Source organism: Roseomonas sp. 18066 (assembly GCF_902706185.1).
GTDB lineage: Bacteria > Pseudomonadota > Alphaproteobacteria > Acetobacterales > Acetobacteraceae > Pseudoroseomonas.
The window spans coordinates 1-50,528 of the sequence record NZ_CACSJM010000022.1; the positions used below are offsets into that span (position 1 = coordinate 1).

Here is a 50,528-nt window from a genome sequence, read left to right on the forward strand (position 1 = left end):
CCCTGATCGCCATCGCCCGCAAGCTGCTCACCATCCTCAATGCCATCCTCCAAAGCTCAACACCCTGGAGAACCACAACCTCCGCGAAGGAGCAGACCGCTTGACACCCAAGACAGTCGCTTCTTTTTTCTATCAGATTGCCATGTCCACGTGTTGACCACGGGCGAAACGGCCAGTCCGGATCACGACCTTTGAGGCTGCGCCGTCTTATATGATGGCGTCCCGCCGTGATGCCCTGGCACCATCACCGGTGATGCGCTGCCCGACGAACAGCCAGTGATAAAAAGAGATGATAGGGGGCCTGGGGGGAAGAATTCTTTCTTCCCCCCAGTCTTCAGTCTCTTCCCTACACTTCCACTTGCCAGAACATCGGAAAGCTCGACTCCACGAAATTCTTCAGCCGTGCGCGGTATCCGGCTGGCCGCGCGAACTGGCCCCACATCACCGAGGGCGTCAGCGCATAGGCCGCCGCCTGGATCTTCTCGGCCAGCGCCTGGCGGGCGGCCAGGTCGGGGGCGGCGGCGAATTGCTCCAGCAGGGTGGTGATGCTGGTGTCGCAGCTCCAGCCCGGATAGTCGGCGCAGTTGTTGGCCACGTAGAAATGCGTCAGCGGCGAGATATTGTCGACGCCGTTGGAATAGACCGGGAACAGGCTCCAGCCTTCGCGGCGGGCGCGGCGGGCCAGCACGGTGCCCCAATCCATCAGCTGCTCGTCGACGGTGAAGCCGGCCTGCTTCATGTTCTGCGCCAGCACCTGGCCGGCGGTCTGCGAGATCGAGCCCGCCACCTCCAGCATGATCACCGGCTCGCCCTTGTAGCTGGTGCGGGCGAGCTCCGCCTTCGCGGCGGCGATGTCCAGCTTGGCGACCGCGCCGCCGGCGGCGGTCTCCAGCGGCGTGCCGCACATCCAGAAGCTGGGGCAGGCATCGACGCGGTATTGCTCGGGGATGCCGATGGCCTGCATCACCTGGCTCTGGTCCACCAGCTTCCACAGCACCTGCCGCACGGCGGGGTCGGCGAAGGGGCCGCTGGCATGGTTCAGGCGGTAATTGCCCTGGAACATGTGGATGCCGCCCAGGCCGATCAGCTTGACCTGCCGGTTGCGGCCGAGCAGCGCCAGGTGGTCGAAGGGCAGGTACTGCATGTAGTCGATCTCGCCGGCGGTCAGCGCGCTGGCCCCCGTCGGGTCGTCGGGCATGGTCTTCAGCACCAGCTGCTCGATGCGCACGGCCTTGCCGCCGGCGAGGAAGTCCGGCTCCTCGGCGCGCGGCGAATAGGCGGCAAAACGCTCCAGCAGCATGCGGTCGCCGGGGCGGAACTGGTCGGCGCGGAAGCGGAAGGGGCCGGAGCCGATGATGTCCTTGATGCGCTGCTCGCCGGCGGCCTGGACGATGCGGGCGGGCATGATGAAGGGCACGGGCGCGTTCGGCTTGCCCAGCACATCGAGCATCAGCGGGAACGGCTTCTTCAAATTCATGCGGAAGCGGGAGGCATCGACCGCTTCCAGCTTGTCCAGCGCCGCCAGCAGCATGCGGCCCAGGCTGTCGCGCGCCGCCCAGCGGTTCAGCGAGGCGACGCAATCCGCCGAGGTCACCGGTGCCCCGTCATGGAAGGTCAGGCCCGACCGCAGGGAAAAATCCCAGGTCAGCTGGTCGGCCGAGACTGTGTGGCCTTCCAGCATCTGCGGCCGGATCTGGCCTTTGCCGTCCATGGCGAAGAGCGTGTCGAAGACATGGTAGCCGAAGCTGCGGGTGATCGCCGCGGTGGTGACATGCGGGTCGAGGATGACGACCTCGGATTCCAGCACCGCGGTCACCAGCCCGCCCGGGGCGGCGCGCGCCAGGCGGGGGGCGGCCAGGAACGGTAGCGCCGCGCCGGCGGCCAGGATCTGCCGGCGGCGCGGGCCGGCGGAAATGGGGTCCATGATCGTGCTCTCCCTGAAGCCGCTGTCTCTGGCGGGCTGCGCGGGGGAGGCCTCTGCGGACCTCTCATCGGCGCAGGCTTGCAGGATGATATATCCAATATCAGACTGGCGTCACCAGGAAAGCCGGAGCCCGCCGCGATGCCCGAAAGCCAGCCGACCCAGCTCACCGCCGCCCGCGCCGCGGCGCTGATCCGGGCGAAGAAGCTGTCCCCGGTGGAGTACACCCAGGCCGTGCTGGACCAGGCGTCGCGGCGCCAGGACCTGAACGCCTTCGCCACCCTGCTGCCCGAGGAGGCCCTGGCCGCCGCCCGGGTCGCCGAGCAGGCGGTGATGGACGGCCGCCCGCTCGGCCCGCTGCATGGCGTGCCGGTCAGCGTGAAGGACCAGGTGGACATGGCCGGTGTCGTCACCGGCCATGGCTCGGCGGTCTATGCCGACAACACGGCGGCCGCCGACGACATCCTGGTCCGCCGGCTGCGCGACTCCGGCGCCATCATCTTCGGCAAGACCCGGCTGCCGGAATTCGGCCATAAGGGCCTGACCGACAGCCCGGTCTATGGGCTGACCCCCAACCCCTGGGACAAGACGCGCACGGCGGGCGGCAGCAGCGGCGGCGCGGCGGTGGCCGTGGCGGCGGGGATCGGGGCGATCGCTCTGGGCACCGATGGCGCCGGCTCGGTGCGCATCCCGGCGGCCTGCTGCGGGCTGGTCGGGCTGAAGCCGACGCTCGGCGCCCTGCCCTGGCAGCAGGGCAGCGACACCTTCGGCAACTACACCTATGCCGGGCCGATGACCCGCAGCGTCACCGATGCGGCCGTCATGTTCACCGCTTTGGCCGGCCCCTGCCCGGCCGATCCCTGGAGCCTGAGCGCGACGCCCCCCCGGCTGAACCCGGCGCTGACCGGCAACGACCTGTCCGGCCTGCGCATCGGCTATATCGAGCGCGCCACCAATCCGCGCCTGGCCGCCGACATGGCCGAGGCCACCCGCGCCTCGCTGGCCGTGCTGGAGGGGCTGGGCGCCGAGGTCACCCCCGTCGCCGACCCGATCGACTGGATCGAGTTCCCGGCCCGCATCCTCTATCAGGGCAACTACGCCGTCTCGATGGCACGCCACCTGCCGCAATGGCAGAACCAGATGGACCCGGCGCTGCTGGCCTTCGTCGAGCGCGGCAATGGCTTCGACCTGCACGAATTCCGCCAGGGGCAATATGCGCGGACCCGGCTGTTCCGCAGCATCCAGGCGCTGTTCGGGCGCTTCGACCTGCTGGTGACGCCCACCCTCAGCCGCACGGCGCTGCCGGCAGATTTCGACGCCGCCAACGACCAGGTCGAGGTCGAGGGCGAGCTCTGCGGCATCACCCGCCAGGGCTGGAGCAGCTATGTCTACCCCTTCAACCTGACCGGCCATCCGGCGCTGACCGTGCCCAACGGCTTCGGCGCCGACGGGCTGCCGACGGCGGTGCAGCTGGTCGGCCCATGGGGCGGCGACCTGGACCTGCTGCGCTTGGCCGGGCTGCTGGAAGCGGCCGCGCCCTGGGCGGATTACTGGCCCCCCGAAGCCTGAACCGGCGCCACAGCCGAAAAAAATCTGCGCCACGGCCATCCTGGGACCTTGCCTGCGGGGGTCCGCCCTTTGCACTTTGTTCACAAACCCAGGGTGGCTTTCATGGACAGACGCTCCTTTCTCGGCGCCGGCGCCTCGCTGCTGGCCATGCCGGCGATCATTCCGGCCGCGCGGGCCCAATCCGCCGGCGTGAAGGTGGCCTTCGTCGCCACCCTCTCGGGCCCGGCGGCGGCGCTCGGCGTGCAGCTGCGCGACGGCTGGGCGGCCGGCATCAAGCATCTGGGCGGCAAGCTCGGCGGGCTGCCGGTCGAGACCCTGGTGATCGACGACGAGCTCAAGCCCGAGACCGCCCTGACCCGCGTCCGCGCCGCGCTCGACCGCGACAAGGTCGACTTCGTGGTGGGCGTGGTCTTCAGCAACATGCTGCAGGCGATCTTCCGCCCGGTGACCGAGAACGAGACCTTCCTGGTCACCGCCAATGCCGGCCCCTCGACCTTCGCCGGCCGCGGCTGCAGCCCGTTCTTCTTCACCACCGCCTATCAGAACGACCAGCCGCACGCGACCATGGGCCAGGTGGCGCAGGATTTCGGCTATAAGCGGGTCTTCGTGCTGGTGCCCAACTACCAGGCCGGCAAGGACGCCGCCGCCGGCTTCCGCAGCCGCTTCAAGGGCGAGGTGGTGGACGAGGTCTATGTCCCCCTCAACCAGCTCGACTTCGCCAACGAGGTGGCGAAGATCGCGGCGCTGAAGCCGGATGCCGTCTTCACCTTCATGCCCGGCGGCCTGGGCGTCGCGCTGGTCCGGCAGTATCGCCAGGCGGGCCTGGCCGATATTCCCTTCCTGTCCACTTTCACCGTCGACGAGGCCACCCTGCCCGCCCAGCGCGAGGCGGCGCTCGGCTTCTACACCGCCGCCACCTGGGCGCCGGACTTCGCCAATCCGCAGAGCCAGCGCTTCGTCCAGGACTTCATGGCCGACTACAACTATGTCCCGGGCAACTACGCAGCGCAGGCCTATGACGCGACCTCGCTGCTCGATTCCGCCGTGAAGGCGGTGGGCGGCAAGCTCGCCGACAAGGCCGGGCTGCGGGCGGCGATGGAGAAGGCCGACTTCACCTCGCTGCGCGGCAATTTCCGCATCGGCCGGAACCACTACCCGGTGCAGGACTTTTATCTGTGCAAGGTGGTGCAGCGGCCGGATGGGAAGTTCGCCACCTCCACCGTGCGCAAGGTTCTGTCCGACGATGTCGACCCCTATGCGGGCGAGTGCCGGATGCGCGCCACCTGATGACGGCTTCCTTGCTGATGCTGCAGCTCCTCAACGGGCTGCAGCTTGGAATTCTGCTGTTTCTCGTCGCCGCCGGGCTGACCCTGGTCTTCGGGGTGATGGACTTCATCAACCTGGCGCATGGCGCGCAATACATGCTGGGGGCCTATCTGGCGGCCTCGATCGGCGGGGCGCTTGGCAGCTTCTGGCTGGGGCTGCTGGCGGCGCTGCCCCTGTCGCTCGCCTTCGGCCTGGCGCTGGAATGGCTGGTCTTCCGCCATCTCTATGCCCGCGACCACCTGGCCCAGGTGCTGGCCACCTTCGGCGTCATCCTGGTGATCGACGAAGGCGTCCGCCAGCTCTGGGGCAGCGCGCCGCTCAACGTCCCGCAGCCCGAGGGTTTCTCGGGTGGCATCACCCTGATGGCGGGGCTCACCTATCCGAGCTTCCGCCTGGCCATCATCGTGGCGGGCCTCGCGGTCGCGGCGCTGATGTGGCTGGTGGTCGAGCGCTCCCGCCTCGGCATGCTGATCCGCGCTGGCGCCAGCAACGCGCCGATGGTCCGCGCGCTGGGCGTCGACACGGGTCGGCTGTTCCTCGGCGTCATCGGCGTCGGCGCCATGCTGGCGGGCTTCGCCGGCGCCATGGCCGGGCCGGTCTTCGCCGTGGTGCCGGGCATGGGCGACCAGGTGCTGATCCTGGCCTTCGTCGTCATCGTCATCGGCGGCATCGGCTCGATCCGCGGCGCCTTCGTCGCGGCGATCGCCGTGGGGTTGGTGGAAAGCCTCGGCAAGGCGCTGATGCCCGACCTGATGCGGCTGTTCCTCGACGCCGCTTCCGCTCGGCAGGCCGGGGCGGCGGTGGCCTCGATGCTGGTCTATGCGGTGATGGCGGCCGTCCTCGCCTGGCGCCCGGCCGGCCTGTTCCCGGCGGCGCGGGCATGACCCGGCTGCTGCGCCCCGCGCTGCTGCTGCCGCTGCTGGCCCTCGCCGCGCTGGCCGCCGCCCCCTTCCTCGGCTTCGGCGACCGTTTCGCCCTGACCCTGCTGGCGCGGGCCATGATCCTCGGCATGGCGGCGGTCAGCCTGTCGCTGCTGGTGGGCGGCGCCGGGCTGGCCAGCCTCGGCCATGCGGCGATGATGGGGATCGGCGCCTATGTGGTCGCCGCCCTGGACCTCGCCGGCATCACCGAGGGCGCCATCGCCTTCCCCGCCGCCATCCTGGCCGCGGCGGCCTTCGCGGGGGTGACGGGGCTGGTCGCGCTGCGCACCAGCGGCGTCTATTTCATCATGATCACCCTGGCCTTCGGCCAGATGCTTTTCTTTACGTTATCCGCCCTGTCGGCCCTCGGGGGGGATGACGGCTACACGCTCTACGGCCGCAACACCTTCCTGGGCGCCGACCTGCTGACCCCGCGGCTGAGCTTCCATTTCATCTGCCTCGGCCTGCTGGCCGCCAGCTGGGGGCTCTGCGCCCTGCTGCTGCGCAGCCGCTTCGGCCGCGTCCTGCGCGCCGCCCGCGAGAACCCGCTGCGCGTCGAGGCCCTCGGCTTCTCGCCCTTCCCCTACCGCCTCCTCGCCTACGTCATCGCCGGCGGCATCGCCGGGCTGGCCGGGGCGCTGCTGGCCAATGCCATGGAATTCGTCTCGCCGGCCGTCGCCTCCTGGCCGCGCTCGGCCGAGCTGCTCTTCATGGTCGTGCTCGGCGGCGTGGCGCAGCTGCCCGGCGCGCTGGTGGGCGCGCTCGCCTTCGTCCTGCTGGAGGAAGGCCTGGCCCATGCGATATCCGCCTGGAAGCTGGTCTTCGGCCCGCTGCTGGTGCTCTCGGTGATCTTCCTGCCCGGCGGCCTCACCGGCGGCCTCCCTTGGCGCCGCCGCAAGCAGGGGCGCGCCGATGCCTGAGCCCATCCTGGTCCTCGAAAACCTGGAAAAGCATTTCGGCGGGCTGGCGGTGACCCAGCAGGTCTCGCTCGACCTCCGCCCCGGCGAGATCCATGCCCTCATCGGCCCCAACGGCGCCGGCAAGACCACGCTGATCCACCTGGTCAGCGGCACGCTCCGCCCCGATGCCGGCCGCGTGCTGCTCGACGGCCGCGACGTGACGCGCCTGTCCCTGCCGCAACGCGCCCGCCTGGGCCTGGCCCGCAGCTTCCAGATCACCTGCATCATCCCAGGCTTCTCTGCCCTGGAGAACGTGGCCCTGGCGCTCCAGGCCCAGGACGGCTCCTCCTTCCGCTTCTTCCGCGCCGCCCACCGCGAAGCCCGCCTCAACGACGCCGCCCGCGAAACGCTCGACGAGGTCGGCCTCGGCGCCCGTGCCACCATCCAGGCCGGCGCCCTCTCCCACGGCGAGCGCCGCCAGCTCGAGCTCGCGGTCGCCATCGCCACCAGGCCGCGCCTGCTGCTGCTCGACGAGCCGCTGGCCGGCGCCGGACCAGAAGAGACCGAGCGGCTCATCGCCCTCCTCGAACGCCTCAAGGCGCGCTGCCCCATCCTCCTCGTCGAGCACGACATGCAGGCGGTCTTCGCCCTCGCCGACCGCATCTCGGTGCTCGCCCAAGGCAAGCTCATCGAAACGGGCACGGCCGACGAAATCCGGACACACCCGGAAGTCCGGGCGGCCTATCTGGGCGAGGACGAACTCGCATAGTAAAGAAAGGCTGGGGAATGAATTCCCCAGACCCCTTCTTTTTTCTATTTCATAAGAGGAACGAACAGGATGACCTTCCCCTTTCCTGAAGCAGGCGTGACCCGCGCCGGCGAAGGCCTCGGCGGCATCACCTGGGATATCCTCGGCCAGACCTACAAGCCGGTGCAGCTGTCGGAAGCCTCCTTCGCCTTCGACACCCTCTTCCCGCCCGGCACCTTCGTGCCCCCCCATATCCACCCCGACCAGGATGAATTCATCCGCATCCTGGAAGGTGAATTCGAGCTCCTCCTCGACGGCGACGAATTCAAGGCCACAGCCGGCGACCTGATCCGCATGCCCAAAGGCTCGACCCACGGCATCTTCAACCGCAGCGACGCGCCGGTCCGCGCCCTCTTCTGGGTCGCCCCCTCGCGCAAGCTGTTTGAGCTGTTCACCAGGCTGGACCGCCTGACCGACCCCGCCGAGGTCGTCCGCGTCTCCGCCGAGCACAACATCCACTTCCTGCCGCCCCCGGGCTGAGGCCACCGTGTCGATCCTGATCGCGGGGGGCGGCATCGGCGGCCTGACGCTCGCCCTGATGCTGCGAGCCCGCGGCATCGCCTGCACCGTGCTGGAGGCGGCGGAAGACATCCGCCCGCTCGGCGTCGGGATCAACGCCCTGCCGCATTGCATCCGCGAGCTGGCGGCGCTCGACCTGCTGCCGCGGCTGGACGCCATCGCCATCCGCACCCGCCAGCTGACCTATGCCAACCACCGCGGCCAACCGATCTGGTCCGAGCCGCGCGGCACCTATGGCGGCCACGACGTCCCGCAATTCTCCATCCATCGCGGCCGGCTGCAGGCCATGCTCTGGCAGGCCGCCGCCGAGCGCCTGCCGCAAGGCGCGCTGCGCTGCGGCCACCGCCTGCTGGGCTTCACCCAGGACGCCGAGGGCGTCACCGCCCGCTTCGCCACGGCCTCCGGCGAGGTCACGCTGCAAGGGGCCGCGCTGATCGGCGCCGACGGCATCCATTCGACCTTGCGCGCCCTGCTGCACCCCGAGGATGGCGGCATCCGCTGGAACGGCATCCAGATGTGGCGCGGCGCGGTGGACTGGCCCGCCTTCGACGGCGGCGACGCCATGGTCATCGCCGGCGATGCGGTGGCCAAGCTGGTCCTCTACCCCATCGCCCCCGGCCTGACGCCCGAGACCCGCCTGACAAACTGGGTGATCTACGCCAAGACCGGCGATGACGGCTCTGCCCCGCCCCGGCGCGAGGACTGGTCGCGTCGCGGCCGCCTGGACGACTTCCGCCACCTGGTCGACCGCCTGTCGCTGCCCTTCAACGACACGGCGGCGATGATCGGCGCGACCGCCGAGATCTTCGAATACCCGATGGTCGACCGCGACCCGCTGCCCTGGTGGACCCAGGGCCGCGTCAGCCTGCTGGGCGATGCGGCGCATGCCATGTATCCGGTGGGGTCCAACGGGGCGTCGCAGGCGGTGCTGGATGCGCGCTGCCTGGCCGACCTGATGGCCGAGCACGCCGCCCCGGAGGCGCTGGCCGCCTACGACGCCACCCGCCGCCCGGCGACGACGGCCATCGTGCAGTCCAACCGCCTGGGCGGGCCTGAGCGGGTGATCGGGCTGGTGGCGCAGCGCGCGCCGGACGGCTTCGCCGCTATCGGCGATGTCGCGACCCCTGAAGAGATCGCCGCCATCTGCGGCGGCTATGCGCAGCTCGCCGGCTTCGCGCGGCCGGCCGGAGGCTGACCGCGATGGATGCTCGCTGGAACTACCTGGACGGCCAGCTGCGCCCCAGCCAGCCGGCGCTGCTGGAACGCTTCCTGGCCGACAGCGCCGCCGCGGTGGCCGAGCTGGCCCCCGACCTGGACCTGGCCTATGGCCCGCATCCGCGCATGGTCTTCGACGGCTTCCGCGCCACGGCGCCGTGGCGGGGGACGCTGCTGTGGTTCCATGCCGGATACTGGCAGGCGCGCGACAAAGCGCTGTTCCGCTTCCTGGCGCCTCCACTGGTGGCGATGGGGCTGGACGTCGCTGTAGTGAACTATCCTCTGTGCCCGGATGTCTCGCTGGACGCGCTGCTGGCGGCGACGCGGGAAGCGGTGCCGGCGGTGGCCGACTGGGCCGGGCGCGGCGGCGCGGGGATCATCGCCGCGGGGCATTCGGCGGGGGGGCATATCGCGGTGGAGCTGGCCCTGGCCGGGGTTGCGCTGGCGGGGGTCGTCGCCGTCTCGGGCGTCTATGACCTGGTGCCGCTGCTGGGGACGCCGTTGAACGACAAGCTGCGGCTGGATGGCGAGGCGGCGCGGCGGTTGTCGCCGTTGTTCCGCGTCGGGGCTGGGCCGCCGCGCGGGTTGTTCGCCGTGGGCGGGACGGAGACGCCGGCCTTCCTGGCGCAGAATGCCGCGATGGCCGCCGCTTGGGGCGCTGTGCCGGTCGTGGTGCCGGGTGCCGACCATTTCTCGGTGTTGGAGTCGGTGCCTGCCCTGATCGAAGGCTGGCTGACCGCCTGAGGGGTTGCGTCCCGCGGTGCTGCCTTGGGCGGCAGCACTGGCAGAAGGAAGAAGGGGGTTCGGGGGAATTCATTCCCCCGACCTTATAACTTCTGGCTATAGCCGACCCTCATCATAGCAATAGCCGTCGCGCCTGTTGCGCCGCACCCTGTCCCCTTGGTTATGGAGAGGGGCGAGCATGGCCTGGCGCGTCGGCGTGGATATTGGCGGCACATTCGCGGATTTCGCCGCGCTGGACCTGGAGAGCGGGCAGCTTTCGACGCTGAAGGTGCTCACCACCCCCACGGCGCCGGGCGAGGATGTCGCTGCCGGGCTGCGCCGGCTGGTCGCCGACGAGGGGCTGCGGCCCGAGGCGGTCGAGCGTTTCGTGCATGGCACGACGGTCGGCGTGAACACCATCATCCAGCGGCGCGGGACGCGGCTGGCGCTGTTCACCACCGCCGGCTTCACCGACATGCTGGAGCTCGCCCGGCTGCGCATGCCGGACCCGTACAGCCTGTTCTGCGAGCGCCCTGAGCCGCTGGTGCCGCGCGAGCATGTCTTCGGCATCGTCGAGCGGATGGACGCCGAGGGGCGGACCTTGCAGGCGCCCGACGTCGCGACCGTGACCGCGGCCCTGGCGGCCGCGCGCGCCGCGGGCTGCGAGGGCATCGTCGTCTCCTTCCTGCATGCCTGGCGCAACGACGCGCATGAGCAGGCCGTGGCCACCTTGCTGGCCGAGCTGGCGCCGGAGATCTTTGTCTTCCGCGGCAGCGAGGTCTGGCCGGCGATCCGCGAATATGAGCGCACCACCACGGCCGTGCTGAACGGCTATGTGCATCCGCGCATCGACGCCTATCTGGAACGGGTCGAGGGCCAGCTGAAGGCGGCGGGCATCGCGGCGCCCTTGCTGCTGACGACCTCGGCGGGCGGCACCATGACGGCGCAGCGCGGGCGGCGGGATTGCGTCGGCATGCTGCTGTCGGGCACGGCCTCCGGCGTCGTCGGCGCCGGCGTGGTGGCCAAGGCGGCCGGCGTGCCGGCGGTGCTGACGCTCGATGTCGGCGGCACCAGCGCCGACGTTGCCCTGCTGATCGACGGCGTGCCGGCCTTCGGCAGCGGCCAGACCATCGGCGAGTTCCCGCTCGCCATCCCGACCGTCGCGGTGATCTCCAGCGGCCAGGGCGGCGGCTCGATCGCGCGGCTCGACGCGCAGGGCGTGCTGCAGGTGGGGCCGGAAAGCGCGGGCTCGACCCCCGGCCCGGCCTGCTTCGGCCGCGGCGGCGAGCGCTGCACGGTGACCGACGCGGCGCTGCTTTGCGGCATCCTCGGCCAGGGCGAGCTCGGCTTCGGCGCCATCGCCCCGGACAAGCGCCTGTCGGAGGCCGCCATCGCGCCGATCGCGACGGCGCTCGGCAGCGATGCGGCGACGGCGGCGGAGGGCGTGCTGAAGGTCGCCATCAGCGGCATGCTGGTCGAGATCGACAAGCTGCTGGCCCGCGCCGGGCTGCATGCCAGCGAGCTGACCCTGATGCCCTTCGGCGGCGCCGGCCCGATGCTGGGCGCGCTGCTGGCCGAGACCGCCGGCATCCGCCGCGTGCTGGTGCCCCCCGTTCCGGGGACGCTTTGCGCGCTGGGCGCGCTGGCGGCCGACCTGCGGCGCGACACCATGCGCACCGTGCTGCTGCCGCTGCAGGATGCCTCCTGGACGGCGATCGCCTCGGGCTTCGCGGCCATCGCCGGCGAGGCGGAAGCCGCGCTGGCCGAGATGGGCGGCGCCGGCGAGAGCAGCCTGCAGATGGCCGCCGACCTGCGCTATCGCGGCCAGTCCTTCGAGCTGGAGGTGCCGGTGACGGCGGCCCTCCTCGCGGCGCCGTCCGCCGATGCCCTGGCGGCGCTGTTCCACGCCGCGCATGACGAAGCCTTCGGCCATAGCGACCCGGGCGCGCCCGTCGAGGTGGTCAGCCTGCGCGCCGCCGCCCGCCGCGCCGCCCCCCCGGTGCCGATGCCGCGCCGCCCGCTGGTGGATGCGGTGATCGCGCCGGAAAAGAAGATCGAGCTGCGGCTGGAGGGCGCCTGGCGCGAGGCCGGGCTCTATCGCCGCACGCAGCTGCATCCGGGCGGGCGCCTGTCGGGCCCCGCCATCGTCACCCAGTCCGACTGCACCGTGCTGATCCCCGCCGGCTGGAGCGCCAGCACCGACGAACTCGGCAACCTCGTGATGGAGCACATCTGATGCGCACCGATCCCGTCACCCTGCAGGTGCTGCGCAACCACTGCCGCGCCGCCGCCGAGAGCATGGCGACCACCCTCTACCGCACCGCGCATTCGACCTTCGTCAAGGAGACCGAAGACTTCACCATCCAGCTGCTGGATGCGAACGGAAAAACCTGCGCGGTGCCGCTGGATCTGGGCGCCACCTGGTATCCGGGCGTCGACTACGAGGCGGCGATCGCCCTGGTGCCGGGCGGCTACCAGCCCGGCGACATCGCCATGACCAGCGATCCCTATTCCGGCTATCTGTCGACGCATTCGCCTGACACCAACATGTGGAAGCCGGTGTTCCATGACGGCGAGATCATCGCCTTCGCGGGCGGCCATATCCACAATGTCGATGTCGGCGGTGCGGTGCCGGCCAGCCTGTCGCGGACGCTCACGGAAGTGCACCAGGAAGGGCTGCGCATCCCGCCGAGCAAGCTCTATCACGCCGGCAAGCTGGACGAGACGCTGCTGCGCACCATCCAGACCAATGTCCGCGTCCCCGACCAGAACTGGGGCGACCTGAAGGCGCTGGTCGCCGCCGTGAACACCGGCGAGCGCCGCATCCTCGACCTGGTGCGCCGCTTCGGCGTGGCGACCATGGTCGACGGCCTGGCCGACCTGCTCGACTACGGCGAGAAGCAGGCCCGCGCCGTGCTGGCCGGCCTGCCCGACGGCACCTACCGCTTCTGCGACTATTGCGACGAGGACGGCGTCGGCGGCGATCCGCTGCGGCTCAGCCTGACCTTGCGCATCCAGGGCGATTCCGCCGAGCTCGACTTCACCGGCACCGACCCGCAGACGCTCTGCTCGATGAACGTGCCCACCGGCGGCCATCCGCGGCATTCGCTGGTGCTGGTCGGCGTCTACTACGTGCTGTCGGCGCTGCATCCCGGCATCACCCTGAACTTCGGCACCACCCGGCCCTTCACCTGCATCATGCCGGAAGGCAGCGTGGTGAACCCGATCGCGCCGGCGGCCGTCGGCATGCGCAGCCTGACCTGCGCCCGCCTGCGCAGCCTGGTCTTCGGCGCCTTCGCCCAGGCCGCGCCCGAGCGGCTGCCGGCGGCCCCCGCCGGGTCGTCGTCGATCATCAACCTGGCGGCCGAGAACATCCGCACCGGCCGGCGCAGCATCACCGCGGTGGCGCCGATCGTCGGCGGCGGCGGCGGCATGCCGCATCGCGACGGCACCGACGGCTCCGGCGCCGACGCTGCCTACCTCAAGAACAGCCCGGTCGAGATCACCGAGGCCGAGGCGCCGATCCGCATCCTGCGCTACGGGCTGATGCCCGACACCGGCGGCGCCGGCGCGCATCGCGGCGGCCTGGCCACCGTGCTGGAATTCAGCACCGACGCGCCCGACGCGACGGTGACCGCGCGCAACCGCGACCGCTCGATCTTCCAGCCCTGGGGCATCCTGGGCGGCCGCCCCGGCGCGCCCAGCAGCTTCACCCTGAACCCCGGCACCGACCGCGAGCAGGACCTGGGCAACACCGACCTGCTGAACCCGGCCCCGGGCGACGTGGTGCGCATCGTCTCCCCCGGCGGCGGCGGCCGCGGCGACCCGGCGACCCGCCCGGTGGACGCCGTGCTGCGCGACATCCGCGCCGGCCGCCTCAGCCCGGCGGCGGCCCGCGACGACTACGGCGTGGTGCTGGACGCCACCGGCACGCTGGACCAGGCCGCCACCACCGCCCGCCGCGCCGGCATGACCCCGCGCGACGGCTTCGATGGCGGCCGCGCCCGCCGCGCCCATGAGGCGCGCTGGACCGAGGAAGCCTATGCCGTCTTCGGCCGGCTGATGGACAGCCAGCCGCCGGCCTGGCGCGGCCGGCTGAAACGCCAGGTCTATGCCGCCGTGCGCGCCGCGCCGGACCGGTCGGCGGCCGAGGTGATCGCCGCCTTCACGCCCCCCGCCCGCCGCGGCTGACGGCAAGCCCGGCCGCAGGAACCCCTCCTGCGGCCGGCCCGGCTTCGGGGTATGCTATGGCGGTGAACGCCCGCGACATCGAGATCTTCCGCGCCGTGATGCAATGCGGCTCGCTCAGCGCGGCGGCGCAGGTGCTGCACGTGTCGCAGCCGGCGCTGTCCAAGGCGCTGCGCCATTGCGAGGACCGGCTGGGCTTCCAGCTGTTCCAGCGCCGCTCCGGCCGCCTGGTGCCCACTGGCGAGGCCCAGACCCTGCTGCCCGAGGCCGAGCGCCTGTTCCAGGAGCTGCAAGGCTTCAAGAGCTTCGCCCGCGACCTGGGCAGCCATCGCGGCGGCCTGCTGCGCCTCGGCGCCACGTCTTCGCTGGCCGTCTCGGTGGTCCCCCAGGCCGTCGCCGCCCTGAAGCGCGAGCGCCAGGAAGCCCGGCTGACCCTGCACCTGCTGCCGGTCCGCGAGCTCGGCGAGGCGCTGCTGGCCCGCCGCCTCGACATCGGCCTGGCCATGACACCCATGCCGCTGCCCGGGCTGCGCACCACCGCCCTCGGCAGCCTGCCCTGCGTCGTCGTGCTGCCCGAGGCCCATCCGCTCGCCCGCCACGCCACGCTGCGCCCGGCCGACCTGCGCGGCGAGCCGGAAGTGGGCTTCGCCGGCTGGCAGGATTTCGGCCATAGCCTGGACCTGGCCTTCGCCCAGGACGACGCGCCCCGCAACCTGGCGGTGGAAGTGGGCACGACCGTCAGCGCCGTGGCCCTGGTGCAGGAAGGCGTCGGATTCGCCATCCTCGACGGCCTCGCCGCGCGCCGCCTGCCGCCAGGCGTGGTGTCGCGGCCCTTCCTGCCCGAAGTGCGGCGGGATGTGCTGATGCTGCAAAGCGAGGCGCTCGGCGCATCAGCTTTGGTCGATAGGCTGAAAGAATTGTTGGTAGAGAAAATCAGGAACAGGCCAGGGGAATGAATTCCCCTGGACCCCTTCTTTTTTCTGATCACCGGCCGTGACCAGACCAGCGCTTCATCACAAACGACACCAGGGCATCACGGCGGAACGCCATCATGAAAAAACAGCGCGACCTCAAAGGTCGCGCTGCCCACTGGCCATTTCACGTACCGTGTCCACGTGGACACGGCAGTCAGACAGAAAAAAGAAGGGGGTCTGGGGGAATTCATTCCCCCAGCCTGCCAAATTCTTCAGTCTGCCCGAGCGCCCGAGGCCTTCACGATCGGCACCCAGTAGTCGATCTCCTCGCGCAGGAAGCTGGCGAAGCGGGCCGGGGTGTAGTCGTGGAACGGCGGCAGGCCCATTTCCTTGTCCAGGCGCGCGATGACATTGGGGTCGCGCAGCGCGGTGTCGACCGCCTTGGCCAGCTTGTCGATCACGGCGGGCTGCGTCGTCGGCGGCGCGAACAGGCCGAACCAGGAATAGGCCTTGTAGCCCGGCAGGCCGGCCTCGGCGCTGGTCGGCACGTTCGGCAGCACGGAGGAGCGTTCGGCCGTCGCCATCACCAGCGCCTTCAGCGCGCCGGTCTCGACATGCGGCTTCATCAGGCCGGGGACGTCGGCGGTGAAGTCGACATAGCCGGCGAGGAGGTCGTTGAAGACCGGGCCGCTGCCGCGATAGGGCACGTGCACCGCCTGGGTGCCGGTCTGCTGCAGCAGCGCCACGCAGGAGATATGGCCCGAGCTGCCGTTGCCGGCGCTGCCATAGGTGTACTTGCCCGGGTTCGCCTTCAGCAGCGCGATGAATTCCTGCAGCGTGTTGACGCCGAGATCCTTGCGCACGGCGATGCCGATCGGCGCCAGCACCGCGGGCGCCACCGGGGCCAGGTCCTTGACCGGGTCGTAGGGCAGCTTGCTGTACAGGCCGAGCGCCAGCGCCGTGGTCGAGACCGAGGCCATCAGGAAGGTGTAGCCATCGCCGGTCGCCTTGGCGACGTAGTCGGTCGCCGTGGTGCCGCCGGCGCCGGGGCGGTTCTCCACCACCACCGACTGGCCGAGGATCTCGGTCAGCTTCTGCCCCAGCACGCGGGTCGAGACATCGGTCGCGCCGCCGGCGGCGAAGGGCACGATGATGCGGATCGGCCGGTTCGGCCAGGCGGCTTCCTGCGCGAAGGCCGCGGGGGCCAGGGCAGGGGTCGCGAGCAGCGCCGGCGTCGCGGCCAGCAGGCTGCGGCGGCGCAGCGGGAGGGTGGTCATCAGGTCATCTCCGGCGGTAGGCAAGGTGGCGGGCGGGCTCAGCGGTCGGACGCGGCGCCGTGCCCGGGGTTGAAGCGGGCATGGGCGGTGGCGCTGGCGGTCAGCCCCGCCTCGATGGTCGCGGCCTCCTGGCGGATGCGGTCCAGGAAGGCCTGGCGGCCGGCGGCGTCGTGCCGGCTGGCGATGAAGTTGGTGGCCAGCGCCGCGGTCACGACATGGCCGCGCGGGCGGATCGGCACGCTGAGCACGGCCAGCCCCGAGATCAGCGAATCATCGCTGAGCAGATGGCCGTCCTGCTGCACCTGCTGCACGCGGCGGCGCACCTGCTCCAGGCTGGTGCCGAATTGCGGGTAGCGCGCGGCATTGGCGCCGAGCACGGCCTCGATCTCGGCCTGGGGCTGGGCGGCCAGGATGGCGGCGCTGCCGGCGCCGATGCCCAGCGGCATCATGCCGCCGATGCCCTGGGTCAGGCTCTCGATGACATAGGCGCCTTCCTGGCGGTCGACGACCAGGGCGTTCAGCCCGCTGCGCACGATCAGGTAGAAGGTCTCGCCGAACTCGCCCGACAGCTGCAGCAGCGCGGGGCGGCAGAGGCGGCGCAGCCCGCTGCCATCGGCCGCCTGGCCGGACAGGCCGAGCAGCGCCAGGCCCAGACGCAGGCGCTTGCTGCCGGCCACCCGCTCGACCCAGCCGTGGCGCTCGAGCGCGGTCAGCAGGCGGTGCGTGGTCGACAGGCTCAGCCCCTGCTGCGCCGCCAGGCGGGATAGCTGCAGCCCGTTATTGCCGGTCTGGCCGAGCGCCTGCAGCAGGCCGATGGCGCGGTCGAGCACCTGGATGCCGGATTCCGCCGGGCCTGCCGCGGCCGGGGCCGGCGGATTGGCATCGATGCCCTGCAGAGAAGGAAGGTTGTCCATTTCGCCGGCACCCTAGCCAGCCTTACGGCATCGCAGCAATTCCTTAATGCGGAATTCTTTGACTTTTTCCTTCCATCAGACGGAAACTTTGGGCTTGGCCGCAACAGTATCGCCCTGCGCCCCGCGCCTGAGACAATTCGTCATGATTCCGAGATAACCCGCATGATCGCCTCGACGATCCCAGGCGCTAGACTGCGTCGGCGCGCCGAGTCGCGCGCCCTTGCAAACGGCCATGGAGACGCGCCGGCATGAGCACCTCGGAACTGCAGCGGCTGACGACGGATCTGGCGCGGGATGTCGCGCTGCGGGCGCGGCTGGCGCCCGCCTTGGCCCCCGGCGCGCCCCCGGTGGAGGCGGCGGCGCTGCTGCAATCCGCCGGCTACCGCATCGGGCCCGAGCATCTGCGCCAGGCCGAGGCCGAGCTCGACGACGACACGCTGGACAGGGTGTCCGGCGGCCAGACCAACACCCGCAAGCCGACCTCGCCCTTCGACTGACCAGGTCGACTGCCCGGGGCGGCCCCGGATCAGGCGATGATCACCAGGTCGTCGAAATGCACCGGCACCCCGGTGCGGGCGATCAGGAAGCTGCCGCCCGGGGCAATGCCGTTGGCGTCGTAGCTGAGCACCCCGCCGATCGACAGGAACTGGCCGTGCGCCGCGCTTGCCGCCGTGGCGCCCGGTAAAAAGTAGCCGCTGGCGCCAAGGTCCATGCCGGCGACCAGCCCGCCGCCGAAGGCCGCGGCCGAGATCTCGATGACATCCTCGCCGGGCACATAGACCAGGGTGTCGTAGCCGTCATTCGGCGCCAGGATGCGGTAGTGGTCGATGCCGGCGCCGCCATCGAGGATGTCGTAGCCCGGGCCGCCCACCAGGATATCGTCCCCCGCGCCGCCCAGCAGCCGGTCCGCCCCGGCGCCGCCGTCGAGATAGTCGCGGCCGTCGCCGCCATCGAGGGTGTCGTTGCCGGCGCCGCCCTCCAGCCGGTTGTCGCCGGCATTGCCCAGCAGGCGGTTGGCGGTGTCGTTGCCGATGCCTTGCAGGTTGGCGAAGCCCATCAGCACCAGGTCGTTGACGAAGCCGCCGGCCAGCGAGACGTCGAGGATGCTGTAGACGGTGTCGATGCCCTCGGGGTTGGTCTCGATCACCTGGTCGCCGGGGTCGTCGACGAAGAAGCTGTCATTGCCCGGCCCGCCGATCATGCGGTCGGCGCCGGGGCCGCCGTCGAGCCGGTCGTCGCCATCGCCGCCCTCCAGGATGTCGTCGCCCGGGCCGCCCAGCAGCAGGTCGTCGCCGCCCATCCCCAGCAGCCGGTCGGGGCCGCCCAGCCCCTCCAGCCGATTGCCCAGGGCATTGCCGGTCAGAGTATTGGCCAGGCTGTTGCCGATGCCGTTCAGCGCGGGCCCCGCCAGGGTCAGCTTCTCGATGAACTGGCCGGACAGGTTGAAGTCGATGCTGGCGATGACGGTGTCGCTGCCCTCGCCGCTGAGCTCGATCACGCGGTCGCCCGGGTCGTCGACATAGAAGGTGTCATCGCCGGGCCCGCCATGCATGCGGTCGGCGCCCAGCCCGCCATCGATGATGTCGTTGCCGCCCAGGCCGAACAGCGTGTTGGCGGCGCGGTTGCCGGTCAGCCGGTTGTTCAGGGAATTGCCGGTGCCGTCGATGGCGGCGAGGCCGGTCAGCTCCAGATTCTCGATGAACTGGCCGGAGAGGTTGAAGCTGACGCTGGCCCGCACCGTGTCGGTGCCGGCGCCAGAGGCCTCCCGCACCCGGTCGGCCGGGTTGTCGACGATATAGAGGTCGTTTCCCAGCCCGCCTTGCATCAGGTCGGCGCCGCTGCCGCCATCCAGCAGGTCGTTGCCGTCGCCGCCGATCAGCGTGTCGGCGCCACCCAATCCGTACAGAAGGTCATCGCCGCCGGCGCCGTCGAGGAGGTCATCCTCCTCGGTGCCGTCCAGCCGGTCGGGGCCGGCGGTGCCGGTAGCCAGTCGATGGGTGGCCAGGCGCTGCGCCAGGATCGCCGATGTCACCGCCATCCGCGCTGGCCCTCCCCCTTCTGGTTCCCGCCGCGACACGGCGCGGCCCGTCATGGGCCGGGCGGCAGTCTGCCGCCCGGCAGGTGAAGGAAGGGTTGATCAGGCCGGCTGCAGCACCGCCTGCCGCTGCAGCGCGACCGCCGCCAGCGCCGCGCGCGCCACCTCGGCGCCCTTGAGCAGGAAGTGCTCGGCGAAGAAGCGCTGGTGCTCGGCATGCTCGTGGAAATGGTGCGGCGTCAGCACCGCCGAGAGCACCGGCACCCCGGTGTCCAGCTGCACCCGCATCATGCCGTCGATCACCGCCGTGGCCACGAAGTCATGCCGGTAGAGGCCGCCATCGACCACCAGGGCGCAGGCGATGATGGCCTTGAAGCGGCCGCTCCGCGCCAGGGTCTGCGCCAGCAGCGGAATCTCATAGGCGCCGGGCACGTCGAAGATTTCTGTCGCCTCGGCGGGCACGCCCTGGCGCGACATCTCGGCCAAAAAACCCTCGCGGCCGCGGCCGACGATGTCGGCATGCCAGCCGGCCTGGAGGAAAGCGAAGCGATCGGTTGAGAAAAGCTGGGGCATCTGATTCTTGGTCTCTCGTCGAAGGTCACCAGAATCAGGGCGCACGAGGCCGCCGGGCGCGCGCGGCCGATGGCCACGCCTCCCCCGAGGACGCCCGCGCTCTCTTCCATCCGGACTGTGACCGTCGGCCCCGGAATCACACCGGATCTGCTGACCCCGGAAGCCCTGTGCGGACCCCCGGGCGCTCGCGGGCTTCGGGGCTCGCACCCCGTCACCGCCGGTGGGGAATTGCACCCCGCCCTGAGAACGCTGCCCGCAAGCGGGCCCGGAAGGTCTAGGCCCGCGCGGCCGGGTTGGAAACCCCCCTCTGTCAGGCCGCGTCGTGCAGGATGACGCCGAGGGTGTAGCGTTCCGCCCGCGCCCGCCCCGGCCGCAGCGCCGAGACGCCATGCCGCAAGGTCACCCGATACATCCCCCGCGTGCCGCGGGCCGGGCGGTGGTGGACGGCGAAGATCACCGCCTCGCCCTGGACCAGCGGCACCACCATGGCGCGGGACTGCATGCGCGGCCGCTGCTCGGTGAGGACGAATTCGCCGCCCGAAAAATCATCCCCTGGGGTCGAGAGCAGGAAGGCCACCTGCAGCGGGAAGACGTTTTCGCCGTACAGGTCTTGGTGGAGGCAATTGTAGTCGCCGGCGCCGTAGCGCAGCAGCAGCGGCGTCGGCCGCGTCTGACCTGCCGCATGACAGCGCGCCAGGAAGTCCTGATGCGCGGCGGGGAAGCGCGTCTCCTGGCCCAGCGCCACCTGCCAGCGATTGGCCACCGGCGCCAGCTTTTCGTAGAGCCCCTCGCGAAGTTCCTGGACCAGCGGCGGCAGCGGATGGGCGAAGTACTGGTACTCGCCTTTGCCGAAGCCGTGCCGGGCCATGACGATGCGGCTGCGGAAGCGACCCTCCGGCGGGTCGGCATAGAGGGAAGCAAGCCCGGCGCATTGGGCGGGCGTCAGCAAGGGGCCGGTGGTGGCATGCCCCTCGCTGTCCAGCCGCTCGCCGATCGCCGCCCAGTCGAGCGCGTCCAGCACGCCCCTCACCGGCCGGCCTCGCGCTCGAGCAGCGCCTGCTTCCGCGCCAGGCCCCAGCGATAGCCGGCCAGCGCGCCGCCGGTGCGCACCACCCGGTGGCAGGGGATGACGACGGCGATCTCGTTGGTCGCGCAGGCGCGGGCGACGGCCCGCACCGCGGAAGGCTGGCCCAGCCGGGCGGCGACCTCGGCATAGCTTTCGGTGCGGCCCACGGGGATTTCCCGCAGCGCCTTCCAGACGCGCTGCTGGAAGGCGGTGCCGCGGATATCCAGCGGCAGGCTCTCCGCCCCGGGACCGGCCGGCTGCTCGACCAGCGCCACGACACGGGCCACCAGCGCCTCGAAATCCGCATCGCCGCCGATCAGCCGGGCCTTCGGGAAGCGGGATTGCAGCGCCTCCAGCAGCGGCTCCGGCGTGTCGCCCAGCTGGATGGCGCAGATGCCGCGCGCCGTCGCCGCCACCAGCACGCTGCCCAGCGAGCATTCGCCCAGCGCGAAGCGGATCTCGGCATCGCGGCCGCCATCCTTCCATTCGCCGGGGCGCATGCCCAGCAGCCCCTCGGCCTCGGCATAGAAGCGGCCATTGGAGCCGAAGCCCGCCTGGTGATAGGCCGCGGTCACCGTCTGCCCGGTCTCCAGCCCGTCGCGCAGCCGGGCGGCGCGGTGGGCTGCCGCATAGTCGCGCGGCGTCACCCCGGTCAGCGCCTTGAAGCGCCGGTGGAAATGAAAGCGGCTGAGGCCGACCGCCGCAGCCAGGCTTTCCAGCGGCGGGATTTCATCCGCATCCTCGATGATGCGGCAGGCCTGGGCGATGGCGGCGGCCTCCATGGCCTCCGGCGCCGGGCCGTCCGGGCGGCAGCGCTTGCACGGGCGGTAGCCGGCCTGCTCGGCCGCGGCCGGGGTGGCATGATAAGAGAGATTCTCGGGGCGCTTCGGGCGGGACGGGCAGCTGGGCCGGCAATAGACGCCGGTGGTCAGCACCGCATAGACGAAGCGGCCATCGGCGGCGCGGTCGCGCGCCTGCACCGCCTGCCAGCGCGCGGCGTCGCTCGAGAAATCCCGCAGGGTGGTCGTCGCATCCAGGGCCATGATCCGCATCCTGTGCCGGGGGCGTGGCGGCATGCCGGCGCCCGATGCCGCCAACCTGCCGGGCCGCCGCCCGCCGCGCGCTCCGCCGCTTGCGCGCGAATTCGGATTTGGGGCGCGGCGGCTTTTTCGGCAATGGCCGCAAGAAGCGGAGCGCCAGCCGGGCCGTCGCCAGGGCATGGGCTGGGCCTGTCCTTCCTGGAGACCGCGCCGATGCCCCGCTCCCCCTTCCCGCCCTTGCTCGGCGCCGCCGCCGGGCTGCATGCAGCCGACCAGGTGGCCATTGCCGCCCTGCCGCTGGCCGTCGTGCTCGGGCTCGGCGGCGATGCCGGGCAATTGGGCAGCATGCTGGCGCTGCAGGCGCTGGCCTGGCTGCTCTGGTCGCTGCCGGCCGGGCTGCTGGTCGATCGCTGGCCGCGCCGCCGCGTGCTGGCCCTGGCCTGCGCCAAGGCCGCGGCCGGGCTGGCCCTGGCGCTGGCCGGGCTGCAGTCCGGCGCCGTCTGGCTGCTCGGGTTGGGCAGCTTCCTCGGCGCCATGGGCACGGCGCTGTTCGTGCTGGCGGCCACCGCCGTGGTGCCGGCGCTGGTCGGCCCCACAGCCCGGCCGCGCGCCAATGCCCGGCTGGAGCTGGCCCGCGCCCTGGTCACCCTGGCCGCCCCCGTGGCCGTGGGGTCGCTGGCCGCCCGCGGCGCCCTGCCGCTGGCCTATGCGCTGGGCCTGGCGGGGGCGCTGCTGGCGCTGGGCTGCGCGCTGCTTCTGCCGGCGACGCCCCGGCCGGCCGCGACCGGCGGCCACCCGCTGGCCCTGCTGCGCGACGGCGCCGGTTTTCTGATCCGGCATCCGCTGCTGCGCGCCATCGGGCTCTGCGCGCTGTTCTGGAACATGGGGTTCTTCGCGTTGCTGACCGCCTTCGTGCCCTTCGCCCTGGGCCCGCTCGGGCTGGAGGCGGGGCGCATCGGCCTGGCCCAGGCCGGGCTGGGCGCCGGGCTGCTGGCCGGCGCGGCGCTGGCGCCATGGGCCCTGGCGCGCTTCGGCAATGGACCGGTGCTGCTGCAGGGGCCGGCGCTGTCGGCGCTGGCCCCGGCGCTGCTGCTGGCGGCGCCCTCCGGCACCGCCGGGCTGGTGCTGGCCATGCTGGCGCAGTTCCTGGTGGGCTTCGGGCCGATGCTCTGGCTGGTCTGCCAGCTGTCGATCCGCCAGGCGCTGGTGCCGCAGGCGCTGCTGGGCCGCGTCGGCGCCACGCTGCAGCTGGCCAATTACGGCGTGCGGCCCTTCGGCGCGCTGATCGCCGGGGGGCTCTCGGCGCGCTTCGGCCCGGCGGCGGGGGTGGCCTTCGCCGGGCTGTGCTTCGGCGCCTCCTTCCTGGTCATCGGCCTGGCGCGGCCGCGCCGGTCAGAAGCGGCCGGGGCTGAAGGCCGCTAGCGCCGGCTCGGCCGCGGTGCCGAAGAAGCTGGCGACCAGCCGCGCGCTGGTCGCCGCCAGGGTCAGGCCCAGATGCTGGTGCCCGGCGGCGACCACGGCATTCTCCAGCCCCGGCAGCCGGCCCAGCGCGGGCAGATAGTCGGGCAGGGTCGGGCGGTCGCCGCTCCAGCGCTCGGCGATGCCGGGGGCGGCGCCGTAGAGCTCCTTCAGATGGCTGGCGAGGACCTCGGCCCGGCGCCAGTTCGGCGGGCGGCCGGCGGCGCCGAATTCCACCGTGCCGGCCAGCCGGGTGCCCATCTCCATCGGCGTGGCGACGAAGCCGCGCTCGTTGAAGGTGGTGGGGAGCGCAAAGTCCGGCCCGCCGGGCGAGAGCATCACATGATAGCCGCGCTCCGCCGTCACCGGCAGGTTCACGCCCAGCTGCTTGGCGAGACCCGTGGTGGCGACGCCGGTGGCCAGGACCAGGGCGCTGACCGGCTGCTCGCCCTGCGGCAGGGTCAGCGCCGTGATGCGTCCGCCGTCCCGCTTGAAGCCGGTGACCGGCTGGGCCAGCAGCCCGCCGCCTTCGACGACGAATTTTTCGGCGAGCGCCCGCACCAGGCGATAGGGGTTCAGCACATGGGCGGCATCGGTGAAGATCCGCCCGCCCGCCGGCTTCTTTTTCAGGCCGGGGAGAAGCGACAGCACGTCCTCCGGCGCCAGGTCGCGCGTGCGGATGCCGAAGCGCGCCAGCGTCGGCGTCTCGGCCAGGGCTGCGGCCTTGCCCGCCTCGGTCTCGAAGACGTTCAGCGCGCCCTGCTGGCGCATGATCGAGGCCAGGCCGGACAGGCCGAGCTCGGTCTCCCAATCCGCCCGCGCCGTGGCCAGCAGCCCGGCCAGCGCCGTGGTCCCGGCCTCGACCCGGCCGGGCATGCTGGCGGCGGCGAAATGGCGCAGCCAGGGCAGCATCGCGGGCAGGCCCATCCAGCGCAGCGTCAGCGGCCCCAGCGGCTTCACCAGCATGGCGGGCACGGCGCGCAGCACCTCCGGCCGCGCCAGCGGGCGGATATGGTCGATGGCGATATGCCCGGCATTGCCGAAGGAGCAGAGGCTGCCCGGCGGCGCCGGATCCACCAGCAGCACGCGATGCCCGGCCCGCTGCAGCGCGCGGGCGCAGGCGACGCCGATGACGCCGGCGCCGACGACGCCGATCGGGGGAGGGCTGGCCATCCGCGTCAGACCAGGAAGCCGGCGCGCAGCGGGTCGCGCTCGCGCACGAAGATGGTGTTCAGCCCATGCGTGCGGGCCCAGCCGGCCACGCTCGGGATGATGGCGTCATGGTTGCCGACGCGCGAGGCATCCTCGACGCGGCCGTCGAACATCGTGCTGATGATGCTCTCATGGATGAACTCGTCGCCCACCGCCAGCTTCCCTCGCGCGGAAAGCTGCGCCATGCGCGCCGAGGTGCCGGTGCCGCAGGGCGAGCGGTCGATGGCGCGGTCGCCGTAGAAGACGGCGTTGCGCGCATGCGCCCGCTTGTCGCGCGGCGCGCCGGTCCACATGATGTGGCTGACGCCGCGGATGGTGGCATCGTCCGGGTGGGCGACCTCGATGATGGCGTTCAGCCGCCGGCGCAGCTCGGGGCTGTAGCGCAGCACGTCATCGGCCGAGAGGCTTTCGAGGCCGGCGAAGCCCGGCTGCGGCTCGACGATCGCGTAGAAATTGCCGCCATAGGAAATGTCGACGCGCAGCATCCCCATCCCCGGCAGCTCGACCTCGACCTCGGGCAGCGCCAGGTAGGAAGCAATATTGCGGATGCGCACGCTGTCGATGTGCTCGCCATTGCGCTCATAGGTCGCGACGACGCGGCCGGCGGGGACGTCGAGCTTCAGCACGCCCTCCTTCGCCGGACGCGCCAGGCCGTTCTCCAGCGCCATGGTCACGGTGCCGATGGTGCCGTGCCCACACATCGGCAGGCAGCCCGAGACCTCGATGAACAGGACAGAAACGTCGCCGTCCTCGCTGGTTGGCGGGTAGAGGATCGAGCCCGACATCACCGAATGGCCGCGCGGCTCGAACATCAGCGAGCGGCGGATCCAGTCATGGTGCTGCAGGAAGTCCTGCCGCTTCTCGCTCATGGTCGCGCCCTTCAGAAAGGGGGCGCCGCCGGTCACCAGCCGGACCGGGTTGCCGCAGGTATGCCCGTCGATGCAGGCGAAGCTGTGGTTGCCCGGCGGCACGGGGGTCGCGACGCCTTCCATCAGCGCGGCGCCAAGCCAGGAATACGGGAAGCGCGCATGCTACGTCCTCCTTCGCGGGTCGCCGCAGGGATGGCGAAGTCTGGCACCGCGCCGCGCCCCAGGGAAGGGGCAAAGCGGAACCGCGGCCGCCCCGGGCCGTTTATCCTATAATGGCGATTTTATACGATTGACTTGGTGCCCCGCCTTCCGGTTTCCTCTGCGCCGAGCAAGGAGAAGGCGATTTGACCGGCGCGGGCACGCTTCTGGCCATTCCATCCGAGCCTTCCGCCGTGCCGGCGCCGCGCCGCGCGCGCAGCCCGCTGAAGGCGGCGATGCTGCTCGTCGGCGGTGTCGGCCTGGTGCTGATGCTGCTGCCGCTGCTGATGACCGGCTATATCAGCACCATCGCCGACAGCGTCCTCGCCTTCCCGCCCGACGGTCACAGCCTGTCCTGGTATGCGCGATTGGGAGAATTCCCGAAATTCGGCCAGGCGCTGGGCACCAGCCTGCGCATCGCGGCCATGGCGACCATCGGCAGCCTGGCCATCGGCATCCCGGCCAGCATCGCCCTCGTCCGCCACCGCTTCCCCGGGCGCGGCGTGCTGAACGTGCTGCTGCTGTCGCCGCTAACCGTGCCGGGCGTCGTCATCGGCCTGGCGCTCTATGTGCTGATGGTCGAGGTCGAGATCCGCAGCGAGGTGCCGATGATCGGCTCGGATGCCATGCTGGTGCTGGCGCATCTGCTGATCACCATCCCCTGGGTGGTGCGGTTGTGCGTGGCCAACCTGATGCAGCTCGACCGCGCCATCGAGGAGGCGGCGGCCAATCTCGGCGCCTCGCCGCGCCAGGTCTTGTGGAAGGTCACGCTGCCGATGATGCGGCAGGGCATCGTCGCCGCCGGGCTTTTCGCCTTCATCATCTCCTTCGAGAATATCGAGCTGACGCTGTTCCTGATCAGCCCCGGCGTCATCACCCTGCCGATCGCCGTGCTGCAATACCTGGAATACCGCGCCGACCCGCTGGTCGCCGCGGTGGTGATGGTGCAGACGGCGGTGATTGCGCTGCTGCTGGTGCTGCTCGATCGCTATGTCCGGCTGAGCAAGGTGGTGTGACCCGCATGTCGACGCGCCCGCCCTATCTGAAGATCGAGGCCCTGTCGAAGCATTACGGCAGCATGGCCGCCGTCGACGAGGTCTCGCTGGAGGTGGCGGCCGGCGAGATGGTGGTGCTGCTCGGCCCCTCCGGCTGCGGCAAGACCACGACCTTGCGGCTGATCGCCGGCTTCGTCGAGGCCAGCGCCGGCCGCATCCTGCTGGAGGGCCGCGACTATGCCGGCCTGCCGCCCTATCAGCGCGAGATGGGCATGGTGTTCCAGTCCTATGCGCTGTTCCCGCATATGACCGTCGCCCAGAATATCTCTTTCGGGCTGCGCATGCGGAAGATGCCGGCGGCGCAGATCGCTTCGCGCCTGGAGGAGGTCCTGGCGCTGGTGAAGCTGGAAAAGATGGCGGACCGCTATCCGAAGCAGCTGTCGGGCGGGCAGCAGCAGCGCGTGGCGCTGGCCCGCGCGCTCGCCATCCGGCCGAAGCTGCTGCTGCTGGACGAGCCGCTGTCCAACCTCGACGCCAATCTGCGGCAGGAGGTGGCGCGCGAGATCCGCCGGCTGCAGCGCGCCGCGGGGCTGACCGCGCTGATGGTCACCCATGACCAGGACGAGGCCATGGCCATGGCCGACCGGCTGGTGGTGATGGATCGCGGCCGCGTGCAGCAGGTCGGGCCGCAGGAGGCGCTCTACGAGGCGCCGGAAAACCCTTTCGTCGCCCGCTTCATCGGCCACAGCAACCTGCTGCGCGGCACGCTGCGCGATGGCTGCCGGCTGCGGCTCGGCGAGGGGGTCGAGGCGCAGCTGGCGCAGCGTTACAACTTGGCCGGCGACGCCACCCTGGCCCTGCGGCCGGAGCGCATCCGCCTGCTGCCGCCGGGCGACCCGACGCCGGCGCGGATGACGCTCGCCGTCGAGGACGCCACCTATGTCGGCGCCCATGTCGAGTATCTGCTGGCGCTGCCCGGCGGCGGGTCGCTGATCCTGCACCAGCCGACCACCGGCCTGGCCGGCGCCGCGCGCCTTGCCCCCGGCAGCCGCGCCGGGCTGAGCTGGGATGCCGGCAGCGAGCGCATCTTCGATGCGTCCGACCGCGCTTTGGCCGCCGCCGGCCCGGCGCCGGCTCTGGCCTCCGTCTGAACCCCGTCGAGGAGTAGCCCACCATGGACAGCCTCCCCCGCCGCAGCCTGCTGCGCCTCGGCGCCGGCGCCGCCACCCTGCCCTTCATGCCGGCCATCGCCCGCGCCCAGGCCGGCGGCCGCTGCGTCGTCAGTACCTGGGGCGGCGATTACGGCAATCTGCTGACGGCGAATATCGAGACGCCGCTGCTGGCGCCAAAGGGCATCGAATGCGTGCAGGATGCCGGCACCGAGCCGGCCCGTATCGCCAAGTCGATCGCCCAGCGCCGGCTGCCGCGCGGCAATGTCGATGTGATCTGCCTGCAGGCGCCGGCCGCCTATGACCTGGAAGCCGCCGGCATGCTGGAGCCGCTGGACGAAAGCAAGGTGCCCAACCTGAAATACGTGCTGCCCAGCCTGACATCGGCGCAGTCGATCCCGCATATCTTCAGCCCGCAGGTCATCGCCTACAACCCCGAGCGGGTGACCACGCCGCCGACCACCTATTCCGACCTCGAGTCGGACAAGTTCCGCGGCAAGGTCGGCATCCTCGACAACAGCTACATCTGGGTCGCCATGGCGGCGGCGCTGAAATACAAGGGCGATGTCGGCGCCATCGACGCGGTGAAGCCGGAGCTGGAGCGGCTGGTGAAGTCCGGCGCCCATGCCTATACCTCGACCGAGGCCTTCGCCCCCGCCATCAAGTCGGGCGAGATCGATGTCGGCCTGGTCTGGCATGCCCGCGTGCTGTTCTGGCAGAAGGGCGGGCTGGCGCTGCGCTCCGCCTTCCCGACCGAGGGGTGCCTGACCTATGTCTCCAGCATGGGCGTGCTGAAGAACGCGCCGAACAAGGCGGCCGCCTTCGCCTATCTGAACGCCGCGCTGGAGCCGGCGGCGCAGCGCGGCTTCGCCGCCTCCATGGGCTATCTCCCCACCGTCACCAACGCGCCGCTGGAGGGCGAAACCGCCCAGCGTCTCGCTTTGCCCGAGCCGGCGCCCAAGCTGATCCCGGCGAATTACGAGCGGCTGGCGGCGACGCGCGACGACATGAACGACTGGTGGCGCCGCCTGCTGGACCGTCGGTGACCAGGGCGCTGAGCATGGCGCGCCAGCCGTCCCGGCGGCGGAGCGGCGAAGGCCTGACCGCCGGCCTGCTGGTCGGGCCGGCGACCGCCATCGTGCTGCTGTCGCTGGTGGCGCCGCTGGCGCTGCTGGCGCGCTACAGCCTGAACCAATACGACCGCATGACCTTCATGAAGGAGGCCTTCACCGCGGAGAACTACCTGCGGTTCGTCGCCGACCCCTTCTATGCCGGCGTGCTGTGGACGACGCTGTCTATCGCGCTGGTGACCACGGCGCTGTGCCTCGTCATCGGCTTCCCCATCGCCTATGGCATCGCCCGGATGCAGAGCCGCTGGAAGTCGACCGCGGTGCTGCTGGTGATCCTGCCGCTGTTCATCGGCAGCACGGTGCGCGCGCTCGGCTGGATCGGGCTGCTCGGGCGCGGCGGGCTGGTCGACAGCATGTCAGGGCTGGTGGTGCCGGGCGGTGGCGTGACGCTGCTCTACACCTCCTTCGCCGTCGCCATCGGCATCCTGTCGATCAACCTGCCCTATATGATCCTGACCTTGCAGGGGGTGATCGAGAGCATCGACGCCCGGCTGGAGGAAGCCGCCGACAGCCTGGGCGCGACGCCCGGCCGGCGCTTCTGGCATGTGGTGCTGCCGCTGGCGCTGCCGGGGCTGGCCACGGGCGGCATCCTGGTCTTCATCCTGGCGATGAACGCCTATGCCACGCCCTTCCTGCTGGGCGGCGCGCGCTTCCAGATGATGGCGCCGATGCTTTACCGGGAATATGCCGTGAACAACAACTGGCCCTTCGCCGCCGCCATCGCCTTCATCCTGATGCTGACGACGCTGAGCCTGACCGCCGCCTCGACGCTGCTGCTGCAGCGCCGCTACCAGGGCGCCTGACGCCCGCCTGAGAGGAAACGACATCATGACGCTGGGCGTCGGTGGCTCGAGCTTTGCCGAGGAGCTGGAGAAGCTCAAACCGATGACGGATGGCATCGTGCCCATCGCCGTCGCGGAATTCCAGGCCCGCATCGAGAAGGCGCAGGCGCTTTTGCGCGCGCAGGGGCTGGCGGCGCTCTATCTCGATACCTCGACCAGCCTGCATTACTTCACCGGCATCGAGCTGAAGCTGTCCGAGCGGCTGCACGGCGCCATCATCCCGGCCGAGGGCGAGCTGGTCTATCTCAGCCCCGCCTTCGAGGAGCCGAAGACGCGGGAGCTGATGCGCTTCGGCAGCGATGTCCGCTGCTGGGAGGAGCATGAGGAGCCGACCGAGCTGGTGGTGGAGACGCTGCGCAGCATGGGGATGGAGAGCGGCAGCATCGCCCTCGACCCGGCGACGCCCTTCTTCATCGCCGACGGGCTGCAGCGCGCCGGCAACCGCTACACCTTCACCAGCGCCCGCGGCATCGCCGCCGCCTGCCGGCAGGTGAAGTCGGCGGCCGAGATCGCGTTGATGCAGCGGGCGATGGACATCACCTTCACCGTCCATAAGGCGGCGGCGCGCGCCCTGCAGGTCGGCGTCACCACGACCGAGACCAAGGCGTTCCTGGAGCAGGCGCATCGGCGGCTGGGCATGGCGGCCACCTCCGGCGCGGTGCAGTTCGGCGAGGCCACCGCCTATCCGCATGGCGTGCCCTATCCGCAGACGCTGGCGGAGGGCGACATGGTGCTGATCGACATGGGCACCTGGGTGCAGGGCTATCGCTCCGACATCACCCGCACCTATGTCTTCGGCACCCCCTCCGACCGGCAGCGGCAGATCTGGAACATCGAGCGCGAGGCGGAGCTCGCCGGCTTCGCCGCCGCCCGGCTCGGCGCGCCCTGCGAGGCGGTCGATGCCGCGGCGCGGGGGGTGATCGAGCAGCACGGCTTCGGCCCCGGCTACAAGGTGCCCGGCCTGCCGCACCGCACCGGGCACGGCATCGGCCTCGACGTGCATGAGGAGGCCTTCATCGTCCGCGGCAACCGCCAGCCGCTGCTGGAGGGGATGTGCTTCTCGATCGAGCCGATGCTCTGCATCTATGGCGAGTTCGGCGTCCGGCTGGAGGACATCGCCTATATGACCGCCGACGGCCCGCGCTGGTTCACGCAGCCGTGCCATTCGGTCGACGACCCCTTCGGCATCGAGGCGGCCTGACCCGGCGGCCGGGCCTCCTGTCCTTCTGTTGAACGGAAAACCCGGCGCCTCCCCGGGGCTTGAGTGGACGGCGGGGGCGGCTGGGCGTTTGCATCGCAACGCATCAGGAGCCCGCGCTTGACCACCTCCGTCCCCTCCCTGCCGGCCGCCTATTTCGAGGCGCTCTATGCCGGCGACCCTGACCCCTGGGACTTCCGCTCGAGCCCCTACGAGGCGGAGAAATACGCGGCGACGCTGGCCGCCCTGCCGCGGCCCCGCTATGCCAGCGCGCTGGAGATCGGCTGCTCGATCGGCGTGCTGACCAGGATGCTGGCGCCGCGCTGCGACCGGCTGCTGGCGATCGACAGCGCCAACCGGGCGCTGGCCACCGCCCGGCGCCATTGCGGCGAGGCGCCCGGCCTGGTCTTCGAGCGGCGCGAGGTGCCGCGGCAATGGCCGGCCGGCCGCTTCGACCTGATCCTGCTGTCCGAGGTCATCTATTACTGGGATGCCGACGACCTGGCCCAGGTCGCCGCGCACTGCCGCCGCGCCGTGAAGCCGGGCGGCGAGGTGCTGATGGTGCATTGGACCGGCACCACCGACTATCCGCTGTCCGGCGACGCGGCGGCCGAGGCCTTCATCGCCGCGACCGCCCCCGCGCTGACGGTGGTCTGGCAGTCGCGCGCCGAGCGCTACCGGATGGATCTGCTGCGCCAAGGGGATCTGCCACCACCGGGCGCGCCGGGGGGCTGAGGGCGAATGCGGGCTTCCCCCCTTCCTTCACAGTGCCGTCAAGCACGCCGCTGTGCGCCCGCGGCCGCGCCGTCGCTAACCGCTGCGACAGGGATGCGGCCTAGCCTGCTGCCCGGGCTCGGCGCGGGGTTGCCGCCGGCCAGGGGACGGGAAGCGCGGCCATGCTGGATCGTGTCGCCGATGCCGCCTACGGGCTGGCGCAGTATTTCGGGACGCAATGGGGGTCGCTGCCGCCGCATGCGGTCTGCCTGCTACAGGATCCGGCGCTGCTCGCCGTCGCGGTGGTCACCAATCTTGGCGTGGCGCTCGCCTATTTCGCCATCCCGCTCTGCCTCTGGCGGCTGCTGCGCCAGGCGGCGCTGCTGCCCTTCCGCTCGGTGCTGGTGATGTTCGTCATCTTCATCCTGGCCTGCGGCACCTCGCACCTGACCAAGGTGCTGACCCTGTTCGTCGGCGGCTGGGCCTATTGGCTGGATGCCGCGGCCTGCACCGTCACCCTGGTCGCCAGCCTGGCCACCGCCATCGGGCTGCTGCGGCATGGCCGCCGCATCGCCGGGCTTGCCGGCCGCCTGCTGGCCCGGCCGGCCTGAGGGGGGACGCCATGGATGCCGGCTTCCTGCTCGCGGTGCTGCTGGTGACGCTGCTGGTCGGCCTGGGCACGCTCGCCGCCTTCTCCTTCTGGGAACGCCGGGTGCGGCGCGAGACCTCCGAGGCGCTGGCGATGATCGAGCGGCGCGAGGCGGTGGCGCAGCAGGCGACCGACGCCCTGGCCGCCAGCGAGCGCCGCCACCGGGCGCTGGCCGAGGCCGGGGCGCTGGCGCTGTGGCGCGCCGATGCGCGCGGCCGCATCACCACCGCCGAGGGCTGGACCCGGCTGACCGGCCAGACCGCCGAGGCGGCGGCGCGGCATGGCTGGCTGGACATGCTGCACCCCGATGACCGCGCGGCGGTGGCCGCCGCCTGGACCGGCGCCTTCCGCGCCGGCCAGCCGCTGGCCCTCGAATTCCGCGCCCGCACCGCCGGCGGCGGCTGGCACTGGTGCCGCGCCCGCGGCGTGCCGATCCGCGCCGAGGCCAGCGGCCCGGCCGGCCCGGTGGTCGAATGGACCGGCGTGCTGGAGGATATCGACGACCGCCGCCGCGCCGAGGAGGAGCGCATGCTGGTCGCCCGCGAGGTCGACCACCGCGCCAAGAACGTGCTGGCCGTGGTGCAGTCGATCGTCCGGCTGGCGCGCAAGTCGGATCCGGAGGCCTTCGCCCGCTCGGTGCTGGCCCGCGTCGCGGCGCTGGGCCGGGCGCATGACCTGCTGGCCAGCGGCGAATGGCGCGACACCGAGTTCCGCCGCCTGGCCGAGCAGGAGCTGGCCTCGGAAAAGGCCGGACCGGCGGATGCCGGGCGCATCGCGCTGCAGGGCGCGGCGACCCCGGTGCTGGCCAGCGCGGTGCAGCCACTGGCCATGGTGCTGCATGAGCTGGCCACCAATGCGACGCGGCATGGCAGCCTGGCGCATCCTGACGGCCGGGTGACGCTGCGCTGGCGGTCGGAGGGCGGTGATTTCCTGCTGCTCTGGTCGGAAAGCGGTGGCCCGGGCCTGGCCGAGCCGCCGCGCCAGCAGGGGCTGGGCTCGCGGCTGATCCAGACCACGGTGACGCTGCAGCTGGGCGGCTCGGTGACCCGGCGCTGGCAGCGCGAGGGGCTGATCTGTGAGCTGCGGCTGCCGCGCGAGCGGGTGATGCCGCTGGCGCCGGCCGAGGCAGGCCACCGGCCGGTGCCGATGCTGTCGCCGGCGGCGACGCCGCTGCTGGCGCAGCACCGGCCCGGCCCCGCCGCCATCGTCACGGCGCCGGTCGCGGTCATCGGCCGGGCGGCATCGACCGAGGCCGCGCGACACTAGGCCCGGGCCTGGCCGATCCAGCAGAGGGCAGCGGCCGGGGCGAAAGGGCGCCAGCCGCACCGCACGACGACGGTGCGACAAAAGGTCCAGCTGCTGGGGTGGCGGCCCTGATCTAGGCTGCCGACGATCAATGGCGTCGCAGCCTGGAAATACGCACCATGTATGACTGGTTCCCGTTAGTATTCTTCCCCTTCAAGATCATCGTGCTGGGCCTGGGCATGTTCTTCTCGATCAAGTGGCATTACGATCAGGGGAAGAAGAAGAACAACGAAACCGGCGGACCCTAGGCGCCCCGCCGGTCCCATTCCTGGCGCCTCGGATTGTTCGGCCGATCTCCAGCCAGGCGGCCTTCATCGGCCCTGAGCCCGGCCCGGGCGGTCAGGTCTGGTCGAAATTGACGTCCAGCCAGTTGCGGATGGCGTCGCGCGCAGCGGCCTCGCTGTCGAAGACGTCGCGGTTCCACAAGGCGCCGACCCGGCCGAGCGCCGGATGCTCCAGCGTGATGCCGGCCAGCCGCGTCGCATGGCCGGCCTGCTGCAGCGCCTGCTCCAGCTGGTCCGGCGACGCGGCGAGCTCACCGCGGCGGGTCACCACCTCATGCTCGTCGGTCAGGAAGCCACGGCTGGTGAGCGCCTCGGCGGCGGTCTCGAGGAAGGGGGTGCTGGGCTGCTGCATGGCGGAACTCCTTTCCGCCTGCAACGGCGCAGCCCCCTGCCCGGTTGGCCGGCTCGCGCCGGCGTGAGGCCCGGCGGTCAGAAGCGCAGCTGGGTGCCCAGGTAGAAGGTGCGGCCCTGGCCGTTGCCGGTGGTGCTGAGGAAGGGCACGTATTTCTCGTCCAGCAGGTTGCTGACCCGGGCGTTGAGCTCGACATTCTCCGTCACCTTGGCCGAGGCGAAGAGGCCGACCAGGTGGTAGCCGTCCTGGCGATCGGTGACGGCAGGGCCGGTGAAGCTGCTGTTGAAGCCCGAGACCAGGCCGCCCGAGACATAGTCGTAGCGGGCGCCGACGGTCAGCCGCTCGTCGAGGAAGCGGGCGCCGAGGCTGGCCGAGACCACGTCGTCCGGCAGGTACTGGCTGGCGCCGATGCCGGGCATCTGGCTCGGCAGGTCGCTGTCGATATGGGTGTAGCCCAGGCTGCCGAAGACGATGCGGGCGTCGTAGCTGACCTCCGCCTCGAAGCCGCGCTGCTTGGTGGTGCCCTCGATATTGGTGTTCTGGAAGACGCGCTGCGCCGTCACGTAGCGGGCGGCGATATAGTCGTCGACATCCATGACGAAATAGGCGGCACGCGCGCGCAGCGTGTCGGTCTCGCGCAGCAGGCCGCGCTTCTGGATGTTGACGCCGAATTCCCAGCCCTGCTGCGTCTCCGGGCTCAGGTTAGGGTTGGGGATGTAGCTGGCCGAGGTGCTGCCCGGATGGCTGCCGCCCAGCATGGTCTCCTGCAAGGTCGGCGCGCGCATGCTGCGCGACCAGGTGACATAGGGCTGCAGCCAGGGGGTGACATTGGCCGCGAGCGTGATGCGCGGATCGACCGAGCCCTTGGAGATATCGACGTCATAGGCGCCGAAGCGGGTGCTGGTATAGCCCGAGCCTTCCAGCGAATAGTGGTTGTAGCGCAGGCCCGGCGTCAGCTCGAAGATGCCGTGGCTGAAGGTGGTGTTGCTGAAGACGCCCCACTGGCTCGCGCTGCCGCTGCCCGGGTTGACGCCGCCATTGGTCGAGCTGACGTCGTCGTGGAAATACTCGACGCCGTTGGTGCTGACCACGTTGATCGGGCCGAGGCTGAAGCGCGAGGTGTTGGAGACGTCGAAGCCGGCGCCCTGGTCCTCGATGACGCGGCCGACGGCGCTGCCGGTGCCGCCGGTGTATTTCATCGTCAGGTCGTTGTAGGAACCGTTGACCCGCAGGTCGACCAGCGGGTTGCCGGCGCTGTAGCGGTAGTTCGCCGTCATCGTCTTGTTGTTGATGGTCTGGCGATAGGAATTGGCGAAGAAGTCGTTGTCGTAGGCGACGAAGCCGAGGCCGAGGCTGTGCCCGCCGCCGAGGTCGACGCGGCCCTTCACCAGCCCCGACATCAGGTCCTGCCCGGTGCCGGAGACCGAGGCGTCGCTGCCGTCATGGTAGTTGCGCGACGACCGGCTGCTGATGGCGCCGACGATGCCGACCGGGCCGACCTTGGCCGCGCCCGCGATCATCTCCTGGAAGTCGACGCCGTTGCTGCCCCAGCCGAGGCGCGACAGCACGCCGACCTGGCGGCCCGGCAGCAGCACGTCGTCGACATCCAGCGTCCGCAGGTTGACGCTGCCCGCCAGGCCCCCGCCGCCGGTGCCGACCACCGCGCCGCGCATCACCTCGATGCCGGCCAGCAGGTTCGGGTCGACATAGGTGAAGCCGCCGGCCTCATGCCCGGTGAAGCGGAAATTCTGCCGCACGCCGTCGATCATGGTGGTGACGCGGCCCTGGCCCTCGAAGCCGCGGATATTCACGGCCACGCCCGGCTGCTGCGCGTTCTCGCGGGTGAAGACGCCGGGCATGGTGCGCAGCACGTCGCCGATGCGGTTGGCGCCCTCGGTGGTCAAGCGCTCGCGGCCGATGCTGTTGCTGGCCGCCTCGCCCGCCTCGGCCGGGACATCGACCTGCGGGATCGGCACGGCCGCCGTCTGGGCGAAGGCCGGCGCCGCCGCGGCAAGCGCCGCCGCCATGGCGGAGCTCGCCATCAGCTGGTGCAGGGTGGTCCTCATCGGGTCGATCCTTTTCTGGCGCATCCGGGCCGCGCGCGGCGGGAGACGCCGGGGGGCTCGCTGTCATGCTTCCGCTTATATGCGAGTGATTATCAATATCAACATTAAAAGCGGCGTCGCGGCGGGGAAAAGGCCGGCCTCAGCCGGCGCTGCGCGCGGGCGCCGCGTAATCGGCCAGGATGCTGTCGCCGACGGCATGGAAACGAACCGCGTAGACCGGCTCCAGCAGCCGCGGCCGCAGCACCTCGGCGGCCGCGCCCTGGGCCACGACGCGGCCTTGCGCCAGCAGCACGACATCGTCGGCGACGAAGCGCGCCTGGTTCAGGTCGTGCAGCACCAAAGCGATGCCGGTGCCGCGCCGTTCCGCCAGCGCCCGCAGATGCCGCAGCAGCTGCGCCGCATGGCCGAGATCGAGGCTGGCGGTGGGCTCGTCGAGCAGCAGCAGCCCGCCCAGCGGCATCGGCGCCAGCTGCGCGAGCGCCCGTGCCCAATGCAGCCGCTGCTGCTCGCCGCCTGACAGCGCCGCCTGGTCGCGCTCGGCAAGATGCGAGACACCGGCTGCCGACATCGCCTCGGCGATGGCGGCGGCGTCGTCGCGCTGTGCCGGCGTCGCGCGCCAGGGCTGGCGGCCCAGCGTCACCACCTGCCGCGCCGTCATCGGCATGGCGACGGCGACCTTCTGGCTGACCACGGCGCGGCGCCGCGCGAGCTCGGCGGGCTTCCAGCCGCGCAGATCCTGGCCGGCGAGCGTGACGCGCCCCGCCACCGGCCGCAGCGCGCCGCTCATCAGCCCGAGCAGGGTCGACTTGCCGGCGCCGTTCGGCCCGACGATGGCGGTGACGCGGCCGGGGCGCAGCGCGACGCTCACCTGTTGCAGCAACGCCGCGCCACGAACGGCGAAACCGCAGCCCTCGACAGCGATCATGCCGACCGCCCGCGCCGCAGCAGCCACAGGAAGAACGGCGCGCCGATCAGCGCGGTGACGACGCCGAGCGGCAATTCCGCCGGCGCCGCCAGGCTGCGCGCGCCGAGATCGGCCAGCAGCAGCAGCGCGGCCCCGAGCAGCGCCGAACCCGGCAGCAGCAGCCGGTGGTCGCCGGCCCCGGCCAGACGCAGCAGATGCGGCACGACCAGCCCGACGAAGGCGACCAGCCCGGTCAGGGCCACCCCGGCCGAGACGGCGACGGCCGAGAGCAGCACAGCCGCCAGCCGCACATGCTGGACGCGCTCGCCGAGGAAGAACGCCTCCGAGTCGCCCAGCAGGAAAGAGTTCAGCGGGCGGGCCAGGCTGAGCAGCGCCAGGGTCGGCGCCAGGATCAGCAGCAGCGCGACGGGCAGCTGCGCCATGCGCACGCCCGCCAGGCTGCCCAGCGTCCAGAAGGTGATGTCGCGCAGCTGGCGCTCATCGGCCAGGAAGATCAGCAGCCCGGTGCCGGCGGCGCAGAGCGCGTTGATGGCGATGCCGGCCAGCAGCAGGGTCGCCGCATCCAGCCCGCCGCCGTCGCGCGCCAGCGCCAGCCCGGCCAGCGTCGCCGCCAGCCCGCCGCAGAAGGCGGCGACCGGCACCAGCCACAGGCCGAGCCCGGCGCCGCCCGCCCCCAGCACGAGGGCGCCGACGGCGGCCAGCGCCGCGCCGGCCGAGACGCCGACCAGCCCGGGATCGGCCAGCGGGTTGCGGAACAGCCCCTGCATCACGGCGCCCGCCGCCCCCAGCCCGGCGCCGATGATCGCCGCCATCAGCGCCCGTGGCAGGCGGATGGCCTGCAGGATGGCGGCCTCGCCGGCGAGCGGCGGCGGCAGCGGCGCCCAGCCCAGCCGGTCGGCCAGCAGCGCCGGCAGGGTGGCGGGCGCGACGCGGGCCGGGCCCAGCAGCAGCCCGGCCGCCAGCGCCGCCAGCAGCAGCAGCGCGACGCCCGGCAGCAACAGGCGGCGGCGCGTCATTCAGCCCTGCGCCCAGGCGCGTGGCGGCAGCGCCGGCAGGGCCAGGGTCGGATGCAGCGCCGCCAGCAGCCGGCGCCGCGCCTGGGCGGCGCGCGGGCCGAAGGCCAGGTCGGTGGCATCGACGGAGAAGATGCGTCCGGCCGCCGCGGCCGGGGTCAGGGCGATGCCGGGCAGGGCCGCGACGGCCGCGGGACCGCCGGCCTCGGCCAAAGTGTGGTCCATCAGCAGGATCGCCTGGGGCGCCAGCGCCGCCGCCGCCTCGGGCGAGAGCGGGCGGAACCCCTGGAAGCCCTGGGTGACGTTGCGGCCGCCGCAGGCCGCGACCAGCGGCACGCCGCGGCCCAGCCCGATGATGAACAGCACCGGCAGGGGGGTGGCGATGGAGGCCGCCGCCGCATCCAGGCTGGCCCAGTCGGCCGCGACGGTTTCCGCCAGCGCCGCCGCCTCGGCGCCACGGCCCAGCGCGACGCCGACCGCGCCGATCTTCTGGCGCACCGCCGCGATGCCCGAGCCGTCGGCAATGACCGACAGGTTCAGCCCGCCAGAGCGCAGCACATCCACCACCTGCGGCGGCCCCGCATCGCTGGAGAGCAGCAGCAGGTCGGGCGTCAGGGAAAAAATGCCCTCGGGCGGCAGGGCGCGCAGATAGCCGACCTGCGGCAGCGCCGTGGCGGCGCGCGGATAGAGGCTGGTGCTGTCGACCGCCACCAGCGCCTCGCCGGCGCCCAGCGCATAGACCGCCTCGGTCAGCGCGCCGCCGATGGCGACGATGCGGCGGGGTGCGGCAGCAGGGGGAGCCGCCGCGCGGGCCGGGGCCGCCGTGGCGACCCCCGCCAGCGCCAGCAGGGCGCGCCGGGCGATCATGCCGCCAGCGGCCGGCCGGCCAGGCCCTCGGCCAAAGCGCGCCAGGCGGGCAGCTCCGGCTGGCCGGGCTTGCGGGCGCCGAACAGCATAGCGACGGTCTCGCCCTGCGCGTCGAGCAGCTCGATCGAGGTCACGGCGCCATCGGCGGTGGGCTTCACCACGCGCCAGATCTCGGCGACCTCGGTCTCCTTCAGATGCAGGTTGAAGTCGGGGTCCAGCACGTTGAACCAGCCCTGCGCATCGACCAGGCGCGAGACCGGGCCGGTATGGATCTGGATGGCGTGGCGGTTGCCGACGAAGAGCATGATCGGCAGGGCCAGCGCCGCCGCCTGGCGCAGCGCCTCGGCGGCGGCGCCGGCAGGCAGGCGCTGGGCCAGGTCTTCGCCGGCGAGGCGGAAGGCCTGGCGGCGGCTGGCGCCATGCCGGCGCAGCAGGCCGAAGAAGTCGTGGGTGTCCTTCAGTTCCAGCCATTCGGCGCGCAGCGCGGCGGCATCGACCGGGGTCTCGGCACCAGACTCCACGGCCGGCGGCAGGGCGATCGGCGGTTCCGCGGCGTCCGGGGCGGCGAAGGCCGCGACCAGCGCGTCCCAGCCGGCGCGGTCGGTGCCTTCGGTCGCATAGACCTTGTGAACGGCCGAGCCGTCATTGGCAAAGATCTGGATCGAGGGGCGCTCGCCGCCCAGCGCATAGGCATGCGCCCAGCCGCGCGGGAACAGCCGCAGGTCGATATCCGGCCCCAGCACCAGCAGCGCATGGCCGGTGGGCTCGACGCTCTCGTAGACCCCCTTGCGCTCATGCACCGCCAGCGCGTTGCGGGTCAGCGCCATGACCCGGCCGAGCGGCGTCAGGCCGCGCAGCAGGTCGAGCCAGTCGGGGCGCAGCGGGGTGGCCTCGCCCAGCGCGCCGGAGGCGACGAGCGCCGCCTCGCTGGCGCCCAGCGCCTGGGCCGCGTCGCGGGCGCGCAGCCTGCTGCCGGCCTCCACCTGGGCGCGGTGGGCGGCGGCGAGGGCGGCCAGGCTGGCGGGGGGGATCGGGTCGGACATCAGGCGGCAGCCTTCGCGCAAGAACGGGGGGATTGGTCACGGGGCTTGTTAATGAGAGTCATTATCAATATCATCTCACGACTGGCCGCCGCGGCGGATCGGGTGAAGATCTTCTCGAGAACTCGGTTATTTACTTGAGATTATTTTGCTGTTTCAGCATTGGGAAAAATCATCTCCGCGAGGTTAGGGTATCCGCCGGGATCACAAAAGAAGGCAGTTTCTCGTGACCAAGTATTCTCCAGGGAACCACCTCGCCCCCGCCGCCGCAGCGCTGCAGACCAGCCTGGATGGCTGCCCCGGCCGCGGCACGCCGAAACCGACGCCGAAACCCTCCCCCAGGCCGGCGGCCGTGCGCGGCTGCCCGATCCGCGAGACGCTGGAGCATCTGGGCAGCAAATGGACCGTGCTGGTGGTGATCGCGCTCAGCCGGCAGACCCGCCGCTTCAGCGAGCTGCGCCGCGACATCCCCGACATCTCGCAGCGCATGCTGACCCAGACGCTGCGCGACCTGGAGCGCGTCGGCCTGGTCGAGCGCGAGCTGCATGCCGCGGTGCCGCCGCGGGTCGACTACCGCCTGTCGCCGATGGGCATGTCGCTGCTGCCGCCGCTGCTGGGCATCATCGACTGGGCGACGCAGAATGGCGGCGCCATGCACGGCGCCCGCCAGCGCTACGACGCCGCCGCCGAGGCGGAGTGACGCCCTTGGCCTGACGCGCGGGCAGGACGTCGCGCGCCAGCAGCGTCATGCTCTCGCGCGCCCAGGCCTCGTTGGCGCCGCTCCGATCCATCGCGGCCATCAGCAGCGTGCCGAAGCGGCCGATCCGCCGGGCTGGTGAGCCGATCCGGCTTCCCGCATCATGCCCGCCAGGAGGCTGCGGCGGCGCCGCGCCTCCCCCACCCTGGCCAGCCCGGAAGCCGCGCCGCATGATCGCCATCCCCGACCTGGCCGAGCATCTGCTCGGCCTCGATGCCGCCTCGCCGCTCGGCCGGCTGCGCCGCCAGCGCGCCGAGATCCTGGGCCATGAGGAAGCCACCTACCGCGCCCTGGTGCTGCCCGAAGCACCCGGCGGCGTCAGCCTGGCCGAGCGCGCGGGCCTGGCGCTGCGCGGCGCCCTGATCGAGCGCGAGCTGCCGCTGGCCGCGCATTACCGCGCCCTGCTGGCCGCGACCGCCGACGCCGCGGTCATCGCCGCCGCCGAGGCCTTCCCCGCGCCCGACGGCCAGGACCGCCTGTCCGTGCTGTTCCGCTATGCCGACAGGGTGACCGAGCGCCCGGCCGAGTGCGGCCAGGACGACATCGACCTGCTGGCCGCCCTCGGCCTGTCGCCGCAGGATATCGTCGCGGTGACCCAGCTGGTCGCCTTCATCCCCTACCAGACCCGGCTGCTGGCCGGGCTGCGCCAGCTGCAGCAGGAGCGCGCGGCATGACCCGCTTCACCATGGAGGAGGTCGGCTGGGAGCCCCGCCTGCCGCCGGTCGAGGCCGCGACGGCAACGCCCGGGCAGGTGGCCGCGCTGGAAGCCTGCCCGCCCGGCCAGCGCGGCTCGGCCTATTTCCGCACCCTGGTGCACGACCCGGCCTCGCTGGCCGAGCGCGGCGCGCTCTTCACCAAGGTGATGTACGCGGCGAAGGGCCTGCCGCGGGCAGAGCGGGAGCTGGCCACCGCCGTGGTCTCCATCGTCAATGGCTGCGTCTACTGCGCCTCGGTGCATGCCCGCCGCTATGTCGAGCTCAGCAAGCAGGACGCCGTGATGCATGCCCTGCTGGAGCACGGCATCGAGGTGCAGGGGCTGGATGCCCGGCAGCAGGCCATCGTCGACTATGCCGCCGGCCTGACCCGCGACCCCACGGCGACCACCGCCGCCGGGCTGGCGCCGCTGCGCGCGGCGGGGCTGGGCGACCTCGAGATCCTCGACCTGATCCATGCGGTGGCGATGTTCGCCAATGCCAACCGGCTGATGCAGGCGCTCGGCCGCTCGGTGCCGCCGGCCGAGGGGTAAGGCCGGGCAGCAAGGCCGGGTCCGCGCTTGAAAAAGTCATGAAATCGGGCCCATCGGGGGGAATCCGGGCGCCCGGTGGCTGACAGGGGGCGGCCAGCTGTGCTTCATGGCCCCCGAAGCGCCCGGCCGCGCCGCGATCGCGGCGCGGGCGGGCGCCTGCCAAACGGGAGTACCCATAGCCATGTTCACGCTCGAGATCGGCGGCCGGCCGATTGCCGTCATCGACACCGACGAGGAGGATGCGCGCGAGCTGGTCGACAGCGCCCCCTTCCGCGGCGATCTGCAGCGCCTGCTGAGCGAGGACAAGCCGCTCTGGGACGGCACCGCGCCGCTCACCGTGCGCGCGGCGACCGAGGAAGAGATCGCCGAGTTCGAGGCCAGCGACGACGAGGGCGATGAGGAAGACTTCGCCGACGCCGCCGATGACGAGGCCGACGAGGGCGAAGACGGGGAAGAGGACGAGGAGGACGAGGACGCCGCCGTGGTCCTGTTCCTGGTCCCGATCACCGACCCGGACGACGACAGCGACGAGGACGAGGAGGCCTGAAGCAGGCCGCGCCGCCTGACCGGCGGCGCCTCGACCAACCGGAGCCCGGGGGCAGCCGCCCGCCGGGCTCTTTTTTTGCGCGCCCGCCACCGGCATAGGCCTGGCTGCCGGCGCCGGCCTATACTGCCCGCCCCAAGCGATGGAGGGGCCGATGCCACCGATGACGGAGCTGCCGCTGGCGCGCCGGGTGGCGGCACGCCCGCGCCTCGGCGAGGCTGGCTTCGGCCTGACCCTGACCTTCGTCGCCGGCGCCATCAATGCCGGCGGGCTGCTGCTGGTGGGGCAATACACCTCGCACATGACCGGCACGGTCTCGGCGCTGGCCGACCACCTGGCGCTGGGCGCCTGGGCGGCGGTGCTGGCGGGGCTGGCCGCCCTGCTGCCCTTCCTGGCCGGCGCCGCGACCTCCGCCGTGCTGGTGAACTGGGCCCGCCGCCACGCCCATCGCCGCAGCCACGCCTTGCCGATGCGGCTGGAGGCCAGCCTGATGCTGGGCTTCGGCCTGCTCGGCGCGCTGTGGCAGACCAGCCCCCTGGTGATCGTGCCCGCGGTGCCGCTGCTGTGCTTCCTGATGGGGCTGCAGAACGCGACCATCACCAAGATCTCCGGCGCCCGCATCCGCACCACCCATGTCACCGGCATCGCGACCGACATCGGCATCGAGCTGGGCAAGCTGTTCTACTGGAACTGGGGCGCCGACCCGCGCTTCGTCCGCGCCGACCGCGGCAAGCTGGGCCTGCTGGCAGTGCTGCTGGGCGGATTCCTCGCCGGAGGCATCGTCGGCGCGGTGGGTTTCGGTCAGCTGGGCTTCGTCTGCTGCCTCCCCCTCGCCGGGCTTGTGCTGGCGTTGGGGGAAGCAGAGGTCAGGTAAGCCAAGGCTGGGGGAAGAATGAATTCTTCCCCCAGACCCCCATCATTCTTTTCTGGCACCGGCCATTGCAAGACCTACGCCGCACCGGAAGCGATACCAGGGGGTCACGGCGGGACACGTTGATATAATCAGCGCTCGCCGGCAGGTCGCGCTCTGGCTGGGCCGTTGCGCGTACTGTCGTCACGTGGACATGGCAATCTGACAGAAAAAAGAAGGGGTCCAGGGGAATTCATTCCCCTGGCCTTTCACTTACGAATACTTACTCACCGGCACCGGCACCCCGAGATGTTCGCGCAGGGTGGTCCCGGCGTATTCCGTCCGGAAGATGCCCCGGCGTTGCAGTTCCGGGATGACGAAGGCGGCGAAGTCTTCCAGCCCGATTGGCAGGGCGGGCGGGCAGATGTTGAAGCCGTCGGCGGCCTCGGCTTCCATCCAGGCCTGCATCTCGTCGGCGACCTGGGTCGCGGTGCCGATCAGGATGCGGGAGCCGAAGCCGGCGGCGATCGTCGTGTAGAGGCCGCGGATGGTCAGGTTGTCGCGGCGCGCCAGCTTCAGCAGGTTCTGGGCGATGCTGCGGACGCGCGGGTCGTTCGGCTCGGGCACCGGGCCGTCCAGCGGATAGGCCGAGAGATCGCCCATCTGCGCATAGAGGTAGGACAGGCCGAGCTCGGGCGCGACGAGGGCGTTGAGCAGGTCGTATTTCTCCCGCGCCTCGGCCTCGGTGGCGCCGATGAAGGGGGTGATGCCGGGCATGATCTTGATGCCGTCCGGGCTGCGGCCGGCATTCGCCGTGCGCTGCTTGAGGTCGGCATAGTAGCTGCGGCCGGTCTCCAGCTCGTGGGGCACCGCATAGACCACCTCGGCGCTGGTGGCGGCGATCTCCATGCCGGCCTCGGAGGCGCCGGCCTGCACCAAGATCGGGCGGGTCTGCGGGCTGCGCGCGACGCTCAGCGGGCCCTTGACCTTGAAGTGCTTGCCCTGGTGGTTCAGTACATGCAGCTTGTCGGCGTCGAAGAAGATGCCGGCTTCCTTGTCGCGGCTGGCGAAGGCGTCGGCGTCCCAGCTGTCCCACAGGCCCTTGACCACCTCGACGAACTCGCCGGCGCGCTCGTAGCGGGTGCCGTAGTCGAGATGGGCGTCGCGGTTGAAGTTCTGCGCCTCGGCGTCGGACCAGCTGGTGACGATGTTCCAGCCGGCGCGGCCGCCGCTGATCTTGTCGAGCGAGGCGTATTTCCGCGCGATGTGGAAGGGCTCATTGTAGGTGGTCGACGCCGTGGCCACCAGGCCGATGCGGCTGGTCATCGGGGCCAGGGCGGAGAGCAGCGTCAGCGGCTCCAGCTCCGCGGTCTGGGCGGAGCGGCAGAGCGAGCCCGGCGGCTCGTCCTTGGCGCGGATGCCGATACCGTCGGCCAGGAAGACCATGTCGAACTTGGCCGCTTCCGCCAGCTGGGCCACGCGCAGGAAGTGGCGAAAGTCGGAGGCGCCGCCGGGATCGACCTGCGGGTGCCGCCAGGCGGCGGCGTGGTAGCCGAGATAGCGCATCGACAGGCCGAGGCTCATCTGTCGGGTCATGGCGGGCATCTCCTCAGGCGGGCAGGTCGTGCAGCGTGCCGATCAGGGCACGGGTGTAGTCGTGGCGCGGATGGTCGAAGATCTGGTCGGTGGGGCCGATTTCCAGCAGCTTGCCGAAATGCATCACGGCGATGCGGTGGCAGAGGAAGCGCGCCACATGCAGGTCGTGGGTGATGAAGACCATGGCGAGGCCCCGCTCGGCCTGCAGCCGGCGCAGCAGGTTCAGGATCTGCGCGCGCACCGAGACGTCGAGCTTGGACACCGCCTCGTCGGCGACGATCAGCTGCGGCTCCAGCGCGAGCGCCCGGCCGATGGCGGCGCGCTGCAGCTGGCCGCCGGACATCTGGTGCGGGTAGCGGGGGGCGAAATCGGCCGGCAGCCCGACCTCGGCCAGGATGGCGGCGATGCGGGCGGGCAGCTCGGCCTTGGCGCAGAGGCCATGCAGCAGCAGCGGCGTGGCGATCGCGGTGAAGATGGTCTGCCGCGGATTGAAAGAAGAAAGCGGGTCCTGGAACACCATCTGCATGGCGCGGCGATGCGGGCGCAGCGCCGCCTCGCCCAGATGCGTGATGTCGCGGCCCTGCAGCAGGATCTTTCCGGCGGCGGGCTCGTAGAGCCGCAGCAGGGTCTTGCCCAGCGTCGTCTTGCCGCTGCCGGATTCCCCGACAAGGCCCAGGATCTCGCCGGGGGCGACGGAGAGGCTGACGCCATCCACCGCCTTCAGCACGCCGCCCGGGCGGTTGCGGTCGGGGAAATGGACGCCGAGGTCCTGGAGGTCGAGCAGCGCGTCAGGCATCGAGCAGGCACCGCATCTGGCGTCCGGGGGCGATGTCGCGCAGCGGCTGCGGCGCCTCGCAGCCGGGGCGCGCCTCCGAGCAGCGCGGGCGGAAGACGCAGCCCGAAGGCCGCTGGCCAGGGCCCGGCAGGTGGCCGGGGATCTCTGCCAATTGCTCGGCGCGGGCGGCGAGCGCGCGGGCGGTCGCGATCAGGCCGCGGGTATAGGGGTGGCGGGGCGCGGCCAGCATTTCGGCGGCGGGGCCCTGCTCGACGATCTCGCCGGCATACATCACCGCGATGCGGTCGCTGATCTGGCCGGCGATGCCGATGTCATGGGTGATGAAGACGAAGGCGGCCGACAGCCGCTTCCGCAGGTCGCGGAACAGCGTCAAAATTTGCTGCTCGACGATGTTGTCGAGGTTGGTGGTGGGCTCGTCGGCGACGATCAGCCCCGGTTCAAGGGCCACCACCATGGCGATCAGCGCCCGCTGCAGCATGCCGCCCGACAGCTGGTGCGGATAGCGTTCCAGCACCGCGGCCGGGTTGGGGATGCCGACACTGTCCAGCAGTTGCTCGGCCTCGGGCTTCCAGGCGCCGCGCAGGCCCCGGCGCTCGAGGGCGGTGCGCAGGTGCCAGCCGATGCTCTTGGCCGGGTTGAAGGAGCCGACCGGGTCCTGGAAGACCATGGCCATCTCGCGGCCGCGCCAGGGGCGAAATTCGCGGTCGGAGAGCGAGGTCAGGTCGCGGTCGCGCCAGACCATGGCATCGGCCTCGGCGCGCAGCCCGTCGGGCAGCAGCCGCAGCAGGGCCAGGCTGGTGATGGTCTTGCCCGAGCCGCTCTCGCCGATGATGCCCAGCGTCTCGCCTTCGCGCAGCGCCAGGTCGACCGCGCGCACCACCTCCAGCGGGCCGGCATGGATGCGCAGGTTGCGCACCTCCAGCAATTTCTTCGGCATTGCCTGTTGAAGCGGGGGGCTCATGGGCCAGCGGCCTTGCGCAGGCGGGGGTCGGTCAGGTCGCGCAGACCGTCGCCCAGCAGGTTGAGGCCCAGCAGCGCCACCGAGACGACGACGCCGGTCAGCGTCAGCACCCAGGGGGCGCGCTGAAAATACTCGCGCCCATCGGCCAGGATGACGCCGAGGGAGGGCGTCGGCGGCTGCACGCCGAGGCCGAGGAAGGACAGCCCCGCCTCCATCACGATGCCGAAGGCGATGCCGACGCTGGCCTGCACCAGCAGGGTCGAGAAGATATTGGGCAGGATCTCGAAGACCAGGATGCGGGCCGGGCGCTGGCCCATCAGCCGCGCGGCCTGGACGAAGGGCTCGTGCATCATGGTCCGCGTCAGGTTGCGGGCCAGGCGGGCGAAGATCGGCAGATAGGCCAGCGCGATGGCGATCATCACGTTGTGCATGCCGAAGCCGAGCACCACCATCATGAACAAGGCGAGGACGAAGCTGGGGAAGGCGAACAGAAGATCGCAGAAGGCCATCAGCAGGGCCTCGCGGTTGCCGCCGTGCCAGGCGGCATGCATGCCGAGCGTGGTGCCGATGGCCGCGCCCGACAGCACGCCGACGGTGCTGATCAGGAAGGAGATCTGGCCGCCGCTCAGCACTCGGGACAGCACGTCGCGCCCGAAGGAATCCGTCCCCAGCCAGTGGGTGCCGTCCGGCGGCGTCAGGACATTGATGAAATCCATCTCGGTGGCCGAGAAGGGTGTGATCCAGGGCCCGGCCAGGATGCCGAACAGCACGACCAGCGTGATGGCCAGCCCGAGCGACAGGGTGCGGGCGCCGGCCAGCAGGCGGAGCGTCCGGCGCATCAGGCGCGCGCCTTGGGGTCGAGGCGGGTGCAGAGCAGGTCCACGGCCAGGTTGGTCATCAGCACGATCACCAGGAAGGTCAGGGCGCAGGCCTGGATCACCGGATAGTCGCGGCCGAAGGCGCCATCGACCATCAGCGAGCCGAGGCCGGGGATGCCGAAGACCCGCTCGATCACCACCACGCCGCCCAGCAGGTAGCGCACCTGCAGGCCGATGATGGTGACATAGGGGATCAGGGCGTTGCGCAGGATGGTGTGGATGAAGACGAAGGCGCCGGAATGGCCGATGGAGCGGGACGCCGTCACATAGGGCCGGTGCATGACGTCGAGCAGCGCGGCGCGCAGCACGCGGGAGAAGACGGCCGCCATGGGCGCGGCGATCGCCAGCGCCGGCAGGAAGCCCGAGAGCAGCGCGCCGGGGAGCGAATCCACCGGCGAGACGAAGCCGTAGGACGGAAAGATCGGGAAGTTCAGCGCCAGGAAGAAGATCAGCACGTAGCCCAGCCAGAAATCCGGCATGGAGACGCCGAGCACCGCCATCGAGGTCAGCGCCGTGTCGGCGGCCTTGCCCCGCTGCAGCGCGGCGATGGTGCCGGCGACCAGCGAGATCGTGGCCGCCAGCAGCAGCGCGTAGAGGCCGACGAAGGCGGTGACCGGCAGCCGGCTGGCGATCAGCTCGCCCACCGGCACGCCGCCGGCCAGCGTCAGCGAGCGGCCGAAATCGCCGACCAGCGCGCCGCTTATCCAGGACAGGAACTGCTGCCAGACCGGCAGGTCGAGCCCATGCAGCTTGCGGAAGGCGGCGACCAGCTCGGGCCGGGCATTCTCGCCCAGCGCCGAGAGGGCCGGGTCGCCCGGCGCCGCCTTCATCGCGAAGAAGACCAGCAGCGCGCCGGCCAGCAGCGTCAGCAGCAGGATGCCGGCGCGGCGGACGCCCCGGCGCAAGGTGGTCGAAGCCAAAGTCGGATTACCCCAGCGACATCGACGCGAACTGGTCGCCGAAATTGGAATAGGGCAGCTGGGTGAAGCCGCTGACATTGGCGCCCAGCAGGTTGTGGATGTTGGAGCAGAACAGCGGGATCACCGGCATGTCGTCGATCCACAGCGCCTCGCTCTCGCGATACAGCGCGCCGCGCCTGGCCACGTCCAGCTCCTGCCGCGCCTGGATCAGCAGGGCGTCCAGCTTCGGGTTGGAATAGCCGGCGAAGTTGCGCCAGCCCTCGGTGTGCAGCAGGTCGTAGGAATATTCGTCCGGGTCGATCATGCCGAGCCAGCCCCAGGTGCCGGCCTGGTAGTCGCCGGCGCGGATGCGGGCGAAGACGGTGTTGGCCTCGGTGACCTCGACATTCAGCTGGGTGCCGAGCACCTGGTTGACCTGCGCCACGACCACCTCCGCCGTGCGCTTCCACCAGCCCGAGCCCCAGGTCAGGATGGTGCCCTTGGTGCCGGCGCCATACTTCGACTTGGCCAGTTCCTCCTTGGCGCGGGCGGCGTTGAAGGTCGACAGCGGCTTGGGCGCCGGGTCATAGGCGGCGGTCAGCGAGGGCGGGATCAGCCCCGGGGTCGCGACGCCCTCGCCGAACAGCACCACGCGCACCAGCACGTCGCGGTTGATCGCCAGCGACACGGCACGGCGGAAATGCACGTCGTCGAAGGGCGGCTTGCGGTTGTTCAGCGACAGGAAGCGGGTGTTCAGCCCCGGCTGCTTCATCACCTTGATGTCGGTGCGCTTCTCCAGCGCCGGGATATCGGCAAACGGCGCGGTCGAGGTGATGTCGACCTGCTTGCCCAGCAGCGCGGTGACGCCGCTGGTCTCCTCGGCGATCAGCGGGATCTCGATCTCCGGGATGCGCGGCGCGCCGCCGAAATAGTCGGCGAACGCCGACAGCTTCAGCGCCTGGTTCGGCTCCCAGCTGCGCAGGCGATAGGCGCCGGTGCCGATCGGCTTGCGGCCGAAGCCGGCGGGATCGGCCATGAAGGCCTTGCGCGGCAGGATCTGCGTCCCCGTCCGGGCATTGGACAGGAAGGTCAGCAGCGGGGCGAAGGGGGCCGAGGTGCGCAGCCGCACCGTCTGCGCATCCGGCACGTCGATCTGGCTGATGGCCGAGACCTTGCTGCGGTTGGGCGACTTGGTCGTCTCGTCCAGCAGCCGCTCCAGCGTGAACTTCACGTCGTCCGAGGTCAGCGTGCTGCCGTCGTGGAACTTGACGCCGGGCCGCAGCTTGAACTCGATCTGGCCGTCGCCGGCGACGGTGACGCTCTCGGCCAGGTCCGGCACCGGGCGCATCTGCGCATCCAGCTTCAGCAGCCCGTTATAGAGGCCCCAGATCACGTAGTATTCCGGGATCAGCGCGGCGACCGCCGGGTCCAGCGTGTTGACCACGTTGTAGCCGGAAATGGCGGCGCGCAGGGTGGTCGGCGCGGCCAGCGCCGGCCCGCGCGGCCAACCCAGGGCGGCCACACCCGCGGCGGCGGAGGCGAGCCCCGCCCCGGCGCCCATGATGGCGCGGCGGGACAAGGCGGCGCGCGGCGATTGCTCGGTCATCGGAAGCCCCCAGGGAATGCGGATGATTCTTGTCCGTCTGAATTTCAGTATACGTCCGAAGACCATCCGGCCTGCAAGCACCCTTATGAAGCGAATTTTCCCTAGGCAGACCGGGGGTGCCTGTGCTTTGCCATCCCCCTGCCTTGAATTTCGGCATACTGGAATCCGGATGGCATGAACGAGCTGCCCCCTCCCGCGAGCC

Annotated in this window: 48 protein-coding genes and 1 riboswitch; of the genes, 27 read left to right on the plus strand and 21 right to left on the minus strand. The window is 71.3% G+C overall.

What is annotated here, in order from left to right:
• Window positions 1-346: 346 nt before the first annotated feature.
• A complete protein-coding gene (locus tag GVN67_RS06735; protein WP_159994086.1) occupies window positions 347-1,924 on the minus strand; it encodes an ABC transporter substrate-binding protein in 1,578 nt (525 codons plus the stop codon).
• Between the two features lie 138 nt (window positions 1,925-2,062).
• On the opposite strand from GVN67_RS06735, the gene GVN67_RS06740 reads away from it, so the two are divergent.
• The 11 genes from GVN67_RS06740 (at window position 2,063) to GVN67_RS06790 (ending at window position 15,044) form a co-directional block, all read left to right on the plus strand.
• A complete protein-coding gene (locus GVN67_RS06740; RefSeq protein WP_159994088.1) occupies window positions 2,063-3,490 on the plus strand; it encodes an amidase in 1,428 nt (475 codons plus the stop codon).
• Window positions 3,491-3,592: 102 nt separating this feature from the next.
• On the plus strand, window positions 3,593-4,777 hold the full coding sequence (locus GVN67_RS06745; RefSeq protein WP_159994090.1) for an ABC transporter substrate-binding protein: 1,185 nt from the start codon (window positions 3,593-3,595) through the stop codon (window positions 4,775-4,777).
• Entirely contained in the window at window positions 4,777-5,700 is a 924-nt protein-coding gene (locus GVN67_RS06750) for a branched-chain amino acid ABC transporter permease (protein WP_159994092.1), read from the plus strand. Before GVN67_RS06745 ends, GVN67_RS06750 begins: the two co-directional genes overlap by 1 nt.
• The gene (locus tag GVN67_RS06755; protein WP_159994094.1) at window positions 5,697-6,656 is read left to right on the plus strand and encodes a branched-chain amino acid ABC transporter permease; all 960 of its coding nucleotides are present in this window, start codon (window positions 5,697-5,699) and stop codon (window positions 6,654-6,656) included. Before GVN67_RS06750 ends, GVN67_RS06755 begins: the two co-directional genes overlap by 4 nt.
• Window positions 6,649-7,404: an ABC transporter ATP-binding protein gene (locus tag GVN67_RS06760; RefSeq protein WP_159994096.1), complete on the plus strand. Its 756-nt coding sequence runs from the start codon at window positions 6,649-6,651 to the stop codon at window positions 7,402-7,404. Before GVN67_RS06755 ends, GVN67_RS06760 begins: the two co-directional genes overlap by 8 nt.
• A gap of 69 nt (window positions 7,405-7,473) precedes the next feature.
• On the plus strand, window positions 7,474-7,923 hold the full coding sequence (locus GVN67_RS06765; RefSeq protein ID WP_159994098.1) for a cupin domain-containing protein: 450 nt from the start codon (window positions 7,474-7,476) through the stop codon (window positions 7,921-7,923).
• A gap of 7 nt (window positions 7,924-7,930) precedes the next feature.
• A complete protein-coding gene (locus GVN67_RS06770) occupies window positions 7,931-9,157 on the plus strand; it encodes a flavin-dependent oxidoreductase (RefSeq protein WP_159994100.1) in 1,227 nt (408 codons plus the stop codon).
• Between the two features lie 5 nt (window positions 9,158-9,162).
• Window positions 9,163-9,921, plus strand: a complete 759-nt coding sequence (locus GVN67_RS06775; protein WP_159994102.1) for an alpha/beta hydrolase — start codon at window positions 9,163-9,165, stop codon at window positions 9,919-9,921.
• A gap of 178 nt (window positions 9,922-10,099) precedes the next feature.
• Complete coding sequence (locus GVN67_RS06780) at window positions 10,100-12,136, plus strand: hydantoinase/oxoprolinase family protein (protein WP_159994104.1); 2,037 nt, start codon at window positions 10,100-10,102, stop codon at window positions 12,134-12,136.
• Window positions 12,136-14,091, plus strand: a complete 1,956-nt coding sequence (locus GVN67_RS06785; RefSeq protein ID WP_159994106.1) for a hydantoinase B/oxoprolinase family protein — start codon at window positions 12,136-12,138, stop codon at window positions 14,089-14,091. Before GVN67_RS06780 ends, GVN67_RS06785 begins: the two co-directional genes overlap by 1 nt.
• Before the next feature lie 56 nt (window positions 14,092-14,147).
• Window positions 14,148-15,044, plus strand: coding sequence for a LysR family transcriptional regulator (locus tag GVN67_RS06790; RefSeq protein WP_159994108.1), 897 nt, complete (start codon window positions 14,148-14,150; stop codon window positions 15,042-15,044).
• Between the two features lie 230 nt (window positions 15,045-15,274).
• On the opposite strand, the gene GVN67_RS06795 is transcribed toward GVN67_RS06790, so the two are convergent.
• Together GVN67_RS06795 and GVN67_RS06800 are read right to left on the minus strand one after the other, a co-directional pair.
• On the minus strand, window positions 15,275-16,279 hold the full coding sequence (locus tag GVN67_RS06795; RefSeq protein WP_159994110.1) for a tripartite tricarboxylate transporter substrate binding protein: 1,005 nt from the start codon (window positions 16,277-16,279) through the stop codon (window positions 15,275-15,277).
• A gap of 38 nt (window positions 16,280-16,317) precedes the next feature.
• On the minus strand, window positions 16,318-17,193 hold the full coding sequence (locus GVN67_RS06800; protein ID WP_159994112.1) for an IclR family transcriptional regulator: 876 nt from the start codon (window positions 17,191-17,193) through the stop codon (window positions 16,318-16,320).
• Between the two features lie 248 nt (window positions 17,194-17,441).
• Between GVN67_RS06800 and GVN67_RS06805 the strand changes: the two genes are divergently transcribed.
• Window positions 17,442-17,690, plus strand: a complete 249-nt coding sequence (locus GVN67_RS06805; RefSeq protein WP_159994114.1) for a hypothetical protein — start codon at window positions 17,442-17,444, stop codon at window positions 17,688-17,690.
• Window positions 17,691-17,719: 29 nt separating this feature from the next.
• Here the strand turns inward: GVN67_RS06805 and GVN67_RS06810 are convergent, their stop codons facing one another.
• From GVN67_RS06810 to ada, 4 genes are all read right to left on the minus strand, one after another.
• Complete coding sequence (locus GVN67_RS06810; RefSeq protein WP_159994116.1) at window positions 17,720-19,231, minus strand: calcium-binding protein; 1,512 nt, start codon at window positions 19,229-19,231, stop codon at window positions 17,720-17,722.
• Window positions 19,232-19,330: 99 nt separating this feature from the next.
• Window positions 19,331-19,801 carry a 6,7-dimethyl-8-ribityllumazine synthase gene (locus tag GVN67_RS06815; RefSeq protein ID WP_159994118.1) on the minus strand — a complete coding sequence of 157 codons (471 nt, stop codon included), beginning with the start codon at window positions 19,799-19,801 and terminating at the stop codon, window positions 19,331-19,333.
• A 94-nt stretch (window positions 19,802-19,895) separates the two neighbouring features.
• Window positions 19,896-20,053, minus strand: a riboswitch (FMN riboswitch).
• A gap of 58 nt (window positions 20,054-20,111) precedes the next feature.
• Entirely contained in the window at window positions 20,112-20,822 is a 711-nt protein-coding gene (locus GVN67_RS06820; RefSeq protein WP_235035040.1) for a 2OG-Fe(II) oxygenase, read from the minus strand.
• Window positions 20,823-20,827: 5 nt separating this feature from the next.
• Entirely contained in the window at window positions 20,828-21,910 is a 1,083-nt protein-coding gene (gene ada / locus GVN67_RS06825; RefSeq protein ID WP_159994122.1) for a bifunctional DNA-binding transcriptional regulator/O6-methylguanine-DNA methyltransferase Ada, read from the minus strand.
• A 210-nt stretch (window positions 21,911-22,120) separates the two neighbouring features.
• On the opposite strand from ada, the gene GVN67_RS06830 reads away from it, so the two are divergent.
• A complete protein-coding gene (locus GVN67_RS06830; RefSeq protein WP_159994124.1) occupies window positions 22,121-23,329 on the plus strand; it encodes an MFS transporter in 1,209 nt (402 codons plus the stop codon).
• Here the strand turns inward: GVN67_RS06830 and GVN67_RS06835 are convergent.
• Together GVN67_RS06835 and GVN67_RS06840 are read right to left on the minus strand one after the other, a co-directional pair.
• Window positions 23,300-24,538, minus strand: coding sequence for an FAD-binding oxidoreductase (locus GVN67_RS06835; RefSeq protein ID WP_159994126.1), 1,239 nt, complete (start codon window positions 24,536-24,538; stop codon window positions 23,300-23,302). The genes GVN67_RS06830 and GVN67_RS06835 overlap by 30 nt on opposite strands.
• A gap of 5 nt (window positions 24,539-24,543) precedes the next feature.
• The gene (locus GVN67_RS06840; RefSeq protein WP_159994128.1) at window positions 24,544-25,569 is read right to left on the minus strand and encodes a 4-hydroxyproline epimerase; all 1,026 of its coding nucleotides are present in this window, start codon (window positions 25,567-25,569) and stop codon (window positions 24,544-24,546) included.
• Between the two features lie 221 nt (window positions 25,570-25,790).
• On the opposite strand from GVN67_RS06840, the gene GVN67_RS06845 reads away from it, so the two are divergent.
• The 9 genes from GVN67_RS06845 (at window position 25,791) to GVN67_RS30325 (ending at window position 33,894) form a co-directional block, all read left to right on the plus strand.
• Window positions 25,791-26,660, plus strand: coding sequence for an ABC transporter permease (locus GVN67_RS06845; RefSeq protein ID WP_159994130.1), 870 nt, complete (start codon window positions 25,791-25,793; stop codon window positions 26,658-26,660).
• 5 nt (window positions 26,661-26,665) lie between these two features.
• Entirely contained in the window at window positions 26,666-27,790 is a 1,125-nt protein-coding gene (locus GVN67_RS06850; protein ID WP_159994132.1) for an ABC transporter ATP-binding protein, read from the plus strand.
• A 23-nt stretch (window positions 27,791-27,813) separates the two neighbouring features.
• Window positions 27,814-28,854 carry a PotD/PotF family extracellular solute-binding protein gene (locus tag GVN67_RS06855; RefSeq protein WP_159994134.1) on the plus strand — a complete coding sequence of 347 codons (1,041 nt, stop codon included), beginning with the start codon at window positions 27,814-27,816 and terminating at the stop codon, window positions 28,852-28,854.
• A complete protein-coding gene (locus tag GVN67_RS06860; RefSeq protein ID WP_235035042.1) occupies window positions 28,851-29,741 on the plus strand; it encodes an ABC transporter permease in 891 nt (296 codons plus the stop codon). The genes GVN67_RS06855 and GVN67_RS06860 overlap by 4 nt, the downstream gene beginning before the upstream one ends.
• Window positions 29,742-29,766: 25 nt before the next feature.
• Window positions 29,767-30,981, plus strand: a complete 1,215-nt coding sequence (locus tag GVN67_RS06865; RefSeq protein WP_159994136.1) for a Xaa-Pro peptidase family protein — start codon at window positions 29,767-29,769, stop codon at window positions 30,979-30,981.
• Window positions 30,982-31,098: 117 nt separating this feature from the next.
• The gene (locus GVN67_RS06870; protein ID WP_159994138.1) at window positions 31,099-31,713 is read left to right on the plus strand and encodes a class I SAM-dependent methyltransferase; all 615 of its coding nucleotides are present in this window, start codon (window positions 31,099-31,101) and stop codon (window positions 31,711-31,713) included.
• A 161-nt stretch (window positions 31,714-31,874) separates the two neighbouring features.
• Window positions 31,875-32,303 (plus strand): hypothetical protein, encoded by a 429-nt coding sequence (locus GVN67_RS06875; RefSeq protein WP_159994140.1) that lies wholly within the window; start codon window positions 31,875-31,877, stop codon window positions 32,301-32,303.
• Between the two features lie 11 nt (window positions 32,304-32,314).
• Complete coding sequence (locus tag GVN67_RS06880; protein WP_159994142.1) at window positions 32,315-33,607, plus strand: HWE histidine kinase domain-containing protein; 1,293 nt, start codon at window positions 32,315-32,317, stop codon at window positions 33,605-33,607.
• 158 nt (window positions 33,608-33,765) lie between these two features.
• Complete coding sequence (locus tag GVN67_RS30325; RefSeq protein WP_255430375.1) at window positions 33,766-33,894, plus strand: hypothetical protein; 129 nt, start codon at window positions 33,766-33,768, stop codon at window positions 33,892-33,894.
• 91 nt (window positions 33,895-33,985) lie between these two features.
• On the opposite strand, the gene GVN67_RS06885 is transcribed toward GVN67_RS30325, so the two are convergent.
• The 6 genes from GVN67_RS06885 to GVN67_RS06910 all read right to left on the minus strand — a co-directional run bounded on the left by GVN67_RS06885 (window position 33,986) and on the right by GVN67_RS06910 (window position 40,196).
• A complete protein-coding gene (locus GVN67_RS06885; RefSeq protein ID WP_159994144.1) occupies window positions 33,986-34,282 on the minus strand; it encodes a hypothetical protein in 297 nt (98 codons plus the stop codon).
• A gap of 77 nt (window positions 34,283-34,359) precedes the next feature.
• Window positions 34,360-36,348, minus strand: coding sequence for a TonB-dependent receptor domain-containing protein (locus GVN67_RS06890; protein WP_159994146.1), 1,989 nt, complete (start codon window positions 36,346-36,348; stop codon window positions 34,360-34,362).
• 139 nt (window positions 36,349-36,487) lie between these two features.
• Window positions 36,488-37,273: a heme ABC transporter ATP-binding protein gene (locus GVN67_RS06895; protein WP_159994148.1), complete on the minus strand. Its 786-nt coding sequence runs from the start codon at window positions 37,271-37,273 to the stop codon at window positions 36,488-36,490.
• Window positions 37,270-38,289 carry an iron ABC transporter permease gene (locus tag GVN67_RS06900; protein ID WP_159994150.1) on the minus strand — a complete coding sequence of 340 codons (1,020 nt, stop codon included), beginning with the start codon at window positions 38,287-38,289 and terminating at the stop codon, window positions 37,270-37,272. The genes GVN67_RS06895 and GVN67_RS06900 overlap by 4 nt, the downstream gene beginning before the upstream one ends.
• Complete coding sequence (locus GVN67_RS06905; protein ID WP_159994152.1) at window positions 38,290-39,153, minus strand: hemin ABC transporter substrate-binding protein; 864 nt, start codon at window positions 39,151-39,153, stop codon at window positions 38,290-38,292.
• Window positions 39,150-40,196 carry a hemin-degrading factor gene (locus tag GVN67_RS06910; RefSeq protein ID WP_159994154.1) on the minus strand — a complete coding sequence of 349 codons (1,047 nt, stop codon included), beginning with the start codon at window positions 40,194-40,196 and terminating at the stop codon, window positions 39,150-39,152. Before GVN67_RS06910 ends, GVN67_RS06905 begins: the two co-directional genes overlap by 4 nt.
• Before the next feature lie 223 nt (window positions 40,197-40,419).
• Between GVN67_RS06910 and GVN67_RS06915 the strand changes: the two genes are divergently transcribed.
• From GVN67_RS06915 to GVN67_RS06935, 5 genes are all read left to right on the plus strand, one after another.
• The gene (locus GVN67_RS06915; RefSeq protein ID WP_235035045.1) at window positions 40,420-40,893 is read left to right on the plus strand and encodes a helix-turn-helix domain-containing protein; all 474 of its coding nucleotides are present in this window, start codon (window positions 40,420-40,422) and stop codon (window positions 40,891-40,893) included.
• A gap of 227 nt (window positions 40,894-41,120) precedes the next feature.
• Window positions 41,121-41,624: a CMD domain-containing protein gene (locus tag GVN67_RS06920; protein ID WP_159994156.1), complete on the plus strand. Its 504-nt coding sequence runs from the start codon at window positions 41,121-41,123 to the stop codon at window positions 41,622-41,624.
• Window positions 41,621-42,196: a peroxidase-related enzyme gene (locus tag GVN67_RS06925; RefSeq protein WP_159994158.1), complete on the plus strand. Its 576-nt coding sequence runs from the start codon at window positions 41,621-41,623 to the stop codon at window positions 42,194-42,196. The genes GVN67_RS06920 and GVN67_RS06925 overlap by 4 nt, the downstream gene beginning before the upstream one ends.
• A 181-nt stretch (window positions 42,197-42,377) precedes the next feature.
• Window positions 42,378-42,743 (plus strand): hypothetical protein, encoded by a 366-nt coding sequence (locus GVN67_RS06930; protein ID WP_159994160.1) that lies wholly within the window; start codon window positions 42,378-42,380, stop codon window positions 42,741-42,743.
• 151 nt (window positions 42,744-42,894) lie between these two features.
• Window positions 42,895-43,614, plus strand: a complete 720-nt coding sequence (locus GVN67_RS06935) for a YoaK family protein (protein ID WP_200845154.1) — start codon at window positions 42,895-42,897, stop codon at window positions 43,612-43,614.
• A gap of 249 nt (window positions 43,615-43,863) precedes the next feature.
• Here GVN67_RS06935 and GVN67_RS06940 read toward each other — a convergent pair whose 3' ends face one another.
• From GVN67_RS06940 to GVN67_RS06965, 6 genes are read right to left on the minus strand one after another with little or no spacing between them, the layout of a single operon-like run.
• A complete protein-coding gene (locus GVN67_RS06940) occupies window positions 43,864-45,186 on the minus strand; it encodes an LLM class flavin-dependent oxidoreductase (protein WP_235035052.1) in 1,323 nt (440 codons plus the stop codon).
• A gap of 13 nt (window positions 45,187-45,199) precedes the next feature.
• Window positions 45,200-45,982, minus strand: coding sequence for an ATP-binding cassette domain-containing protein (locus tag GVN67_RS06945; RefSeq protein WP_159994164.1), 783 nt, complete (start codon window positions 45,980-45,982; stop codon window positions 45,200-45,202).
• Window positions 45,975-46,943: an ABC transporter ATP-binding protein gene (locus GVN67_RS06950; protein WP_159994166.1), complete on the minus strand. Its 969-nt coding sequence runs from the start codon at window positions 46,941-46,943 to the stop codon at window positions 45,975-45,977. Before GVN67_RS06950 ends, GVN67_RS06945 begins: the two co-directional genes overlap by 8 nt.
• Window positions 46,940-47,782: an ABC transporter permease gene (locus GVN67_RS06955; RefSeq protein ID WP_159994168.1), complete on the minus strand. Its 843-nt coding sequence runs from the start codon at window positions 47,780-47,782 to the stop codon at window positions 46,940-46,942. Before GVN67_RS06955 ends, GVN67_RS06950 begins: the two co-directional genes overlap by 4 nt.
• Window positions 47,782-48,726: an ABC transporter permease gene (locus GVN67_RS06960; protein WP_159994170.1), complete on the minus strand. Its 945-nt coding sequence runs from the start codon at window positions 48,724-48,726 to the stop codon at window positions 47,782-47,784. The genes GVN67_RS06955 and GVN67_RS06960 overlap by 1 nt, the downstream gene beginning before the upstream one ends.
• A gap of 22 nt (window positions 48,727-48,748) precedes the next feature.
• A complete protein-coding gene (locus GVN67_RS06965) occupies window positions 48,749-50,326 on the minus strand; it encodes an ABC transporter substrate-binding protein (protein WP_159994172.1) in 1,578 nt (525 codons plus the stop codon).
• Window positions 50,327-50,528 lie beyond the last annotated feature (202 nt).

Excerpts from the sequence above, each read along its gene's own strand:
- GVN67_RS06735 (WP_159994086.1), bottom strand. The coding sequence starts at position 1,924 with ATGGACCCCATTTCCGCCGGCCCGCGCCGCCGGCAGATCCTGGCCGCC.
- GVN67_RS06740 (WP_159994088.1), top strand. The coding sequence starts at position 2,063 with ATGCCCGAAAGCCAGCCGACCCAGCTCACCGCCGCCCGCGCCGCGGCG.
- GVN67_RS06745 (WP_159994090.1), top strand. The coding sequence starts at position 3,593 with ATGGACAGACGCTCCTTTCTCGGCGCCGGCGCCTCGCTGCTGGCCATG.
- GVN67_RS06750 (WP_159994092.1), top strand. The coding sequence starts at position 4,777 with ATGACGGCTTCCTTGCTGATGCTGCAGCTCCTCAACGGGCTGCAGCTT.
- GVN67_RS06755 (WP_159994094.1), top strand. The coding sequence starts at position 5,697 with ATGACCCGGCTGCTGCGCCCCGCGCTGCTGCTGCCGCTGCTGGCCCTC.
- GVN67_RS06760 (WP_159994096.1), top strand. The coding sequence starts at position 6,649 with ATGCCTGAGCCCATCCTGGTCCTCGAAAACCTGGAAAAGCATTTCGGC.
- GVN67_RS06765 (WP_159994098.1), top strand. The coding sequence starts at position 7,474 with ATGACCTTCCCCTTTCCTGAAGCAGGCGTGACCCGCGCCGGCGAAGGC.
- GVN67_RS06775 (WP_159994102.1), top strand. The coding sequence starts at position 9,163 with ATGGATGCTCGCTGGAACTACCTGGACGGCCAGCTGCGCCCCAGCCAG.
- GVN67_RS06780 (WP_159994104.1), top strand. The coding sequence starts at position 10,100 with ATGGCCTGGCGCGTCGGCGTGGATATTGGCGGCACATTCGCGGATTTC.
- GVN67_RS06785 (WP_159994106.1), top strand. The coding sequence starts at position 12,136 with ATGCGCACCGATCCCGTCACCCTGCAGGTGCTGCGCAACCACTGCCGC.
- GVN67_RS06790 (WP_159994108.1), top strand. The coding sequence starts at position 14,148 with ATGGCGGTGAACGCCCGCGACATCGAGATCTTCCGCGCCGTGATGCAA.
- GVN67_RS06795 (WP_159994110.1), bottom strand. The coding sequence starts at position 16,279 with ATGACCACCCTCCCGCTGCGCCGCCGCAGCCTGCTGGCCGCGACGCCG.
- GVN67_RS06800 (WP_159994112.1), bottom strand. The coding sequence starts at position 17,193 with ATGGACAACCTTCCTTCTCTGCAGGGCATCGATGCCAATCCGCCGGCC.
- GVN67_RS06805 (WP_159994114.1), top strand. The coding sequence starts at position 17,442 with ATGAGCACCTCGGAACTGCAGCGGCTGACGACGGATCTGGCGCGGGAT.
- GVN67_RS06810 (WP_159994116.1), bottom strand. The coding sequence starts at position 19,231 with ATGGCGGTGACATCGGCGATCCTGGCGCAGCGCCTGGCCACCCATCGA.
- GVN67_RS06815 (WP_159994118.1), bottom strand. The coding sequence starts at position 19,801 with ATGCCCCAGCTTTTCTCAACCGATCGCTTCGCTTTCCTCCAGGCCGGC.
- ada (WP_159994122.1), bottom strand. The coding sequence starts at position 21,910 with ATGGCCCTGGATGCGACGACCACCCTGCGGGATTTCTCGAGCGACGCC.
- GVN67_RS06830 (WP_159994124.1), top strand. The coding sequence starts at position 22,121 with ATGCCCCGCTCCCCCTTCCCGCCCTTGCTCGGCGCCGCCGCCGGGCTG.
- GVN67_RS06835 (WP_159994126.1), bottom strand. The coding sequence starts at position 24,538 with ATGGCCAGCCCTCCCCCGATCGGCGTCGTCGGCGCCGGCGTCATCGGC.
- GVN67_RS06840 (WP_159994128.1), bottom strand. The coding sequence starts at position 25,569 with ATGGAAGGCGTCGCGACCCCCGTGCCGCCGGGCAACCACAGCTTCGCC.
- GVN67_RS06850 (WP_159994132.1), top strand. The coding sequence starts at position 26,666 with ATGTCGACGCGCCCGCCCTATCTGAAGATCGAGGCCCTGTCGAAGCAT.
- GVN67_RS06855 (WP_159994134.1), top strand. The coding sequence starts at position 27,814 with ATGGACAGCCTCCCCCGCCGCAGCCTGCTGCGCCTCGGCGCCGGCGCC.
- GVN67_RS06865 (WP_159994136.1), top strand. The coding sequence starts at position 29,767 with ATGACGCTGGGCGTCGGTGGCTCGAGCTTTGCCGAGGAGCTGGAGAAG.
- GVN67_RS06875 (WP_159994140.1), top strand. The coding sequence starts at position 31,875 with ATGCTGGATCGTGTCGCCGATGCCGCCTACGGGCTGGCGCAGTATTTC.
- GVN67_RS06880 (WP_159994142.1), top strand. The coding sequence starts at position 32,315 with ATGGATGCCGGCTTCCTGCTCGCGGTGCTGCTGGTGACGCTGCTGGTC.
- GVN67_RS30325 (WP_255430375.1), top strand. The coding sequence starts at position 33,766 with ATGTATGACTGGTTCCCGTTAGTATTCTTCCCCTTCAAGATCATCGTG.
- GVN67_RS06885 (WP_159994144.1), bottom strand. The coding sequence starts at position 34,282 with ATGCAGCAGCCCAGCACCCCCTTCCTCGAGACCGCCGCCGAGGCGCTC.
- GVN67_RS06890 (WP_159994146.1), bottom strand. The coding sequence starts at position 36,348 with ATGAGGACCACCCTGCACCAGCTGATGGCGAGCTCCGCCATGGCGGCG.
- GVN67_RS06895 (WP_159994148.1), bottom strand. The coding sequence starts at position 37,273 with ATGATCGCTGTCGAGGGCTGCGGTTTCGCCGTTCGTGGCGCGGCGTTG.
- GVN67_RS06900 (WP_159994150.1), bottom strand. The coding sequence starts at position 38,289 with ATGACGCGCCGCCGCCTGTTGCTGCCGGGCGTCGCGCTGCTGCTGCTG.
- GVN67_RS06905 (WP_159994152.1), bottom strand. The coding sequence starts at position 39,153 with ATGATCGCCCGGCGCGCCCTGCTGGCGCTGGCGGGGGTCGCCACGGCG.
- GVN67_RS06910 (WP_159994154.1), bottom strand. The coding sequence starts at position 40,196 with ATGTCCGACCCGATCCCCCCCGCCAGCCTGGCCGCCCTCGCCGCCGCC.
- GVN67_RS06920 (WP_159994156.1), top strand. The coding sequence starts at position 41,121 with ATGATCGCCATCCCCGACCTGGCCGAGCATCTGCTCGGCCTCGATGCC.
- GVN67_RS06925 (WP_159994158.1), top strand. The coding sequence starts at position 41,621 with ATGACCCGCTTCACCATGGAGGAGGTCGGCTGGGAGCCCCGCCTGCCG.
- GVN67_RS06930 (WP_159994160.1), top strand. The coding sequence starts at position 42,378 with ATGTTCACGCTCGAGATCGGCGGCCGGCCGATTGCCGTCATCGACACC.
- GVN67_RS06935 (WP_200845154.1), top strand. The coding sequence starts at position 42,895 with ATGCCACCGATGACGGAGCTGCCGCTGGCGCGCCGGGTGGCGGCACGC.
- GVN67_RS06940 (WP_235035052.1), bottom strand. The coding sequence starts at position 45,186 with ATGACCCGACAGATGAGCCTCGGCCTGTCGATGCGCTATCTCGGCTAC.
- GVN67_RS06945 (WP_159994164.1), bottom strand. The coding sequence starts at position 45,982 with ATGCCTGACGCGCTGCTCGACCTCCAGGACCTCGGCGTCCATTTCCCC.
- GVN67_RS06950 (WP_159994166.1), bottom strand. The coding sequence starts at position 46,943 with ATGAGCCCCCCGCTTCAACAGGCAATGCCGAAGAAATTGCTGGAGGTG.
- GVN67_RS06955 (WP_159994168.1), bottom strand. The coding sequence starts at position 47,782 with ATGCGCCGGACGCTCCGCCTGCTGGCCGGCGCCCGCACCCTGTCGCTC.
- GVN67_RS06965 (WP_159994172.1), bottom strand. The coding sequence starts at position 50,326 with ATGACCGAGCAATCGCCGCGCGCCGCCTTGTCCCGCCGCGCCATCATG.